This is a genomic window from Ruegeria sp. BHSA163, assembly GCF_059613365.1.
Genome location: NZ_JBXWSJ010000005.1, coordinates 1 through 55,759 on the forward strand (window position 1 = coordinate 1; position 55,759 = coordinate 55,759).

The following is a 55,759-nucleotide window of genomic DNA, read 5'->3' on the forward strand; positions in this document are numbered from 1 at the left end:
ACCTTGTCTATGAAATCTACAAACAGGATTTTGAATTATTCAAATATGATTTTGAGAACCCGAGCAATAAGATGCCGGTATCTGAGATTGATTTGGACGAGGTCCACGCCAAATTGGGCGATTGACTTTTTTGAAGTTCGAAAAACAGATTTTTGAGTTTGCTACGCGAAGGTCGTCTCCGCGCAGCGCACTAAAAGAAACTGAACTCTGATTTCGGTTTTCTACTCGTTGATAGAAAAAAATCAGGTTACTTCTTTCCCCCCGGCTTGTCATTGCCGCGGCCACCGCCAGACGACTTGCCGGTCTGCGATGGGTATCCTGCACCCTTTGGGTCGTTTTGAGGTGAACCTTTTCCCATTCCTATTCTCCTTATGAACAATTTTGATTTCCTCACTAATCTGTGAGTTTTTCTAACTTAGGAGCTGCACGAATATTTACAACCTAAACGGTAAAATGTGCAAAAAATACAACTTTGAACACCTCTTGCTTTCCATCTGACAAAGAGAACGCGATCAGTTAGACTTGACGCACAGCACCTTTCGCAGCGCTGGTCGTAAGCTTTGCATATGCTTTCAACGCAGTCGAAACCTTACGTTTGCGTGGCTCCGCAGGCCGCCATCCCAGTTCTTCCTGAGCTTCCCGGCGTTCTGCTAGCTCTTCGTCAGAAACGGCCAGATGAATAGTTCGATTGGGGATATCAATTTCGATCGTGTCGCCGTTGTTGACGAGTCCAATTTCGCCACCTTCTGCAGCCTCGGGCGATACATGCCCGATGGAAAGCCCCGAGGTGCCTCCCGAGAAACGCCCGTCGGTGAGCAACGCACAGACTTTACCCAAACCTTTGGATTTCAGGTATGAGGTCGGATAGAGCATCTCCTGCATTCCAGGCCCGCCACGCGGTCCTTCGTAACGGATGACGACCACGTCACCTTCCTTGACCTTGCCTGTTAAGATGTCATTGACCGCCTGATCCTGACTTTCGCAAACATAGGCCGTGCCTGTGAATTTCAAAATGTGTTTGTCGACGCCTGCTGTTTTAACGATACACCCTTCGCGGGCGATATTGCCGAAAAGGACTGCTAGACCGCCATCTTGGCTGAACGCGTGTTCTTTGGATCGGATTACTCCGTTCTCGCGGTCAACATCCAACTCCTTATAGCGGTTTGATTGGCTGAAAGCCTGTGTCGTGCGTACGCCTCCGGGTGCGGCTTTGAACAACTCCTGCGCCTTGGGGTTATTGGCAATCTTGATGTCCCAGTTGGCAATCGCTTCGCCCATCGTCGCAGAATGGACCGTGCTGCATTCTTCGTGAATCAATCCTGCTCGGCTGAGTTCTCCTAGGATTGAGAATATTCCGCCAGCACGGTGAACGTCTTCCATGTGAACGTTTTCAGTGTTCGGTGCGACCTTACACAGACAGGGTACTTTGCGGCTGAGATGGTCCATGTCGCTCATGGTGAAGTGGACTTCGCCCTCGTGCGCAATTGCCAATAGGTGCAGAACGGTATTCGTTGAACCACCCATGGCGATATCAAGGCTCATCGCATTTTCGAATGCTTTGAAAGTGGCGATCTCGCGGGGCAGAAACCCTTTCTCGTCAAGCTCATAATGCCGCTTGGTGATTTCAACGATCCGACGTCCGGCCTCAAGGAAGAGGTTCTTTCGGTCAGCATGTGTGGCAAGTGTCGAACCGTTGCCCGGTAGGGCCAGACCCAATGCTTCGGCCAGACAGTTCATCGAGTTGGCGGTAAACATTCCGGAGCATGAGCCGCAAGTAGGGCATGCGTTTTCCTCGATATGTTTCACCTCTTCATCGGTGTACTTATCATCCGCAGCGGCAACCATTGCATCGACGAGGTCAATCTTCTTGACGTCCAGATCGGCGATGTCGATCTTACCGGCTTCCATCGGACCACCCGAAACGAAGATCGCTGGAATGTTAAGTCGCATTGCTGCCATAAGCATGCCCGGAGTGATCTTGTCACAGTTCGAGATACAGACCATCGCGTCCGCGCAATGGGCATTGACCATGTATTCGACGCTGTCCGCGATAACTTCTCGAGAAGGCAGCGAATACAGCATTCCATCGTGACCCATCGCGATACCGTCATCGACAGCGATAGTGTTGAACTCTTTCGCGACCCCGCCAGCGGCTTCGACTTCGCGCGCAACCATCTGGCCCAGATCCTTCAGATGGACGTGACCCGGCACGAACTGGGTGAACGAATTCACGATGGCGATGATCGGTTTGCCGAAATCGTCGTCTCCCATACCAGTCGCACGCCATAGACCGCGCGCGCCGGCCATATTGCGGCCATGGGTAGAAGTTCTGGATCGGTACAATGGCATGATACTGTTTCCCTTTTGCCCTGCATGCGGTATCTGAGCTTGTATGTTATAGCGCACGTACCACATGTGCGTTATAACGCACAAGTGAAATCGCAAGGCGCTGAAATGGAATCGGATGAAATCACCCTTAAACTTAGGGATGTGCGAGCGGCGTCAGGTCTAAGCCTTTCGAAAGCAGCCGACCTGACCGGGGTCAGCAAGGCGATGCTTGGTCAGATCGAACGAGGTGAATCCAGCCCGACCATTGCCACCTTGTGGAAGATCGCAAAGGGATTTCAACTGCCACTGAGCGCGCTGATCGGAACAACAGCTTCTCGTGATCCGACAGATGACAGTGTGTTTCGCACAGTGACATTTCCAGGCAGCATCAAAGTTAAGATCGTTTTTCCTTTTGATCCTGAACTTGGCGCCGAAACCTTTCATGTCGCGCTTTCGCCCAACCAGTGTCACGAGTCACCGGCTCATGCCCTAGGAGTGACAGAAGAAGTGTTTGTGCTGGAAGGAATGCTTGAAGTTTTGCGCGACGGTGAATGGGTGCCACTGCATGCAGGTGAGGGCCTGCGGTTTCCTGCAGACCTGCCTCACGGATATCGAGCGGGCGAAGACGGCACCACATTTCTGAATATGCACCACTATGCCCAGCCAGCTGTGTTGGCTTCGGTTAGTTAACTCACGCAAAAAAACTGGCGGTAATTGTAATGGAAGCACTCCTTGAAGCGCTTACTCTGGCAGACGCGATCGGCTCAATCGGTGCGTTGGTCGTTGTTGCTGCGTATCTTGCAACCCAAGTTCGGCTATTGAATTCCGAGGACCTTATTTTCCCCGTAGTCAACCTTTTGGGGTCCGGGTTGATTGTTTATTCGCTGCTGTACAACTTCAACCTTGCGTCGATGCTTATCGAAGGGTTCTGGATCATCATCAGTTTGATTGGGATAATCCAGCATTTCAGGTTGCGTCAAAGGGCAGAATAGACGCTTCCAGCCTTGAACCCTTAACCTGCCGCGTATAGGGAAACTCTGCGCGTTAAGGGAGGCTTTGATGCAGGACGATCCGAAAACCCTCGTTTCTACGGAATGGCTTGCCACCCACATGAAAGACCCGGATCTTAGAATCCTGGACGGTTCGTGGTATCTGCCTCAACAGCAGAGGGACGCGAAAGCTGAATATGATGCAGGGCATATTCCCGGTGCGCGTTTTTTTGACATTGACGAAATTTCTGACCACCGTTCCGATCTGCCTCACATGGCGCCGCCGGTGGAAAAATTCATGTCTCGCTTGCGTGCAATGGGCGTGGGCGATGGACATCAAGTAGTGGTCTACGACGGGTTCGGGCTGATGTCTGCTGCGCGGGTTTGGTGGTTGTTCCGTCTGATGGGCCAAGAAAATATCGCAGTGTTGGATGGAGGTCTGCCCAAATGGCTGGCCGAGGGACATGAGGTTGAAGACTTGCCGCCGATCATTCGTGACCGACACATGACAGTGAGGGTTCAAAACCATCTTGTGCGCGACGTGACGCAGGTATCTGCTGCGGCGAAGTTGGACGATCACGAAATCATAGACGCGCGTTCCGCTGACAGGTTTGCCGGAACAGGGACAGAGCCGCGCGAAGGCTTGCGTTCTGGTCACATACCCGGTTCGCGCAACGTGCCCTTTGGAACCCTGCTGAACAAGGACGGCACAATGAAATCCCCGGACGAATGCCGGGCGGTATTCGAGGCTGCTGGCGTAGATCTTTCTAAACCGGCAATCACATCCTGCGGGTCGGGTGTAACCGCCGCGATCCTTAGCCTTGCGCTGGAACGCATGGGTAAGAAAGACCACTCTTTATATGACGGCTCGTGGGCCGAATGGGGCGCATTCCCGACCCTGCCCGTCGCAACCGGAGAGAAGTGATGTTCGAGAACCTCAAACCACAGCCTGCCGATAAGATTCTGGCGTTGATGCAAATGTACCGCGAGGACCCACGCGATCATAAGATCGACCTGGGTGTAGGTGTGTACAAGAACGCTGAGGGCATCACACCAGTCATGAGGGCTGTAAAGGCAGCCGAACGGCGAATTTTGGAAGAACAAGAGACAAAGGCCTATACCGGTCTCGCGGGTGATCCGGCCTATGCAGATGTGATGATCGATTTGATTTTGGGGTCCTCCGTTCCCCGTGGAAACATCGCTGCGGTCGCTACGCCTGGTGGGACCGGCGCTTGCCGCCAGGCGTTCGAAATGATCCGTATGGCCAACCCTTCTGCCCGCGTTTTCGTATCTGACCCGACTTGGCCAAACCACCTTTCGATTCTGAGCTATCTGGGAATTGAAGTTGTACCTTACCGCTATTTCGACGACGCAACACGTGGCGTGGACTTTGATGGTATGATCACAGACCTCAAGACTGCAAAAGCAGGCGACGTGGTTCTGCTACACGGTTGTTGTCACAATCCGACTGGAGCAAACCTGAACTTGGTGCAATGGCAGGAGGTTGTAAACGTCATCAATGACCTCGGCCTGGTTGCGATGATAGATATTGCGTATCAAGGGTTTGGCGATGGTCTGGAAGAGGACGCGCAAGCGACACGCCTGGTGGCCTCTTCGGTCAAGCGTTGCTTGATCGCTGCGTCCTGCTCGAAAAACTTCGGTATCTACCGCGAACGTACCGGTCTGTTAATGGCGGTCAGTGACGACCCAGCTCAGACAGCTTTGAATCAGGCGACATTGACGTTTTTGAATCGGCAGAATTATTCGTTCCCACCGGATCACGGTGCGCGTGTGGTAACAACGATACTGAATGATGAAGCCATGCGAGCAGACTGGTCCGCCGAGCTAGAAGACGTTCGCCTTTCCATGCTTGGTTTGCGTCAGCAACTTGCTGACGAACTGCAGCGCTTTAGCGGGTCTGATCGCTTTGGGTTCATCGCCCAGCATCGGGGCATGTTCTCACGTCTGGGGGCTGCGCCGGAACTGGTTGAGAAGCTCAGGAAAGATCACGGCATATATATGGTTGGTGACAGCCGTCTGAACATTGCTGGCCTTAACGCTGCGACAGTTCCGATTTTGGCCAAGGCAATAGTCGAAGTTGGAGTCTGAGCCTCAGTTCAGCGCCAATTCCAATGCCAATTCGCAATGGATTTGCGTTGTGTCGAACAAGGGACAAGGCACGTTGCTGGTGTTCAACAACATGCCCACTTCGGTGCAACCGAGGATTAGACAATCTGCTCCAGAATCGTGCAGACGTTGTGCAATACTTATGTAGATCTCTCGGCTATCGTTCGTAACGATGCCTTTGCACAGCTCATCGTAGATGATGCGGTGGGTTGTTTCCTGGTCCCGGGCATTAGGCAGAATGGGCGCTAACCCACCTGCGATCAGGCGATCAGTGTAGAAGTGTTGCTGCATGGTGAACGAAGTAGCCATCAAACCAGGAAATTTCAGACCCTCAGATTGTATGGCTCGAGCTGTCGCGTCGGCGATATGCAACAGGGGAATTGAGACACCTGTCATCATTTGCTCGGCCAACTTATGCATCGTATTGGTTGCAAGAATAAGAAAGTCAGCGCCACCTTGTTCCAGTGCTATAGCTTCGCGATTGAGGACTCGCCCCGCAACCTCCCAACCGCCACCTGCTTGCAAAGCTTCAATAACGGCGAAATCGAGGGATCGGATCAACAATTCAGGCGAGTGCAACCCGCCAAGGCGTTGTCGCGTTAGGTCGCAGAGGGTTTGGTAGTAGATTTGAGTCGAAGCGGCGGACATACCCCCGAGAATTCCAATTGTCTTCATGGTGCACTCGCTGAAACCTGCACAGTCTTCTTTGAAGACTGATAAAAGTGTTATCTCCGAGTCAACCGATCAGGCGCAAGGCAGGACCCAATAGAAAACCGGGCGCGAACGCCCGGCTTCGTTAGGCTATTGAATTACGGTTTAGCCTTTGGAGAATTCCGGATAGGCTTCCATACCAAGTTCAGCCATATCGAGACCGTTGATCTCATCTTCTTCACTGATTCGGATGCCCATTGTGGCTTTTAGGATGCTCCACAGGATCAGCGCTCCGACGAAGGTGAAGACACCGTAGGCAATGATGCCCATAAGCTGCGTTCCGAGGCTTGCGTCACCGTAAAAGATTACGGCGATGGTGCCCCAGATACCGGCAAACAGGTGAACCGGGATCGCACCCACAACGTCGTCCAACTGAAACTTGTCCAGCATCGGAATGGTGAGTACTACGATGATTCCGCCAACTGCGCCGATCCAAAGTGCTCCGAACAGGGTTGGGGCCAATGGTTCTGCGGTGATTGAAACCAGACCGGCCAGTGCGCCGTTCAGCACCATGGTAAGGTCAGGCTTTTTGTACATTACTTGCGACAGGATCAGGGCTGCAACTGCACCAGCTGCTGCGGCCATATTGGTGTTGGCAAAAATACGGGAGACGTCTGAGACATCGCCCACAGTACCCATGGCCAGCTGCGAACCGCCGTTAAAGCCGAACCAACCCAGCCACAAAATGAACGTGCCCAAAGTGGCTAGTGCGAGGTTGGAGCCAGGAATCGGGTGAACCTTGCCGTCCTTGTATTTGCCAATCCGTGGGCCGAGAACGATGACGCCTGCCAACGCGGCCCAGCCGCCTACCGAGTGCACGACTGTAGATCCTGCAAAGTCTGAGAAACCGGCTTCGGACAACCAGCCGCCACCCCACTGCCAGGATCCCGAAATCGGATACAGAACGCCAGTTAGAATGATGACAAAGACCAGGAAAGGCCAAAGCTTAATTCTTTCAGCGACGGCGCCAGAAACGATCGATGCAGTGGCAGCGACAAAGACCAACTGAAAGAAGAAATCTGATCCGATTGATGCATAATCCAGCGCTGCTGCATCCGGACCGACGCCAACGGGATCAAGTGTCGTCGTCGAAAAGAATGGGCCGAGCCAGCCGGAAATTGTCCAGCCGTCGCCGGGATACATCAGATTAAAGCCGATGAGCCAGTACATGATCGCTGCGAAAGAAAACAGCGCCACGTTTTTGATCATCTGCATGGCAACATTCTTAGAGCGTACCAGCCCGCCTTCGAGCATGGCAAAGCCTGCAGCCATAAAGAATACCAAAAAGCCGGCCATCAGGAACAGCAGAGTGGTAAAGATATAGCCAACATCCTCCATAGAAGATGGCGGATCATTGGCAAATGCGGCCGCGGGAAAAGCTATCAGCACGGCAGCTGTAGGTAGAATTCGGTTCAGTTTCATCTGTTCTCTGTCCTTTTACGGATTGGCGCGGCTTACAGCGCGTCCTCGTTGGTTTCCCCGGTCCGCACGCGCAGTGCCTGCTCGACATCGAGGACGAAAATCTTGCCGTCTCCGATCTTTCCGGTTTTTGCGGTGTTGGTGATTGTCTCGACAATCTGGTCAGCCATGGTTGCGGGCACCACGAGCTCCAGTTTGATCTTCGGGACGAAGTTCACGGCATATTCGGCACCGCGGTAAATTTCGGTGTGACCCGATTGCGAGCCGAAGCCCTTAATTTCGGTCACCATCATGCCGCGCACCCCCGCCTCGGTCAGTGCTTCTCGCACCTCCTCGAGCTTGAACGGCTTGATTGTCGCAATGATGAGTTTCACGTTTTTCCCCTCTGCTTCCGGAAGGACCGGTTTTTTTGCACCTGCAGAAAAAGAGCGTGACAACGCGCCCATAGGAACGATTTCGGGGAGTTAAGACCGAGGGATTCCATCAGAAGACGCACAATTTTTGCACAAATTGTAATATTTGATTAAAAATTAGGCGAATTAGGAAGAGAAAAATCCCGAAATTCTGACCTCTACATAGCTGCGTCACCAAGGTAAGGTGGCGCAAAAGCAATATCGGGCAGAGTTTGAGCATGACTGAGTCCAAACGCCGAAAGAAACCATTGGTTGCGGACAAAAGGTACCCATCGAAAGGGCGCAAACCCGCGTCGGCGAAGCGGTCTGCAAAGCCGGCGGGGAAAAAATCGACTGCGCGCAAAACCGCGACGCGCAAGACCGCTCGTAAGACAAAGCGGAAAGGTTCGGGTGGGAAAGGCGGTGGTATTTTTCGCCGACTGTTCCGCTGGATGCTACGTCTATTCTGGGGTTTGACTTGGCGAGTCGGCGCTATCGCTGCCTTGTTGCTGGCTCTCGCAGTAGGTGTGGTCTACTCGACACTTCCAGACGTCGATGAATTGTTCGACGGGCGTGCCAGAGGGTCGGTCACGCTGCTGGATCGCGACGGTAATGTCTTTGCATGGCGCGGGGACCAATTTGGTGGGGTGATTACAGCGGACACCGTCTCTCCGCATCTAAAAAATGCTGTGATCGCGACCGAGGATAAGCGCTTCTACCGCCATTTGGGCGTAAGCCCGCGCGGTATAGCCAGTGCGGTACGTATCAACCTGAGCGAAGGTCGAGGGCCACTGTCAGGACATGGCGGTTCAACCATCACGCAACAGACCGCCAAATTGTTGTGCCTTGGCGTACCATATACGCCCGAAGATTGGGAATCCGAAGCTGCGTATGAGGCTGATTGCCGGAGGGGATCTCTGTGGCGAAAGGCCAAAGAGGCAATTTACGCTATGGCCATGGAGGTAAAATATTCCAAAGACGAAATTCTGACCATTTATCTGAACCGCGCGTTTCTGGGCGCTGGCGCCCGCGGTTTCGAAGCTGCCAGCCAGCGATACTTTGGAAAATCGGCCGCCGAAGTGAGTCCTGCCGAAGCGGCGATGTTGGCGGGCCTTTTGGTTGCCCCCACGCGGTATGCACCAACAAACAGTTTGAAACGTTCGCAGGATCGGGCGCGACTTGTCGTCGGCCTGATGGAAGCTCAGGGCTATTTGACGTCCGCTCAGGCCAGCGAGGCCCGCAGCAGACCTGCGGAACTGTCCGAGGCAGCGGCGGCGCGCGCGGGCGGATATTTTGCTGATTGGGTCATGGCTAGTGGGCCCGAATTCTTTACGCGAAACACTACCGAAGATGTTGTGATCCGAACTACGTTGGATCAGCGCCTGCAACAGTCAGCCGAAGAAGCTTTGCAGTTCATTTTTCAGGAGAAGGTGCGCGACGGGTCAGAAGCCCAAGCCGCAATTGTCGTCATGTCCGCGGATGGCGCCGTACGTGCAATGGTTGGTGGCCGAAAGACAAGGGTTTCCGGAGCGTTCAACCGTGCTACTCAGGCGTTGCGTCAAACAGGGTCATCGTTCAAACCGTTTGTATATGCCACTGCCCTTGAGTTGGGATATTCCCCGTTGGATACAGTGGTGGACGAACCTTATTGCGTGAACATTCCCGGATCAGGTCAGTGGTGCCCAAAAAACTACACCAATAAGTTTTACGGCAGGGTGACTTTGGCGGATGCGCTGAAGAACTCGTTGAATATTCCAGCGGTGAAAGTCGCGGAGATATCGGGTCTCGAAAACGTCCGCACAGTCGCCAGTGAATTCGGCATTGCCAGCGATCTGGCGCAAGGGCCAGCGTTGGCGCTGGGCGCATCAGAAAGTACGCTGATCGAGATGACTGGAGCCTATGCGGGGATTCTGAACGGAGGTTCGGCGGTTGAACCCTATGGATTGACCGAATTGAAACTACTTGGCGACGAATCCCCCGTCATGGTTACAACAACGGGAATTGGCGAGCGGGTCATCAACGACAAGGCAGCAAAGCAACTGACGTGGATGATGGAGCGCGTTGTGTCTGAGGGTACCGGGCAACGCGCCAAACTACCGGGTTGGCAGGTCGCAGGAAAAACGGGAACGACACAGGCTGCACGGGATGCCTGGTTTATCGGGTTTACAGCAGATTACGTTGCGGGTGTTTGGATGGGCTACGACGACAACACGCCTCTGTCGGGCGTCACTGGTGGAGGTCTTCCTGCAGAGATTTGGAAAGAAACCATGTTGCGAGTCACCGAGGGGATGACACCCACTCCCTTGCCCATGATGGAACCTGACGCACCAGTGCGCACGGCGCAGCCTCAGCAACCGCGACGCAAAAAGCAGGGCGGCTTTGCGCAGGACATCAACAACCTGCTGAACAGTATTTTCGGTGGGAACTGACCTTCGCCAAAGGGTCAGGCGACATGCGAGGTGTCGCCTGAAGCCCGTCTCAGAGGCTTTCGTCCAGCGAGTTGACGATGGCATTGCCCATTTCGGTGGTCGAAACTGGCTGAACCCCCTCGTCGGCCAACAGATCGCCCGTGCGAACGCCGTCAGCAAGGACTTTTTCAACCGCAGCTTCCAGTCGGTCAGCCTCTGCGCCCTGATCAAAGCTGTATCGAAGCGCCATGGCAAAGCTCAGGATACATGCTATGGGGTTAGCTTTGCCTTCACCGGCGATATCCGGCGCTGACCCGTGAACCGGTTCATAAAGCGCTTTGGGCCGACCGTTCGCCATCGGAGCGCCAAGGCTGGCTGACGGTAGCATCCCTAATGACCCCGTCAGCATCGCGGCACAGTCAGAAAGGATGTCACCGAACAGGTTATCCGTCAGGATCACGTCGAACTGTTTTGGCGCGCGCACCAGCTGCATGGCGCCGTTATCGGCATACATATGAGTCAGCTCGACCTCGGGATAGTCGTTGGCCACGCGGTTCACGACCTCGCGCCACAAAATACCTGACTCCATGACGTTGGCTTTTTCCATCGAGCAAAGTTTTTTGTTCCGGCGCATTGCCAGTTCAAACGCAGATCGCGCGGCCCGCTCGATCTCGGACTCAGTGTAACGCTGAGTGTTGATGCCTACGCGCTCGTTACCTTCTTCGAATATACCGCGTGGCTCGCCAAAATAGACACCCGAAGTCAACTCGCGCACGATCATGATATCCAAGCCCGCGACCACGTCTTTTTTCAGCGACGAAAAGTCCGCCAACGCGTCAAAGCACTGTGCAGGGCGGAGGTTGGAATATAAGTCCATCTCTTTGCGCAGGCGAAGAAGGCCGCGCTCGGGTTTGACCGAAAAATCCAGGTCGTCATATTTAGGGCCGCCTACGGCACCAAGTAAGACCGCGTCTACTTCTTGTGCCTTGGCCATTGTTTCATCCGACAACGGCTTACCATGGACATCGTAGGCTGCGCCGCCGACTAAGTCCTCGCTGACGTCAAATTGCAGGCCGCGATTGGCGCCGAACCAATCAATGATCTTGCGCACTTCAGCCATAACTTCGGGGCCAATTCCGTCTCCGGGCAGGATGAGGAGCGAGGGGTTGGACATCGAGGGTCTCCTTGCGTTTCGTCGCAATGGCCCTAGCGCTTGAACGGCAATGGGTCAATGAGACCTTCAGGCCAATGCCAAGGAAAATCTAAGGTAACGTGGGTAAACTGGCCAAACCTACTGAACAGAAGCTTAGTCAATACTTAGATCAACCCAGACGAGCCGATGTCGGCTCGCGGTTCTCGCTGCCTTGCCTTGTCCCGCCCCGGGCCAGTAAACACCAGAGTCCGCTACAGTCCAATCCGCCGATGGCAGGACGTAATCGACGCGTCTTTCACCAATTCCTTCCCAGAAAACCGTAGTCGATGACCCTTGCTGATCGACCGGTTGAGGGTCCTGAATTCGCGGGTTAGACAGCAATTCTTGAATTGCTGTTTTGTGTCCGTCTCCGAGGTTTGGATCCAAATTGGCATCCCCCGCGATTACAAAGCGGTTTGTGGGTCCCGATCCAAATTCACCGTCCAACAAAAGGGACCAGAACCGAATTTCATCCCGGTTTCGCAAACCGTTGCGATCCTCTGGACCATCGAAAACCGGAGGCGTTGCATGGAAGGTCATTAGGGACAAAGGACCACCAGGCGTCAGGATCGGCACCACCCAATGCCCAGTTGAAGACAGCCTCTGAACCGTTTGCGCCTGGAGTGTGGGATATGGGGATCCATCGACATTGGGCAGGATCGCGTCCGGTAATTCCCGCCACAAAAGGTCTGAATAAGTTTTGGTTGCGGCTAAATCTATCGGATACCGTGACAACAAGGCTAACCCACCCTGACCGGTGAACCGACCCCACCCCTGTGCGTCGCGGGCCCCTTGGGTCAAGCCGTCGCCATCCAGATCAAAAGCTGTTTCAAGCCCGGAATTGGGTTGTTCAGAGAATTGATAAGGATAGTCCATTCCGACTTTGGCCAGCGCACCGGCCAGGTTCGAAAGGGCGAGTTCATCCAGATCCCAATCAATTCCTTGAAGGGCAATGATGTCGGGTCGTGTTTGCGACAATACCTCTACAACGGCCGTGACCTGCGGATTGTCCCGCTGAATGTCTCGCAACAATAATCCGGGTCCATCCCGACTTAGTTCAGTGTTATAGGTAGCAACCCGTAAAGTTTCTGCCTGCGCAGCAACTGGAAGCAGCAACAGAATAAGTGTACGGATCATGCAGTCTGAGTTGTCTCGGCGGTGGTGTAGGCGCGGCGCTTTTCAACGATCAACCCTGCAATACGCAGGGTTGCCATACCGCGCATGATCATGCTGGCAGGTAAAAATGCCCAGGCGCTGAGCGTCCAGATCAATGTCTGAGGGTTGTTAAGGGCAATTGGGTTGATGAATTCTGCCATCAATTTGATCAAGGCGGGGATCAGGAAAGGAAGCAAAATTCCTATTGAAATGTTCAGGCGTCCGTCCCGCTGCAATCGTGTAACAACGTCGCCTCCCTTGGTGGGGTCGAATAGTGGCAGATTTGTCCAGACATTGAATGCGCCATTGCCAGTTGGCCAACCGCGCAGTTTCACAGCATATGCGAAGCTGGCGATTGTTACCAATGCTGCGACATAGGCGACACCTGCCGAAATACGCACAAGCTCTACCAATGGTGCGGTCGCGTCAGATGGAAGCATCAGTACAACAAGACGTACCGGCGAGTAGGGGAAGTCAGCGACATCGGCGACCATTAGCCCGACCGAATAGAAAATACTGGTTACCGTGGTCGGAGTGTAGGCATTCTTGCAGATCAGCGTCAGGAACAACACCATCGTCATTAAGCCAACAAAACGTAGCCTGTTAATAGGCGGAGCATCGCGGAATTCGATTAGACTTGGAAACGCCGAATTATATTCCGAGAAAGTCAGGATAAACGCGAGAATCGCTAGAAAAACGATGATCTCGGTCCCGTTTTGTGTAGATGCAGGGAGGTACAACGCGGGAGTGAGCACCAGCAGTGCCACCAATAGCCCACGTATCGCCGCCCCCGTTGTGCGTGCAATCACTATCCGAACCCCTTCCAAACCGGATCAGTCGATTCTACGCCGACTTAATTCCAACTTGTGACCGCCGCTCTTTTTTCCGACGGATGCCTCATTTCCGTCAACAGTGGCGACAATGAACAATCTGCTCAAGCCAAGGGGCAGGAAACACTGTCATTCGGGCAAAAAGATGGCAAAACTGGTGCGGCTTTGCATCATTTCTGACGCAAATCCGACGTGTATTAATATTCGTTCTCTACATGTTGTGGTTGCTTGCCAGCCGACCCCAAAAATACGAACGGGGTCGCGAAAGCGACCCCGATAGGTTGAGTATCCACAGAATCGTCTTCAGCGTCAGACCCAGGGACGCGCCTGACTTGCATGATCTTCGAACTTATCGATGTGGTGGTCTTTTTCCATCGTCAGGCCGATATCGTCCAGTCCGTTCAGCAGGCAATGCTTGCGATGTGGGTCGACTTCAAACTCGATAACCACACCGTCCGATGTGGTGATCTGTTGATCTTCCAGGTGAACGGTCATGCGAGCGTTTTCACCCTTATGCGCGTCTTCCATCAGGATCGCATGATGCTCTTCCCCGACAACAATTGGAAGAATGCCGTTCTTGAAGCAGTTGTTAAAGAAGATGTCGGCAAAGCTGGTCGAAATCACAACCTTGATGCCAAAGTCTTTGATTGCCCAAGGCGCATGTTCGCGAGATGACCCGCAGCCGAAGTTATCGCCTGCAACCAGGATTTCGGATTCACGGTAAGCGGGTTTGTTTAGAACGAAATCTTCGTTCTCCTGCCCGTTGTCGTGATATCGCATTTCGTCAAACAGGACGACCCCCAGGCCGGACCGTTTGATAGTTTTTAGATGCACTTTCGGAATGATCATATCTGTGTCGATATTGATCAGTGGCATTGGGGCGGCCACGCCGTGGACTTTGTCAAACTTTTCCATTTTCACACTCCTGCGGGAAAGGGCCGACCCCGTGCCCCGCGTTTAAGCTTCTTTCGCTTCTGTTGTTTCGTTGGGTGCGCCCTTAACGAAGAGCGCCATGAAGACCAAACCGAAACCGTTAAATAGCATCTCGATGCCCAGCAGAATGCCCAGCAGGCGCAATAGAACAGTCGGTTCCGCTGCTGCATAAGACCAGATGATACCTGCAAGTATGATCGACAAGATGCCTGAGATCAGTGTTGGCCAGAAGAACTGGGTTCCTCGCATCTGAAATGAGAGAATGATCCGCGCTATGCCACCTGCCATGAAAAGTATCAGAACTACGGTGGCTAATGTCAGCGTACCTTCCAGTGGGTTGTCCAGAAACGACCACCCGAGAAACAGCATGACGGCACCCATGACAAAAGACAGGATTTTATTACCTGCCCCTTCTACCGTGAACCCTCCGACAACCTGAAGTGCGCCGGATACCAGCAAAAGAATACCGGTAACCAAAGTTACGGTTATGGATGCGACATACGGGGCACCCAGCACAAAGATGCCGAACACTATGGATAGCAGCCCTAGCAAGAGCCATTTGACCCAATCACTCATTTCAGTCTCTCCCTCAAAAATCTAGATATGAGGGTAGCTTACATCAATTCGCGAACGTCTGTCAGCCGTCCTGTGATTGCTGCGGCGGCAGCCATCGCAGGGCTCAGCAAGTGTGTGCGTCCGCCTCGGCCTTGGCGGCCTTCAAAGTTGCGGTTCGAGGTTGCCGCACAACGTTCGCCTGGTTGCAACTGGTCGGGGTTCATGGCCAGGCACATTGAACATCCGGCCAGACGCCATTCGAAACCGGCCTCTTTGAAAACCTCTGCCAGACCTTCTTCTTCGGCCTGAGCGCGAACAAGACCCGAACCCGGTACGACCATTGCACGCATCCCGTCTTTGATCTTCTTGCCCTTAAGGATCTCAGCAGCAGCGCGAAGGTCTTCGATCCTGCCATTCGTACAAGACCCGATGAAGACGGTGTCGATTTCCACGTCGCTCAGTTTCTGACCGGCTTCCAGACCCATGTATTCTATTGAACGACGGGCGGCATCAACCTTACCGCCTTCAAAGTCCTCCGGGTGGGGCACAGTGGCGGTGATCGGCAATACATCCTCTGGGCTGGTTCCCCATGTGACGACGGGCGCGATGTCTTCGCCGCGAAGCGTAACAACCTTGTCGAAATGCGCGCCTTCGTCTGTATAAAGCGTCTTCCACCAGTCCATCGCAGCTTCCCACTGCGCGCCCTTAGGAGCATGTGGGCGGCCTTTTACGTATTCAAAGGTTGTTTCATCCGGGGCAATCAGACCGGCCCGTGCACCGCCTTCGATCGCCATGTTGCAGACAGTCATTCGGCCTTCCATAGACAGATCGCGGATTGCTTCGCCGCAGTATTCGATGACATAGCCTGTGCCGCCAGCGGTGCCAGTCTCGCCAATCACGGCCAGAGTTATGTCTTTGGCGGTCACGCCCAGCTGCAATTTGCCGGTGATTTCTACCTTCATGTTCTTGGACTTCTTCTGGATCAGAGTCTGCGTGGCCAGAACATGTTCTACCTCAGACGTTCCGATACCGTGGGCCAGTGCGCCGAACGCACCGTGGGTTGCGGTATGGCTATCACCGCAAACAACGGTCATGCCCGGCAGAGTCCATCCTTGCTCGGGGCCCACTATGTGGACAATGCCCTGACGGACGTCATGTACCGGATAGTAATGAATGCCGAAATCCTTGGCGTTTTTATCGAGCGCTTCGACTTGTATGCGGGACTCTGGGTTTTCGATCCCGTTCGCTCGATCCGGCGTGGTTGGCACATTGTGGTCCGGCACGGCGATGGTCTTTTCCGGTGCGCGTACCTTGCGCCCGGCCATGCGCAGGCCCTCGAATGCTTGTGGGCTGGTGACTTCGTGCACCAGGTGGCGGTCGATATAAAGAAGGCTGGTGCCATCATCGGCCTCGTGCGCGACGTGAGCATCCCAGATCTTGTCATAGAGTGTTTTGGGGGACATTGGTCCTCTCCCGTATTGAATGAGAAATAGCTGGCGAGTGGCTGCGCGACTATAGGCGGGCCAGAACTGTGCGGGCAGCCCCAAAGAACCGTTCACGCAGACGCGCACGGTCTTGCAGGTCGATATTGGGGGCCTTATGAGGTCTCATAATCGGTCAGATATAGATACTGTCTGAGTCTATCAAGGTCTTAGCACACACTTGAAGATGCTATTGAGGCACAATTCTGCGAGTTTCCAGGGGCCTTCATTGAAATGTCACAAGGTGCTTGTTACCTTATACCTACCCCAGCGCCGGGGCTTGCAGGCGCGTAGCAAAGGAGGACAATGTCCTGTCTCTACATACTCAGGCGGGTTTGCCCGCCGATGAAGGGGCCAGCGTAATGGCCCACTCTCAGTCAATCAGCGACAAGCTGCTTGAACGTATTCTATCCTCACTTTCCGATGACAAAGCCGAAGACGTCGTGCAGATAAACTTGCAAGGCAAGTCATCTGTGGCCGATCACATGGTGGTCGCGTCAGGGCGGTCGACCCGACAGGTTTCGGCTATTGCGGAAAAGTTGACGGATCGCATCAAGCAGGAATTCGGTTTTACATCCAAAGTTGAAGGCAAAGATACCGGCGATTGGGTACTGATCGATACTGGCGATGTGATTGTCCATATCTTTCGCCCGGAGGTACGAGAATTCTATCAGCTGGAAAAGATGTGGCTGCCCCAGAGCGGCAGCGCCTCGGCTAACTGAGGCGCCATCCCGGCCTTTATTAAGAGGCCGACGGCGAGAGAAAGATGCGTATTAGCATTATTGCGGTCGGTCGTTTGCGACCCGGACCGGAAAAGTCACTGCTTGACGACTACCTGACCCGTTTTGAACGAACCGGTCGCGCATTGGGTTTGGGCCCGGTGCGAGTGGTCGAAGTTGAGGACAAAAAGAATGCCGGTGTGGGCGCAGAAGCCGCACTGTTGCGTAAGGCGCTTCCCAGGGACGCGGTTTTATGCACGCTGGATGAACGGGGCAAAACGATATCATCACCCGAATTTGCAAAGAAGCTAGGTGCTTGGCGCGATGCTGGTCGACAGGATTTGGCGCTGATCATAGGCGGAGCTGACGGAATAGACTCTAATCTGCGGGATGAAGCGGACTTTTCGATATCTTTCGGGTCGATGGTCTGGCCGTATATGTTGGTCCGTGTGATGTTATCCGAACAACTATACAGGGCCGCCAACATATTGTCGGGTGGTCCTTACCACCGGATCTGAAATGGCGAAGCTGCTGATCGTTTTCCATTCTCGCACGGGTGGCAGCCGCCAAATGGCTGAAGCTGCCGCAGAAGCCGCGCGTGCAGAGACTGAGACCATTTTGAAATCAGCGGATCAAGCAGGGCCAGACGATCTGTTGCAATCCGATGGTTATATCTTTTGTGCGCCTGAGAATCTGGCGGCGATTTCAGGTTTGATGAAAGAATTCTTTGACCGCTGTTATTACCCTGTTTTGGGTCGAATCGAGGGGCGGCCTTATGCCCAGATGATTTGTGCGGGTTCGGATGGTGAAAACGCGGCCCGCCAAATGGCTAGGATTGCGACAGGCTGGAGGCTGAAACAAGTCCAACCAACCTTGATCCTGTGCACCCATGCCCAAACGCCCGAGGACATACAGGCCGAAAAGGTAATTCCAGAGCATGAATTGGAGCAATGCCGCGAAATCGGGGCAGCGTTAGCAGCCGGCTTAAGCATGGGGGTTTTCTGAGTTTAATTCAGTGCCACCAATACGGTTTCATCGCCCCAACCATCAACATTGCATCGTGCCTGTACTTGCACCTGCGAAACGCCATCCGGAATGACGACACCGCCGAGCGAACGGGTGAACGGCTGTTCATTCTCATGCGGGTGATGCAATACGCGAATACCAAGCTCATTTCCTTGCATGTCTAGTATTCGCCAGCCATCGGCATAATGGTCCCAGCCTGTGTCAGGATGCCTGATCGTGACGTCGAAACTCCAGGTGTCGCCGTCGCGATCGGCCGAGACGTTCTCGATTGTTGGTGGATCGGCCAAAGCTGAACCGGTCATTAGAAGGCTGAGAATCAGATATCGCATGATCGAACCTTAGGGCCTGTCGGGGCCTGTTGAAATCACGTCTCTGTGTTTGGGGGCCGGGTCATTAACACAGTCCGGGAATGCGACACGAACTCACGCCGATACAACACGCCCAGTGTAATGAGCGAACTGACGATCAACGCAACCGGCCCAAGTATCCACGCTAGTGCACCTAGGGCAAAATAAGTCACACGAAGACCTCGATTGAAACTTCTTGCGGCGGTGACGCAGATCTCGGCCGCCTGCGCCGCGCGTGGGTAGGCCTCGGAATTGTCAGGATCGTTCGGCACGGCTGCCATCAGAACGGCGCAGTATCCAAACAAGCGATGTGCCCACACATATTTCAGAAATGCGTTCGCCAAAAAAAGAATTACGATCAATATCTTGACTTCCCATACCACCGCCGGCGCACTACCGATTGCCAAATCTTTGGCGACGCCCGCCAGGCGTTCGGTATTACCCATCAATGCAACTCCGCCGCCGATGGCGATCATGGTGGTCGAGGCGAAAAATGTGCTGCCCTGCCGCATCGTTCCGACGACCTGCGCGTCAAACATTCTGGGTTGCCGCGTTACCATTTCCCGCATCCACTTCCGACGGAAATCATCCATCATCATCGAAACGGATGGCTTATGCGCTGCAGGATGCTCGATCCTCCAGCCAATCCACAACCAAGCGCCCAGCAAAAACAGAATGGCGGCATAGTCCAAAGGGGAAAACAAAATTGCCCTGTCTATCCAAGTCATACCCGCGACAGTACGTCCGGAAATCGTAACTTGCCAGTCACTCAAATTGGTAATATTATTTTACCAAATGGAGGGATCGCCATGGAAATGCCTCAACCAAACCCTGAAATCCTGATGCGCAAGAACACGGTTCTTGCGCGATTGCGACAGGTTTTACCGTCCGACGCCATTATTCACGACGAGGCTGAAACCCGCGCTTATGAATGCGATGCCTTAACGGCCTACAAGTGCCCACCAATGCTGGCAGTACTGCCGTCGAACACTCAGGAAGTTTCGGATGTATTGCGCATTTGCCATCAAGAAGGAGTACCAGTTGTACCTCGCGGAGCAGGGACCTCTTTGGCTGGTGGGGCATTGCCGACGGCTGATTGCGTTATCCTTGGGGTCGCTCGGATGAACGAGGTTCTTGAAACCGACTATGACAACCGATTTATCCGTGTTCAGACTGGCCGAACAAATCTGAGCGTAACGGGTGCAGTTGAAGCAGAAGACTTTTTCTACGCGCCCGATCCCTCATCGCAATTGGCGTGCGCTATAGCAGGAAATATTGCGATGAACTCCGGCGGGGCGCATTGCCTGAAATACGGTGTCACGACCAATAATCTGTTGGGCGTAACCATGGTTATGATGGACGGTAGTGTTGTCGAATTCGGGGGCGCATATCTGGATGCAGGCGGATTGGACCTGTTGGGTTTGATTTGCGGTTCGGAAGGACAGTTGGGTGTGGTAACCGAAGCGACACTAAGGATACTGCGCAAACCCGAAGGCGCCCGACCTGTGTTGATGGGCTTTAGCGACAACGAGGTCGCTGGGCAGTGCGTTTCGGATATTATTAAGTCCGGAATCCTGCCCGTCGCGATCGAATTCATGGATCGTCTTTGCATTGAGGCTTGCGAAAACTTTGCGCAGGCGGGCTATCCCGAATGCGAAGCGCTGCTGATCGTCGAAGTTGAAGGGTCAGAGGCCGAGATAGACAGCCAGCTTTCCAAGATCATAGAAATCGCAAAGCGCCATAACCCGGTGGAGCTGCGCCAAAGCCAATCCGAGGACGAAAGTGCTCGGATCTGGCTCGGTCGCAAGTCTGCCTTTGGGGCTATGGGGCAGATCAATGATTACATGTGCCTGGATGGGACAATTCCGGTGTCTTCCCTTCCTTATGTGCTGCGCCGCATTGGGGAACTGAGCGAGGAATATGGATTGGACGTCGGCAACGTGTTTCATGCTGGCGACGGCAATATGCACCCGTTGATCCTTTTTGATGCCAACAAACCCGGTGATCTAGAGAAATGCGAGGAATTCGGTGCGGAAATACTGAAGCTATGTGTTGATGCAGGAGGGTGCCTGACCGGTGAGCACGGAGTCGGCATCGAGAAACGCGACTTGATGACCCATCAATATTCACCGCAAGATCTGGAAGCCCAAATGCAGGTCAAGGACGTGTTTGACCCAAGTTGGTTGCTCAACCCGGCAAAAGTGTTCCCTTTGAGCGTCTCCGAGGCCCGCCGCGAAGCACAGATTGCGGCAGAATAACAGGCTCTAACAAAGAAGATTTGCTATGAAACCTGAAACTGAAGCCGAACTGGCGGAAATCGTGTCCAGGCTCAAAGAACCGGTTCGTATTGTGGGTGGTGGTACAGGTGGCATCCTTGAACCCGATGCAGAATTGAGTACCACAGGGCTGTCCGGCATCACACTTTACGAACCCGGTGCACTGACTTTGGTAGCACAGGCCGGAACCCCGGTCGCGCAGATCGAAAAACAACTCGCAGCAGAGGGTCAGCACCTTGCGTTCGAACCGGCAGATTATCGCGAATTATTGAGCACAACCGGGGAGCCGACCATTGGCGGCGTTGTCGCAGCGAATGTGTCTGGACCACGTAGAATACAATCTGGAGCGTGCCGGGACTTTCTGCTTGGTGTCCGTTTCGTCAATGGACAAGGAATGGTCATAAAAAACGGCGGAAGAGTGATGAAAAATGTCACCGGGTATGATCTGGTGAAACTGATGGCAGGATCGTGGGGGACATTGGGTGTTTTGTCTGAAGTATCGCTAAAAGTTCTGCCAAAACCTGAAACAACAGCTACTCTTTCAATTCAAACTAACGACTTGGACTTGGCGATTCAGGCAATGTCAAAGGCCTTGCGCTCTCCGTTCGAAGTAAGTGGTGCCGCCTACGATCCGGAGCAGGGGCAAGTATACCTGAGAATTGAAGGTTTTAGTGAATCGGTAGATTATCGGAGCGAAAAACTACGCGTGGAGCTGGCCGAATTCGGCGATATCTCGGATAACAGCAATTCAGAAGCGCTTTGGACTGAAATTCGGGATGCAAACACGTTCGGGGGAATGGAAGGCGACGTGTGGCGCATATCAGTTAAACCCAGCGACGCGCCGCAGATAGTGGCAAATCTGGCGGCGAGAAAAACTCTGCTTGATTGGGGCGGCGGCTTGATCTGGGCGTTGGTCCCAAGCGGAGCAGATATACGTGCTCGCCTGGATCGATTTCAAGGTCACGCAACACTGGTGCGCGCTAATTTAGATACGTTCGATTCCCTTGGTCGTTTTCAGCCGGAAAACGCTGCAATTTCGGCTCTAACTAAAGGAATCAGGAAGAAATTCGATCCGCGGGGTATATTCAATCCGGGGATGATGGGGTAACGCGATGCAGACGCATTTCACCGAAAAACAGTTGCAGGATCCGGCCAATCAGCGGTCCAATGAAATACTGCGCAATTGTGTGCATTGCGGATTTTGCACTGCGACCTGCCCAACATATCAAGTTTTGGGGGACGAGCTGGACAGCCCTCGCGGGCGCATCTACCTGATTAAGGACATGCTGGAAAATGAGCGTGTGCCAGACGAAAAGACCGTCAAGCATATCGATCGGTGTCTATCTTGCCTTGCTTGCATGACGACCTGTCCATCCGGCGTGCATTATACGCATCTGGTCGATCATGCGCGTGAGTACATTGAAAAAAAGTACAAGCGTCCCATAACGGATCGTGCTTTGCGATGGGTTCTGTCGCGAATTTTGCCATACCCAATGCGGTTTCGTTGGGCGCTGATCGGCGCCAAACTGGGGCGACCATTTAGGTTTCTAATGCCTGATGCCCGGCTGCGCGCGATGCTGGATATGGCCCCCAAGCACATTCCACCAGTCAGCCGCAATGACGACCCGCAAAGTTTTCAACCAACGGGGGACCGTAAAAAACGTGTGGCCTTGATGACCGGATGCGCACAGAAAGCATTGAACACAGATATAAACGACGCCACGATCCGATTGTTGACCCGGTTGGGCTGCGAAGTCGTGATCGCCGAAGGTGCGGGATGCTGTGGTGCTCTGACCCATCACATGGGTAAGTCAAAAGAAAGCCATGCTTCGGCGGCAGCCAATATTCGTGCCTGGGTGCGCGAAATGGATGACAAGGGTTTGGACGCTATTGTCATCAATACGTCTGGCTGCGGGACTACGGTTAAGGATTACACCCACATGTTCCGCAACGACGCGCTAGCTCAAGACGCTGAGCGCGTATCAAGAATTGCGATGGACGTAAGTGAGTTGCTGACTCAACTTGACCTGCCGGAGTGTGACGCCAAACCTATTTCGGTGGCTTATCATGCCGCGTGCTCCCTACAGCACGGACAAAAGATCAAGTCGTTTCCAAAAGAGTTGCTACAAACAGCAGGATTCACTGTGTTAGAGCCTGCTGACAGCCATCTTTGTTGCGGGTCAGCAGGAACTTACAACCTGATGCAACCCGTGATTTCCGCAAAATTGAAGGACCGCAAAGTCCGCACGCTGGAGGCTACGAAGCCAGACGTCATCGCCGCTGGAAATATCGGATGCATGATGCAGATCGGATCAGGGACAGAAGTGCCTGTCGTTCATACGATTGAACTTTTGGATTGGGCGACTGGTGGTCCCATGCCGCGAAAATTGCACGCGGGTTCCGCAGCGGCAGCATCCGTACCAATGTTGCGCTAAATTCACATGCGTTATTCTCGCATCAGTATTCAGCCGAAACTCTGGGTGCAGTGATTGCCCTATTTTCGCCTTACGCGGCGCGTATGACCTTTGGTCGGACACAAGACCGGAGTAAAGCGTGCGAAATTGGATAGTTGCCTTAGTAATGGGCATTCTGCCTGCAGCGACAGCTGCACAGGATTCCGGGCTCAAAAGCCTGAAAACTACGGACGCCGGACGGCAATGGATGGCCGTCGGTCGACTGGACATCGATGGAACAGGGTTTTGCACCGGGGCGTTGATATCTCCTACTCTGGTACTAACTGCAGCCCATTGCCTGTACGACAAATCCACGCGTAAACGCATAGATCCAGCGCGGATCGAATTTCTGGCGGGATGGCGGCTTGGCTATGCTTCTGCCTATCGCGCCGCGCGACAGATTGTCATTCACCCCCGCTATCAGTACGACTCTGACGCCACGGCTGATCGAGTCCGTCATGACATCGCTTTGATCGAGCTTTGGCAGCCAATCCGGAACACCTCGGTGATACCATTCGAAACTGGCAGCAGACCATCCCGCGGCGAAGATGTAGGTGTCGTGTCTTACGCTCATGACCGTGCAGAAGCACCGTCCTTGCAAGAAGTGTGTTCCGTTGTGGCGCGACAGTCAGGCGTTTTGGTTATGTCCTGCAACGTCGATTTTGGAGCTTCGGGCGCGCCAATCTTTTCATTTGAGGGGGATCAACCCCGGATCGTTTCCGTGGTCTCGGCCAAGGCCGAGTTGGAAGGAAGCCGTGTGGCATTGGGCGCGGCGTTGGAAGAGTCACTGGAAATGTTGCAGGTCGAATTAACTGAAGGTCGCGGGCATACATCCGCATCCGGTGCCGGAAGTGCAGGGAAAAACGTAGGCGCGAGATTCTTGAAACCGTGAAACGGCTTCTATTAAAAACAGCAATTTGCCTGGTAGTTACGGCGTCAATTGTTCAAGCACAGACTGGCAACCAACGTCGTTTGACGGATCGCGATGACCTTTACGGTTGGGAGGCAGTCGGGAGATTAGACATTGGTGAACAGGGGTTCTGCACGGCAACATTGATAGCGCAAGATTTGGTGCTGACTGCAGCACATTGCGCCTTGGACAAAGCTACAGGCGAGCCGTATGCGCCCGGTGTGTTAACATTTCGCGCAGGGCTAAGCGATGGCAGATCGCTTGCTGATCGCAAGGTTGTTCAGATCGCTGCCCCCTCCGACTTTGTCGCTAATAACCCGGTTTCCGCTCGTCGCGTCCGCCGTGATGTGGCACTGATGCGGTTGGAAGAGCCGATACCTTATTCAATCGCTAATCCTTTTGCCCTGCACAGTGGGCGGCTGTCGGGAACTGAGATAAGTGTCGCGTCTTATGGACGCGGTCGGACAGAGGCTATTACTCGCCAACGTTCCTGCCGCATCCTGCAACGTGGGCAGGGAATAATCAGTTTTAACTGCGATGTTACTCTTGGATCGTCCGGGTCGGCCATCCTTGCTAAAAGCGGTCCGCGTTGGCAAATTCTTTCAGTCGTGTCCGCAGTCGGGTCTGACGGGCGTAGGAAAGTTGGCTACGGGATGGAATTGTCCGAAATTGTGCCCGAACTGAAGGCAATCTTGCACAGAGACGCCCCACGTCCGGCGGTCACGATCCGAAGAATACAACCAGGATCGAACAGGTCCACGTCTGGCGCGAAATTCATCAGCTCTGATGGGTCTTGAACTGCGCTAATTGCCTACCCATGTGAACTGTATCGGATCGCCTGAAAGGGGTCCGTAATTCACCTTTGCTCGTCCGATAGGAGGGCAAGAAATCGTAAATCGCTCAAAGATGAGGATAACGACACATGCGTAGTTTTGATTTTGCACCGCTTCACCGTGCGACTGTTGGGTTTGACCAGATCGCGGATATGATGGATCGGGTATTGACCAATGACGTGGCACAACCCAGCTACCCGCCTTACAACATTGAAAAAACAGACGCCGACACATATCGGATTTCGATTGCTGTCGCAGGCTTCGCCGAAAGCGACTTGTCCGTCGAGGTAAAGGAAAATGCCTTGATCGTGGCTGGCAAAAAAGCCGCTGACGACAAAGAGCGCAGCTATCTACACCGTGGTATTGCGACCCGCGGGTTCCAGAGACGCTTTGCATTGGCCGATCATGTGCGCGTCACCGGAGCAAGCCATGAGAACGGAATGCTGAACATCGACCTTAAGCGCGAAGTTCCAGAGGCGCTTAAGCCGCGTCGGATCGAGATTTCCTCGGCAAATGCAATCGAAAAGGACGTGGTCGACGCCAAAGCAGTTAACTAAGGCCATAGACCACCTTGCGATAGTCCAGCCTATAAGAACTATCGCACAATACGCCCCGCGTTCCTCCAGGCGCGGGGCTGTGTTGTTAAAGACATGTTCGTCGAAACTGCAGGCGCTGAGCCTAATTTAACTCAATGTATTATGTTGAACCGTGCGCGGATCGCATCCTCTTGCTGTGCGTCTAGATAGTTTGGGTGATACTCTTTTAGAATTTCACGCGCACGATTATTAGCAGCGGCCCATGTGTCTGGTGCTCCGCTATCAGCCCAGACCCGGGGTTCGCTTCGATCCGCAATTGAAGGATAAAAATAATCCCGCTCCATTGCGGCGAGGGTTTGAGGGCCTCCAAGAAAGTGACCATCGCCAAGTACCGCCTCGACAATTGCGTCGAATCCCAGATTGTTCTCTGTGACCTCGACACCTCGAAGAGCACGATAAATTCCGGAATGCATTTCATCGTCAAGGATGAAAGCTTCGAAGCTGGCTCCAAGCAACGAGGCCGTCATACCTGAACTTTCATATATCAGGTTCCCTCCGGCCAATGCCGTAGCCAGTGCAGTCACGCCTTTTTCGCTGCCATATTGCGCGTCAATCGCCTTGGCGTCGGTCATCGAGCTTGCGACTCCGGAAGGTAAACCAAGCCAGTTTGACAGTTGCGCCGATGCAGCATTGAGGAGTGCCGTTTCGCCACTCCCGCCAGAAAATGCACCGGTTCGCAGGTCGATTACAAAAGGCCAATTGGAAAATATCATTGGAAAGCCGGGTCGTATTACATTGACCATAACTAAACTTGCCAGCGTCTCTGCCAGCGACTGTGCAAGAAATCCAGCCAATGTCGCAGGCGCAGTTGCCCCAGCTTGCGCTGCGGTGATGCAGGATACGGGGATATTGTGGGCAATACACTCATATACCACATCTACCGCGTCCGCCCCGAACCGCATTGGAGAAATCACCGGGCTAATATGCGCCTTCATAAAAGGCTTTTCTTCAAATGTTGAAAGTCCACCAGCGGAAATGTCCAGCATCCCCATGATAGGAGCGACATGAGTGGCATGCGTAAAAGCGGTCCCGATAGGTTTGGTCGTGTTCTTCAAGAGGGCATAGACCGTGTTGACGTCTAAATCGTAAGTGTCTGGTAAATCGGTCGCGATGCAGCATCTGGTGAACCACGCCACATTGGCAAGCGTATCCTGCAGGCGTGTAAAGTCATGAAGATCTGTAAGGGTTGAAGGGCGGTACAGTCCCGTGTTCAAATCCAAAGTTTGAACTGCGGCGCCGCCAGTTCCAAAGTAAACGCGTTCTCCTCCCACCTCTATCGATCGCGTCCTATCTTTTCCATGCAGGGTAAATGTCTTTGCCGCGTTGCTGATGGACTCCTCGACAAGCGCAGAGGGTAGCAAGATGCGTCCGTCGCCCCGATCCTTCGCTCCGACGTTTTTCAGATCTGCAGCCAAGCGCTCGGGGACTTCGCCCATGCCAAGATGTTCAAGGAGTTTCAGCGCAGTTTCATAAATTGCCGTTATGTCTTTGTGCGACAGAGGTTGGTACATACCTCCGGTCTGACCGGGTGGGCATGGGTTAACCTCTGGCTTAGCCGCACGTTTCGCTAACCGCGTTTCGCGACCGCCTCTTTTCTTGGTTCGACGATGCGTTTCAGCCATCAGCCCTCCTGCTTTCTCATGAAGCAACTACACAGAAGGTGGCGTGTTTTTCCAAATGTTTTTTGCGTTAAGTAGCTGTGCAAAAAGCCCCGCGCAAATGAACGCGGGGCCTTGTCATGGGTTTGGGATATTCAGTTTCCAGCCGTCACGGCCCCGATAGTCCAGAACATCGTTTCGCCCGATGCATCGTCGACACCGTCATTATCGGTCATAACGAACGCCTCGCCCGAGGGTAGTATGGCCAGACCTTCGATCTTGTCCAAAACGTACCCTCCGGTCGAAGTCACATCCGGCAACAGGTCGCGGACTTCTTGTTTGCTGACTACGGGCAGCTCACCACCCAGCGGGGCAGGGGTCATGTCAGCAAGCGGGATACGATAGACTTTCTTGGTAACTGCCCGATGGTCATGCTGGTTGTCGCGTTCAATTACGTAAACATGGTCACCGTGTGCAACGATTTCGGAAAGGCCGACCCAGCCCTTTTCTGGTTCGGCCTTAGGATAGTGCACAGCGCCCCATTCCTTGCTGTCCAGATTATAGGCCACAAGTTTCACATGGTTTTCAGGATCGTCTTTCCACTCTCGCTGAACGGCCATCCATAGGGTGTCACCTACCTTGGTGATGCCTTCGAAACCAAAGCGCTTTTCAACAGCCATCAGTTCGGGCGGCAAGCCTATTTCACCCTTTCGGTCTTTGATTTCGCCTTTTGATGACACGTGATAGATCGCGTGCGGGATAACTCGGTCGGTGCGGCCTTCGGATGCCACGTAAAAGCCACCCTCTCCGTCCAGAGTGATGCCTTCAAGGTCTAGTTTCTGAGCCGGGTTGCCGTCCTGACGATGGATGCGGATCACATCGACGATACGGGCCGGTGTCTGGCTCGGGTCAATCTTGAAGATCGACGGTTGGAAGCCATAAAAGCTGTCATTGACCGCATAGATCATGCCGTCCTCATCGGCGACCAGACCGGATAGAGCACCCCATCCGATCAACTCGTCCGTACCTTCTGACGTCAGATGCGGATAAGATGCGGGGGCGTCTTGATATTCAAAGATCGAGACATGCGCGCGTGGGCCACCATCTTCGATAAGATCTTTTTCGTTGGCCGAAATCAGCAGGTTGCGTTCGGGGATTGCGACATAGCCTTCCGGACCCACTCCCGAAGGCAACAATTGCTTCAGAACCGGATTGGCCGGGTCGGTCGCATCATATACTCCGACGACCGAAGCGCGCTCGGCCCCAACGAAGATCATTGGCATGCCGCCAAAGGTCGCAGCGGTCACGCTTTCAGGTTCAACACCCTTACTGTCCGAGCGCTTGTCCGGATAATGACCGATCTGGATGATGGCCTTTTCGAATTCGGTGCCGTTTTCGTAAACAACGGTGCCGTCCTTGTTGAAAATGGTCCAACCGCGAGAACCACCTTCGTAGTCACCTTCATTGGCGGTTGCGAAGTGATCGTCGTCGATCCATTTGACCGCGTCAGGCTCACGCAGGCGACCCGGCTGGCTTTCAGTGAAGATCAGCGCGCCGCGCTCATCGGTCGCGTCAATGCCTTCAAGGTCCACGCTGCCTGCCGAGAAATGGCTGACCACGTTGCCGTTCTTGCCGACAACCGCGATGTGGTTGTTTTCCTGCAAGGTGACGACGGTTTCACCAAGATTATTGATGTCGACGAACTCGGGCTCGGGGTCGCTCGGTGCGACCTCGGCAAGACCTGTCAAATCTGCAATTTTCATTCCGGCACAATCCAGCGCACCGTCAATTACCGGGACCAGAGCCAGGTTGCCGGCAGGCAACTGTGGAATCACGCCATCGTTCAGGTCCTCGTCGCGCTCATTTTCGATCGCAACGGCCACAAAACTCCCATCGGGAGCAATTGCGATGCTGTCGGGTTGACCGCCCAGGTCACATGCACCGGTTTCAGTTTTTTCGGCGATATCGACCGAAATCAGCTTACCAGACGGCGCCATGTAGCTTTCCGACGTGTTCACACCCACAAAGCCTGTACCGCCAATGATGCCAACTGATGTGGGCTCGCCGCCAACTTCCATGCTGCCTAAAGGGGCTGGGTTGGCCGGGTCGGTGATGTCTACCATACCGATAACACCAAGCGGGCTGTCAGTATAAACCAGCGTCATACCATCAGCGGTTGCCGCTATGATCTCAGGTGACGTTTCGCGGTCAGTGTCGGCACCTTCGGCCATGTTCTTGACCACAGGGAAGGATGCAATTCGATTGAAGTTCATCTCGGCCCAGGCCTGACCTGTGGTCAGGGCCAGGGCAGATGTCAGGCAGACAAAGCGCAATAGCATAGGTGGGATCCTCTCTCACTTGGACGCAAGTGGGATGAACGGGGTTTATTGCGGGCTTGTGACGGTTTTGAATCAGTTTGATGACAAGATTGGCAAGCGGGTCTAATCATCGAACCGAACGCGGGCAAAAAGCTCGCGCTAGAGTTGTCCCATCTATCTTTTCTTTCCAGAATTTGCCAATCTTTGCGGGAATTTAGCATCCAAGGGGATGTAAAAGCGTGTAACATTGCCTATCTTATTGGATGAATAAGAAAAAATAGGGACAGAACAGATGTCGAACGATCAATTCGAAGCGTTGATTCAGGAAACACAGCAGAAGGTACGCGAAAGCCAATCGCAGATTGAAGGATTGACCTCACGTATCGAAGCTGCGCGCGCCAAGATTGGTACTGCCGAGGCAGACATCGACATCGAAAATGCTACGCTTGAAGATGTTCATGCGCACACAGAGGTGATGAATGCCAATATCGCCGAGCTGATTATGGGTTTGGATGACGTCACCAATGCTTTCTCGAAGGATTTCGACGAAATGCGCTCGAAGACAGGATGGGAGTCTTTTGTCGGAGTTTTCTCAAAGGGAAAATCTGACTCGATGCGACAAGAGCGTATGCGCACTGCCAACATCGACGACAAGTTGCAAGACCTGATCGCCAAATCAGACGTGATTGTAAAGCTGCTGGAAGGGCAGTTGGCCGTTTTGGAAGAGCAACGTGTGAAGGTCGAGGGAAATCTGACCGGTACTCTGGACGACCGGGAAGCAACGGTGGCAGAGCTAGAAGCGCTGCGCGCTGAGATTCAAGGCATGGACCCAACCATCATCACACTTGAAAATAAGATCAGCGTCGAACAGGACGCCGCCGCGCGCACCCAATTGGAAACCGAATTGGCCGAGTTGAACACACAATACAACGCCAAGGTTCAGGAAGAACAGGTCAAACTGGCCAAATCTCAGACGCTCGAACGCTATATCGAAAAGGGTAAAACCTGGGTCGACTCGCTACAGAACCAGGCGGCAACGCAGATGGTTCTGATCAACAAACTGCAGACAGATACCCAGCAGCGTGTGGTGCTCTACGACGCGCTTAGCAAATCATTGAAAACGGCACAGCAGCAGGACGTGGCCCACCGCATCAACGAGATCGGCGTGCAGACCGACCAGGAGGCGCAAACCGCCATGGCCGCCATCGGCACCGCGACCAACCAGAAAATGGCGGACATGCTTGAGGCGCATGAGGATCACATGGTCTTTGCCCGCGACGTGCTGGAAAAAAAGGCCAAAGCGGATGAGAGGTTCGCGCGCCGGTTCGCGTCGATTGTCGAGAAGCATGATAAGAATTTGTATGGCGGATGAGTTTTCGTGTCCGATCTTACCTATTTGTCATGATTGGTCTTGGACTTGGGATTTACGCCTATAACCTTGATCCGTGTGCATTTGACAGTGGTCCATGCCCATCCAACGCAAGGTCCTTTGGCTTTTTCTCGTTTGTTTTCATCTTCTTTCTAGGGATAGGACCACTGTTGAATAGGTTCGTTTGGAAGGCAACCAAGATGTCTGCCAACGAATATCAGATGGTGAAATGGAGAAGTAAATGTGAGGGACCGATGGGTGGACTTCTGATGTGGTGGTCAGGCGTTCGAGAGGACGGAAGCACTAAGAAATGACTGATCCTACTCAAGACCATGTTGGCCTGACCGACACCTTCGCTTCGCGCCGCTATTTCCGCAAATTCGAGGTGATCACCGTCCACCTCCTGCGCGTGGCCGCAACGATGGAGGCTGAGGGCGCGATCAGCAAGCAAGAGGTGCGGATCGTGTCACGCTACCTTTCAGGGTTGCTCTACACCTTCCGCGCTCTCAGCATGAAGTACCTGCTGGTCGGGCGCGATACGGGCCGTTTCTTTGGCAGCCTCGCCATGGACAAACGCGACAGTGGGTTTCCCGTGGCAGCCGAGTTGTTGACCATGGCCAACGACGCGCAACAGGCAAAAGTCCATCTGGAAAACATGCCCTCGGAAGATGACCTGAAAACCGACATGGTGCGTGCAATCATCGGCGATCAGGAAATCCCTACCAAACTGCAATTCGCACTGTCCCAAAGGCTCTATTACGAGGAATTACTGAAAGGGCAGCTATTCTGGGCGCGAAACGATCCCGAGTGCCATTGGATCGAGCAGATGGGCGACCGCAGGCGTTTCTTGATCCATTGGGCTGTATATGACGGCCAGATCAATCTGCCAGTAATCTATCTTATGTTTCTTGAAGACAGTGGCAAAATTGCCTTACCCAAGGATCAACGCCGCTGGCCCGAGGTGCAGGCGCATTTGATGGCGCAATCGCTTGGCGGGTTAAAGTTAGTGACTATCGCAAAGGGTTTCGATCAGGACTTCGATAACCTGCACCCCAAACATCTGCGTCGAATTCACGTGGGGCCCATGTATTCGTCGGCCTATACCGAGCAATCCGGCCCTTTGCGGCAAGTCCTGGAAGACGCGCAAGCACCCGAGGGGCAAGACTGGGCATTGGCCTGGACCACTGAAGAACTGGAAAGCGAAGAGGTTATCGAGGAACGAGCAGGATGGTTTTCGTCAGTCGAACGCGAGGTTTTCGCGTTGGACCCCTTTGGCGGACAGGGCGCCGAAACGGGGACCACCCGAACCCAGAGATCGATCATACTGCCCCAACGCCCATTCCAGGTATTGGCAGAGCTAAACCCGCCGGGTTTTGGCGATGTACGCAAATTCGTTGTCAGCTTAACCGGGCAGGTATTGAGATATTGAATGCAGCAAAGGCGACTTTGAAATGAGCTTGACGTCAGATCAGATGGAATTGCGCGAAGCCGATATTCGCAAGCACTATCCGGCGGCAACCGCCTTGCTAAACGGGTTCGAACACGCGCCGCGTATTGCAAAAGCGGTTGATGTCACGACTGAGCGGTCTCCGGGAGTTTCCAGCGGGCGGAGGTTCCGGTCAACAACACCGGGGTTGGTGACGCGCCGCATGGTGCGTGCGGACGGGGTGCATTTGGCCGACCGGATCGAGGAGTCGGATGACGGTGATGGGCTCGTTTCACCACCTCAGGCGACGACACAGCAGGCGATACGACGCGGCATCGCAACAGCTCTGGCAGTGGCAGAGGCATATGCAGAGCAAACTCCGCTGGCAGACCTGAAACGCGCAAATCTGGCCGGGGATCTTCCTGCCGCCCGCAAGACCGAGTTTTCCGAGCTTCTAACAGCGGAGGCTCTGATTACGTCCCATGTATTTGGTAACGCTCTGGCATACCTGATGTCCTCGCATCTGGGTGAAACCACGGTCGACATTGGCGAGATCGAAGAAATCCTGACCGACAATGGTCAAATTGCCTTGCACGGCGCATTGTGGGAACTGGACCAGACACTTGCGAAATACGCCGCAGACGACGCGCACCTGATCGCCGCAACCAGCGCCTACGCCGAGCAGCTTATGGACAAGGCCGCGTTGCGCGCGCAATCGGCAGGTCATCTAGCCCCGTTCCAGAATGCCGCTTGGCACATCGAAGCCGATGATCTGACGATCCGAGGGTTTGAACCGTCTTCTAAAGCCAAGTCCACTACCCTGACCATGACGTTCAAAAAACCGAACGAGGTGGTAGGCAATCATATCGCCAAATATCAGGCGATGAAGCTGTCCAAAATGCTGTTGGCCTATGACTTTGACCGACGTCTGAACCCGTTTGCCGAGCTTGGCGGTTTCATCTTTACCTTCATGGGCGACGGCAAACCGGGCACTGGGAAGACCACTCTGATCCAGATGATGGCAGGGCTGATCAACGAGTACTGTCAGAACGCTGGCTATCCGTTTCGCTATCAGAACCTGAGCACAGACAATATCGACAGCTATCAGGGCAAATCCGGTCAGAACGCCAAGGCCTTCATCAACACGATCGTCGACCCCTCGGTCATCGGTTTTGGCACCATCGACGACATCGACCAGCTGGCAGGCAAACGCGGCGATAGGCAGTCCAGCGCCGGGCAATTGGAAATCACAGCCGTGCTAATGGAGAGCTTTGCAGGCGCCAACACCGTTGTGCGCGGCAACTGCACCTTTGGCATGTTTTCGAACTACCCCGAGAATGTGGATGACGCCCTGCGCCAGCGGGCAGGCGCGCGGTTTCTGGTGGACGGCCCGCAAACGCGAGAGGATTACATCGACATTCTGCACCTGCTGATGGGTCGCAACCACGACATCCCGCTGGGCGAGCACGACGCCTTTGCCGCGCAGGAAATCAAGAAGGCCGTCGCTGCCAGTTTCGAAAGCCACTCCCGCCCTCATGAGGAGGCTCTGCTGCAGGTCTATGACCGGGTCTCTGGCCAGATTGGCCAGATGGACACGATTGCCAAGCTGGGCACCTACCTCAAGGCGATCCAACAGGCGGATGAACGCTTTACCGGCCGAGCGATCAAGAACATCACCGACGCGGTCAAGGTCCGCGCGATGGATTTCGAACTGCCCGACGAATGGATGGAAAACCCCGACCTGTTCCTGTTCCGCGACTACGACACCAAGAAAGCCATGATCGAAGACCTGCGCCAGCCGATCACGGTCGAGATGGTGATGCAAGAGATCAACCGCTACGCCGACAGCGAGTTCCGCTATGCCGACAAAAGCGACGAGGTCGCCATCGAGAACGCAGTGCGTGAGATGGGCCGGATGGAAGAGGCCAAGCGGCGGTATCTGGAGGGTAAGGGGTGAGTATTTTATTGTTGGTAATTGTTGTTGCGATATTTGCTTTCATCCCAGCGGTTTCACTGACCGTAGCGATTTGTGGTTGGGATGGGTTATCGCCTGAGAACTTTTTTATTATCCGTACATGTTCCGTGACTGACCCGCCAGCCGAAGTGTTCTTTGGATTCCTGACAATTGGGGGCATTTTGGGTGCGACCGTGGTATTACTATACTGCTTTTGGCGTAGATTTTCGAGATGACGAACTCCATATTCCATAAGTCAATACTCATAGCGCAGCCACGACGCCACATACCTGCCCACCGGTGCGCGCACGATCCACATCCGTCCTCGGGTCGGGTGACTCGCTACTGTTTCGCGAGATGGAAAGTGTTATGATCCGCCTCATCGAAAAAGGCCTGATGTTCGGCAACCTCGTCCATATCTCCAGCCCGGCTCTGGTCGAGCGGTATAACCGCGCGTTGCAGCATCTGGCGGGCAAGACCACGGCGCTGACGGATTTCCATGTCGATATCTCGGGCTATTCGCCCGAGGTAGGGATTGAGTTGGAGGACGAGCTGTACCTCAACCCCAATGGAGTCAACCGGCAGTTCATCCTGATGACGACCGAGCAGAAACGTGCGCCGCTGTTGAACGTCAAATTCTCAACCTCTCGCGATATCCTGCGCGAATTCATTGAAATGAATGAGGCGCAGCTGTTCGCTCTGACCGCCACCGATGCGGTGGCCGGAGAGTTGGTGAACTCGGTCATAAAACTGACAAACCCGCGCGATTTGATGAACATTCGCAAGATCGAGATTGAGGCTGACACCGTCGGTGGCACACTGCGCAAAGCCGAGCAACTGGCGGGCATGGTCGAACGGTTCAAAACCGAAGAGGATGCTTGGTTCGACGACGTGTTGATCGCCAAGATGATCGAAACGGCCAAGGAAACAGGCGATGTGTCTCGCAACCCGGTCCGCCTGCGCCACACGGCGTTTGAACAGCGTAACTTCTGGACGGCGCATTTCGGCGGGCTTTATCTGTTCCCGGATCTGGATCACCCTGCTGCGATCTGCATAGGCGAAAAACCCGACGATCTGCCGATCAAGTATATTTTTGACCCCACGCAACGGAACCAAATTGCCAAATTCCTAGGCTACAATGAACTGGTTGAAACAATCGTCGAAGCGCGCGGTGTGGATTCATCTGCGATCCTACAACAAAAGATGGACTTTCTGACCGTCGACGCCGCAGCGAATGCTGGCGTTGATTTAACAGGTTTGGACCGTGGCGACATGCGGCGGCTGGCTCGCAATCACGCCGATCGTTTGCCCGCGGCGTATCATGGCCTCGCCCAACTGCTGCGCTGGGCGAAAGATGGCGGGCCGTGGCCTCGTATCACGTCGGATCATCCAGCATATTTCTACACCCTGCGTGCCGCAAACACGCCAAACCGTGATCTGGTTAACATGTTGCTGGCCGAGCTTGCACCGTTGGATCCGCGCCAGATGTTCATCTGCCACAAAGAGTTGTTCTATGGCACCTATTCTAAATGGCCCGAGAGCAAAAAGGCCTTTGTTGCCGACTTCCTTGCACGTGAGTATCAGGTAGATAAAGCGGGAGCCCGAGCGGCACTGTTCGGGCACGAGCCGGACATGAGCGGTGAAGATCGCGTTGATGACACTGTTATCGCCCGTGTCGGTCCCTGGGGCGCGTTGAGAAAGGATTGAGATGTTCGGAGCGATGCGTTTGTTTCTGATCCTGCTGGTTATTCAGACGATTGCATATTTTGCGCTGTCGCTGTACTCGCGCGGTGTCCGCAGACGCAAGCTTGAAACTTGGTGGGATGAAAAGGGCAAAACCGGCAACAAGGATGCCTTTATCGAGCGCGGATTGCATGTCTATGACAATTCGTTCCGCCGAAAATTGATTCTTGGCGTCTATATTGTGCCGTGGTTAGCAATTGGCGCCTTAATCTACATTGTGAATTATATGTGAGGGTTACTGCATGGCCTATGTGAAGTGGGCAATCATTATTGTTTTTTGGGGTACGGTCGCCGTTATCCTGCAATACTCCCTGCCACAACACGATGTCGTTCGGATCGTTAATACTTATGAAGAGCGTCAAGACCTGAATGATTGGACCCGAATTTTTTGGTCAGAACCCGAGGATCAATCGACCAGCCTTTCCAATCGAGACGTTCAGTTTATCCAGGCGGTGCGTGCGAATGGAAAGCCAATCGTGTATCGCAACGAAGACACGGGTTGGGGCTGGCCACCATATTTCAAGTTCGACACTGCCAACCTATACACAGAGGCTAATGACGCTAAATCCACAAAGGATAATCCGGATTGGGTTGTCGTAACCTACTATGGCTGGCGTAATGAGTTTATGTCGATCTTTCCCAACGCGATTTTCATAAAACACGTCGAAGGCCCCGATGCACGCGTTATTCCCTGGTTTAACATTGTCTTTCTAATCATTTTTGCCGCATTTATATGGGCGATTTGGGTTCGCTGGCGCCGATTTCGGCAGGCACGGATTGACCCAATGCTGGAAAGCGTTGAGGATGGTTTTTACGCCGCTGGAGACGCGATTGAGGAAAAACGAGGCCGTTTCCGCAGGTGGCTGGATTCATGGAAATCTAAGTGATCACTTGTGGGTGAGAATAAGGGTAATTGCATTTCTGCGTTGCGCCTTACCTCACGACAAATTCGGCATGTAAGGCACCTGCAGCCTTTATTGTTTTCAGTATGTCTATCATGTCCCGTGGTGAGACACCCAGCGCGTTTAGTCCTGAAACAACCTCAGAAAGTGTGGCAGCTTCGGGAATCTCGGCAAGGCCAGTACCCTCTTCTTCCTCGATTTCGGCAACGGTTCTTGGTACAACAACGGTTTCGCCACGCGCAAACGGGTTGGGCTGAACTGCGACGGGCGTCTCTTCGACTGTTAAAGTCAGGTTGCCCTGAGAAACGGCAACACGTGAAATTCTGACATCGCGCCCCATGACAATGGTGCCTGAACGTTGATCCACAACAACGCGTGCCTTGGCTTCTGGCTGAACCAATATGTTCTCGATGCGCCCAATGGCGTGCGCGGTTGAGATCGATTGCGTCGCTGCAATGTCTATCTCGACAGTCCCGGAGTCGCGCATGATCGCGACTGTGCGATTGAATTCCGCATTGATGGCTGTTTCGATGCGCCCGGCCGTGGTGAAATCGGGTTCCCGCAAAGCTAGTCGCATTTGAGTAAGGGCAGAAAGTTCAAAGTCAATTTCGCGTTCTACCCGTGCGCCAGACGGAACCACGCCCGAGGTCGGTACGCCACGTACGACGGATGCCGCCTCGCCTTCGGCTACCGCTCCGCCCGCGAGTACAGTGCCTTGAGCCACCGCGTAAATCTGACCATCCGCTGCGTTCAAGGGAGTCATGATCAATGTACCGCCCAACAAGCTTTTGCTGTCGCCAATCGCTGAAACGGTGATATCAATTTGGCTTCCAACTCGGGAAAACGGTGGCAGGCTTGCTGTCACCATTACGGCAGCAACGTTCTTTGGCCGAAATTCTTCTCCGGTCACGTTTACGCCCAGACGTTCAAGGATGTTGGACATTATTTCTTCGGTAAATGGCGAGTTCCGCAGGCCGTCACCTGTACCGTTCAGCCCGACGACCAGACCATATCCCACAAGATCGTTTCCACGCACGCCGTCGAAATCCACCAAATCCTTAAGGCGGATCGCACCGGCCGTTGCCAGTCCTGGAAGCAGGAATAAAATAAGCGCAAGAACCCTCATCTCAGGAAATTCACCAACGATAGAGTCGAGTTGCGAACTGTGACAGTGTAAAGACTTTCCAATTGGAATTGCACGGCCTTAAGTTGTGTAGCTGTGCTTTCAGGGTCCGCTGCAATAAGGTTGTTTTTGCTGATCTCCAGGCTTGTTCTCGCCGCAGCATTCCGCGTGGCGGCTTGCTCGATACGTTCTTCTGCTGTGCCCACTCTGGCCTGCAACTTGATATTATCTGCCTCATTATCGGCCAGGTCCACGCCTAGTTGCCGAAAGAGGGCCGTTTTTGCATCAGGTGCTATATTTAAGGCTGGATCGGAAACCAATGCAGCAATAGCAACATCGCGCATTGCAGTGCGAAATTGTGTGTCGTTTGCGGTGATTGGAAGGTTGATACGCTCGTTCTCTGATATCTGCATCGGTGTGAGTTTTGTGTTCGAACCCCTGTAGATCACAGTTTCAAATCCGGCCGGGTCGTTGAACCAGTCTTCTGCCGCCTGTCGCATCGCGCTGATCGTCGGTTGACCAACCATCTCGGCTCGAAGAGCAGCCAACAGAGACTCTGGCGAAGCCAAAGGTGAAACATCTGCCGCAATGCCTGAAAACAAGCTGCGTCCGCCGACGCGCTTGTTCAAGGCCGACATCATTGTGTCTAACTCTTCACGAGCCTGAACAGAGGCTTGATCATGCGTGACCGTCTGATTTGCCGTTCCAAAAGACAACAGCGTCGCTGATACTTTGCCAATTGAATCGCCCACAACATTCAAACTTAATTGCATCGCATCGGTAAACAGGCGTGCCTCGGAAGTGGCAACTCTGTACGCGTCGAGCCGGGATAGACTTCTGTCCAGATCCAATAGTTGCGAGTAATCGCCGCCCAAATGTTCAGAGACATTTCTCACCCGGCCCCATTGCATTTCATAGGTCAGAGTATCGAGCTGGTTCCTGATCTGAACACTGCGTGCTCTGACAGTCATGCTCCGGGCCATATCGCCAATCGAGTTAAGCTTCATCATCAAATCCTCAGCAGTGTTTCCATTAGTTCATCGACGACAGAGATCATCCGCGCGTTCGCTGCATAGACCTGTTGAATTTGAGTTAGGTTTTGCAGCTCAGTGTCAGTATCCACTCCCTGACTGGCTTCAACCGTTGCCATTTCGATCTGCGCGGCGTTGGCAAATACGCCTCGGACAACTCTGGTGTTCGTGAGTGATATGCACCTGCGGCCTCGGGCCAAGACCCAAGTTCGGCGAACAGTTCTTTTAGAAACCGCGCAGCATAGCGTGCATTTTCATCGGGATTGAACATGGCATCGATGGATCGGAAGGCCTTGCCGTGCCATCGATAATTGATCTGAAAGCACCCAACATCAAAGCTGCTGATGCCTGACTGGAAAATATCGAAAACGTGGGTTTTGGCTTCGCTCTCCGTTGCGAACCAATAACCTCGTCCCTCCACATTGACGGTCCATGGCCAAGGTTCTAACCGCCCGTTTTTTGCGCGGCCGGTTTCGACTCGAGAAATCGCCTTCAGGACATCCAATGGCACGCCCTCAAGGCGCGAAGCGCGTCGTGCCGCTCGATCGCACTGTCCCACGGGGTCAGGTATGGCGTCCGCGACTTGAATAGACGCGAGAAAAATAAACAGCGCGAGTAAAAACTTGGGCATTCTGCCTGTCCGCGATTCCGAAATCACGTCCAAGCTAGCAACTGATCTATTTACATTGTGTTATCGTAGCTTCAGTTTCGATCGATACGGCGACCAAATACCACGCTGGTATTGGTTCTCAGAACCCCGGGGATTTTTGCCAGTTCGTCCACGAGGATATCGAGATCTTCTATCCTTGGAGCCTCGGCAGACAGCAGCAGATCAAACTCACCGTTTATAGACAAGCAAAGTTTTACCTCTGGATAAGCCTCGAGCCTTTTTATGATGCGCGAGGTCTCTTTCTGCTGAACTTCAAGCATGACGATGACCTGAACCCTTGGAGTGTCGTCCGAATCGCGAAGAATAACCGAGTAACCTGCGATCACACCGCGTTCCTGCATGCGGTTAATACGTTCGTGCACCGTTGTCCGGGCGACGCCGAGTGTAGCGGCAATGCGCGTGGTTGAATCCCGGGCATTGTGTTGCAGGGCGGCGATGATACGGCGGTCAAGTTGATCCATGTTAGCTTAGGTGTAGTGCAGAAGGACCCGCAGGCTCAAGGGTCGTCAGCGCGTAAATGCGCTGCCGCTTCGCCCGACTCCGATGGCCATAACAAAAAGGCGAAGATCAGCCCCATAACGGAAGCCACGGTCATCCACGCCAGGGCAGACGTTGCACCGTTTGCCGTCATCAGCCATCCAGCCAACGGGTATAAAACTAACCAACACGCATGCGACAAGGTGAATTGTGCGGCGAATAGGGCCGGTCGATCCTCGGGTATAGCGGAGCGTGTCAGAAGGCGGCCCGACGGTGTCAGGGTTGCTGAATATCCAAACCCCACACAGGCCCATAAAAACGTTAGCAACGTAAGCGACAGCGGAATTGTTGCCGACAGAACAGCCGAGACAGCCATCGCCATGGTGCCTATCAGAGCACCGGTTAGCATAACGCTTCGATCCATAAATCGAGTCAGCAAGGAAGGAAGCGCGAACGCGGCCAGCATCGAACCTCCTCCAAATCCAGCGAGTGCGATGGCTACGTCCCTGTCACCAAGGCCAAGATCAGCTCGGATTATGACGACGGTATTGACAATTACCATCGAGCTGAGTGCTGCCGCGTTCCAGTTCAACGCAAGAAGACCTCGCAAACGCTGGGTTCGCAGATAAAGCAAAATGCCTCGGGTGGTTCTGTCATAGATTCCCCTCCGTTTCGCAGGCTTGGGCGAAGGCAGGACAACGGAAATAACCAAAAGCGCAGATGCGAAAAATCCCAGGCTGGTCCCCCAGAACAAACTTTCAAAACTGACAACCATTAACAGGATAGCAGCCAGCATCGGGCTAAGCAGGCTTTCCATGTCCATTGCCAGCCGGGACAAGGACAGGGCTTTGGTATAATCACTCTCGTCCGTTAAAACGTCGGGAATCGTAGCTTGAAATGCGGGTGTGAAACCTGCCGAAGCTGATTGCAGTAAAAAGATAAGGACGTAGACCTGCCATACTTCTGTGACAAAAGGCAAACCGATTGCGACCGCAGCACGCAAAAGATCAAGCGCAATGAGCATCTTGCGTCGGTCTGCCTGCTGAGCGAATGCAGCCGCCAATGGTGCGATTACTACATAGGCAACCATCTTGATTGTTAGGGCAGTGCCTAACACTAATCCGGCTTGATCACCGGCCAGATCGTAAGCCAGTAGACCCAGCGCCACAGTTGCCAGTCCAGTTCCTGTAAGCGCCACGATCTGGGCGCCGAACAGATGCCGGTAGACACGGTTTCGAAACACACTCAGCATGGATCAAAGGTACTTTGTGATCGTCTTGAAATCTTCTGTATTTGAGTTTCCATTATTGAGTTCAGTCGACAGGCAGTGGTCGATATGGTCGTGAATCAAAATGCGTTTGGCGTTGGTAATAGCTTTTTCTACCGCAAACAGCTGTTGAGCGATGTCCACGCAGGGCTCTTGCCCTTCTAGCATCGCGATGACCTTTGACAGGTGACCGTGCGCCCGCTTCAGACGCGCTGTAATCTCAGGGTGGGATTGGTGTACATGATCAGGCATTTTATATCCCTATCCCCCCCTATAGGATAGGGTCAACGGTTTACATTTGCATTCGGAACAGTGTCGCCGATGGCGTTGAGTTTAGCCGCCAAACGCCCTATCTCGGGATCAACAAGGCACAAAGGAAAACTCCGTGGCGAACCACTTGTACAAAAACGACCTACCTGACGGTTTGGATTTGGGTCCGGTTGTGGCCATTGATTGTGAGACAATGGGTTTGAATCCCCATCGCGATCGGCTTTGCGTTATTCAGATGTCGGGCGGAGATGGCGACAGCCATATCATTCAGGTGGAAAAGGGTCAGACGTCGGCGCCCAACTTGTCTGCAATGCTCGAAGATCCAGATGTTTTAAAGCTATTCCATTTCGGTCGCTTCGACATTGCGGCCATGTACCACACTTTTGGTTCTCTGGCAGCGCCAGTTTATTGCACCAAGATCGCCAGCCGGCTTGTGCGCACATACACTGATCGGCATGGTTTGAAGAACTTGTGTCAGGAGCTTCTTGGTGTCGATATCTCGAAACAACAGCAAATGAGCGACTGGGGTGCAGAAACCCTGACTGATGCTCAGCTGGACTATGCCGCCTCGGACGTTTTGTACCTTCACCGTTTGCGTGATGAGTTGGACGTGCGGCTTGCTCGCGAAGAGCGATCGGAAATGGCCCAGGCCTGTTTTGAATTTCTGCCGATGCGTGCGAAGCTAGACCTCGCAGGTTGGCCCGAAACTGATATTTTTGCGCACTCATGACGGAAACGGAATCCTTTCTGATAACTGCACGGCAGGTCGTCACAGACGAGGCGCGCGCCCTGGATGTTCTTGCGGATGGTTTGGACGAGAATTTCGCTGAGGCAGTGCAGATGATCTTGAGCGCGACTGGCCGCATCATCGTAAGCGGTATCGGCAAGTCCGGACATATAGGGCATAAGATTGCGGCCACATTGGCAAGTACGGGCACGCCTGCGTATTTCGTGCATCCCGCCGAAGCCAGCCATGGTGATCTTGGGATGGTGTCGAAAGGCGACGTCGTGTTGGCCATTTCGAATTCCGGCGAAGCGCCCGAGTTGGTGAACCTGCTGACTTTTACGCGACGCTTCGGAATTCCACTGATAGGCTTGTCCAGCAAGCCGGAAAGCACGCTAATGAAACAGGCGGATGTGCAGCTATTAATCCCTTCTTTGGGTGAGGCTTGCGGATATGGCATGGTGCCTTCGATTTCGACTACATTGACTTTGGCCATGGGCGATGCGCTGGCCATCGCTTTGATGAAGTACCGCGATTTCCAGCCCGCGAATTTTCGCGACTTTCACCCTGGTGGAAAGTTAGGAGCGCAGCTGAGCAAAGTGCGAGATTTGATGCACGCGGACACGCCAATCGTTTCTGCTGGAACGCCTATGAGCGATGCTTTGATTGTCATGAGCCAAAAGAGTTTTGGTGTCGTAGGCGTAGTGGATGGCGAAGATCGTTTGTTGGGCATTGTCACCGACGGCGATTTGCGCCGTAACATGGATGGTCTATTGGAAAAAGATGTCGAAAAGGTCATGACGAGCAATCCATTGACTATCTCGCCGAATGCAATGGCAGAAGAGGCGGTCGCGATTATGAATGATCGCAAGATCACCTCGCTTTTCGTTGTGGACCCCGAGGAACAGGGCCAGGCGCAGGGGCTATTGCACATCCACGATTGTTTGAGAGCCGGTCTGGGATGAGGAGGGCCGAGGTGGATCGCTACTCGCGTATGGTGCAGTTCTTCAAGGTTCTGCTTCCGCTGGTGGCGATATTTCTTTTGGCTACGGTATTCTTGTTGTCTCGCAGCGTTGAAACCAACGTAACCGGACCATTCTCGAACGATGCGATTGACCAACGTTTGTCGGATCAGGTGGTCACATTGCCGGACTATAAGGGTGTTACCCGCAAGGGCGAACAAGTGCGGGTCGAGGCCCGCCGAGCTAGTCAGGGTCGGGAGGGTGATGACCCAAAAGCGACCGAGATCGAAGGAAAATATGACCTGAGAAACGGGCGCCAGATCACCATGGTATCCAACTCAGGGACAATCCGGCCCGACAAGGGTACGGCCACTTTTGTGGGTGATGTGGTGATTACAACTGCAGACGGGATTCAAGTTACTACTGACTTGTTGAACACATCTTTGGAAGAAATTCGGGGCGATACGCCTGGGCATGTTGATGGTACGGGGCCAATCGGCGATTTTACTGCCGGACGTATGAAATTTGGAACGGAAAAAAGGAATGGGCCGGTTCATATTTTTTTTACAGACGGCGTGAAGCTGATATATGAACCCCAAAAAGCTGAAAGATAACCTGTGTTTGAATTACGTGTAGCCTTTGTTTCCTTTGTTTTAACGATGTGCGCCTTATCCGCACCGGCGCAGGAGGCTCAGGTAGCGTTTGGATCAGCGAATGCGGATCCGACCTTGCCCGTCGAGGTCACGTCTGAGCTTCTGAACGTAAATCAAGAAGACGGATCAGCTGAATTCCTAGGCAATGTCATCGTGATCCAAGGCGAAATGCGACTAACCGCTGAACGCGTTCTGGTAATATACAACGAAGAAAAATCAGCTATTGAAAGGATGGAAGCCACCGAGAATGTCGTGTTGGTCAGCCCTCCGGATGCGGCAGAGGGGGATTGGGCGGAATACACCATAGACTCGGGTGTGATCGAAATGAAGGGCAATGTTCTGCTCACGCAGGGGCCAAGCGTCATTAGCGGTGACGAAATGATTGCCAACCTTACCACTGGTTTGGCCACGATGACCGGGCGGGTCAAAACAATTCTTCAGCCGAGCGGAAACTAATGAACAATCCAGTACTTTCTATTGCTGAAGGATCTTCAGGTCTAAGAATTGAAAAGCTGCGAAAGTCTTATCGAAAGAAGACGGTGATCCGCGACGTTTCCATGACCCTTGACCGATCAGAGGTAGTGGCGTTGTTGGGGCCGAACGGCTCTGGTAAAACAACGACTTTTTATTCAGTGGCCGGGCTGGTTTTCCCCGAAGCAGGTACAGTCACGATTGATGGGCAGATTGTAACCACCTTGCCAATGTACCGGCGTGCCCGTTTGGGAATCGGATACTTGCCTCAAGAAATGTCGATCTTTCGCGGGATGAGCGTCGAAGACAACATTTCTGCCGTGTTGGACATTACTGTTGATCACGCGCATCGCCGAAAGGAACGATTGGAAGAACTGCTCGCTGATTTTTCAATCGAGCACTTGCGTCGCGCGCCTGCATTGGCACTGTCGGGCGGAGAACGCCGCCGGGTGGAAATCGCGCGGTGCCTGGCGGCGAACCCGAAATATCTGTTGCTGGACGAGCCTTTTGCCGGGGTCGATCCCATAAGCGTCGGGGATATCCGTCATCTTGTTGCTGATCTGAAAAAACGCGGCATCGGTGTGTTGATCACTGACCATAACGTACGGGAAACATTGGAAATCGTGGATCGCGCCTACATCTTGCATGACGGGCAGGTTTTGATGTCGGGCACGCCGGACGAAGTGGTGGAAAACGAAAACGTGCGGCGTGTGTATTTGGGTGAAAACTTCCGTATTTCATGAGCTTGCGTGTTTTGGTGTCGGGAACCCAAAGGAAATCGCGTATATACACGCCTGTTTTGATTGACTCTTCCGCCGTCTCTTGCCTCAATTGGCGTATGGCATTTCATCGGTTCCAATTTGGATCTCGACCTCCCTTCGCGGAAGGGCCGGGGCGAAATAAACTGCAGAAATCGTCGTTACCCCCCACCCGATAACAACAAGCTCGTTGCGTAACGCAACGTCATAATGGGTGTGAATTGTGAAGGAGACCACATGCGTTACCAAATCAGCGGAAAACAGATCGACATTGGTGCGGCTCTGCAGACCCACGTGCAGACTGAACTGGGCGAGGTCGTTGGAAAATACGCCCAGCGGCCAACGGATGCCAACGTCGTCTTTTCCCGTTCAGCGCATGAATATGTGTGCGAAACTACTGTACATCTGTCCACTGGCCTGACGGCGCAAGCCAAAGCACATGCGACCGAGATTTATGCGGCGTTCGAGGCGTGCTGTGACAAGATGGAAACACAATTGCGTCGTTATAAACGTCGCCTAAAGGATCATCACAAGGATCGGTCCGAGCCGGTTGAACTCTTTGGCGCGTCCTCTTATATCCTCGCCTCTGACGAATCGGAGACGGCCGACGAACCGGAATCGCTGCAGCCAATGATCGTGGCTGAGATGGAAACTAAAATTCCATCGCTTAGTGTAGGTGAGGCCGTTATGCAGATGGAGCTTGCTGGCGCACCGGTGCTAGTGTTCCGCAATGAGAGCAAGGATGGATTAAATGTCGTGTATCGTCGGGACGACGGTAACATAGGCTGGATTGATCCATAACAGGCAAGGGTAACTGGGCGCCTTCTGCAAGGTCAGGAGGCCGTCATGGAGCATGATTATGGAGCTTTCGAGCATACTAAAGCCCGAAGCAGTACGTGTTTTATCGGCAGCTTCCAGCAAGAAGCGGCTTTTTCAAGAGATCGGAGATGTCGCGGCATCAACGATGGGTTTGGATTCGCAGTCGATTGTCGACAACCTGCTGGAGCGTGAAAGTCTGGGTCCAACCGGTGTCGGACATGGCGTTGCCCTGCCGCACGCGCGCCTATCCGATCTGGAAGCGGTAGCCGGAGTGTTTATTCTGCTGGAAAAACCACTCGATTTCGGATCCGTCGACAGACAGCCAGTAGATCTTGCGTTTTCGCTATTTGCACCGGAGGAAGCCGGCGTCGATCATTTAAAGGCACTTGCACTTGTTTCACGTACGCTCCGCGAATCGACAGTCTGCGCCAAGCTGAGGTCTAACCCAGACCCGGTGAAGTTATACGCCATTCTGACCGAGGCGCAGTCTATGCAGGCTGCGTGAACTTCGGAAAGTTTAGCAAACGATGGTGCTTATTATTTGAAACACTTGCGTCTGTTTCAATGGACTAAGAACCCAATTTTCAACTGACTTACCTGGGTCAGCCACCAGCGCCCATTTCCAATGTCCACCAGATTTTCCCGCCGCCTTCCTGGTGCCAGGCAAATCCCATCTGCGTTGCATTGGGGTCCATGATGACAGCCCTTGGACCGGGCTCTTGCATCCACGCGGCCAGCGTTTCAGTTTCAGTTTCATAAGTCTCGGAGATAGCCTCGCCAAGGAATCTGCCGGAATACCCCGACCGAGCGGCGCGATCGATGGGTGATGATCCGTCAGAACCAAAGTGCCATGGGCGATTCTGTCGTGCCATATCCTTGGAATGGGTTGCCGCAGCAGCATTCAGACGAGAATTGAGCTGCACCGGCTGGAGGCCCTGCGCCTGACGCAAAGCATTGACCGAGTCCAGCATCCGGAATTGTAGCTTTTCCGGGTTGCCTCGAATCTTGTAAACCGTCGGTAAGGGTCGCCCATCCGCCCCTATGGCGGTCGTGCGCGAAGTATCGCAAGCTGTCAGCGCGACAAGGCAAATCGAAAGAAAAATTAGAATACGCGTCATGTTGGGCCCAAATTTTGTGTCGATAAGGGAAATAGCCTGCATGAAGCCCTGGGGCAAATGCGCATTGGTGTTAACCCGCATGATTCTGCCGGTTTGATTTGCGACTGAAGCATTCTAGCAATAGAGTACCTTAGTTTTTTGAGATTCTCTTAGAGAAGGACCGCCCATCATGGTCAAGAAGAACATTTTACAGCCGACGCGCCGCGGTTTCATGGCCGGTGCAATGGTCAGCCTCGCATCGCCTGCAGTCGCTCAATATATCCCGGGTGACCCGCTGCGACCTGCGCCGGAACCGGAACCGGAGGTTCGGCGCAACGTGTCGGGCTTTCGTGCGCTGGACTGGCGACCTTATTTCTCGAATACCAGAAATGGTGCGATTTTGGTCGATACAGTGTCTAGAGCGTTGCATTACTGGTCTGATGATCAAACCGTATACAAACTTTACCCTTCTTCGGTGCCGCTGACCGAAGAATTGACCCGAAGGGGTCGAACAAGTGTGATCCGCAAGGTCGAAGGCCCTAGCTGGTCTCCGACGCCTTCGATGAAGAAGCGAAATCCGGAATGGCCCGATTATATCCCACCTGGACCGGATAACCCTTTGGGAACGCACGCTTTGTACCTGAGCTGGAAGTATTATCGCATTCATGGAACCCATGACACGCGAAAAATCGGGCGTAGGTCTTCGAATGGCTGCATTGGATTGTTCAACGAGGACATCGCTGAGCTGTTCGGAATGGCCAGGGTTGGCACGCAAGTGTTGCTAATTTGACGACATTTTGGCGCACGAACTCTCTTGGATCGCAAGTTGCAATTGCATTCCCCATGCATTGCTGATTAATAAAATTCACGAGGTAAGTCTTGGATGCGCGATCCAGATCAATGGATTCGCGCAAATTCTGGAGGTTAATTATGAAGAAACTCGTTCTCGCTGCTGCACTGACTGCTGCCGCTTCGACCGCATATGCTGGCAACCTGGAAGAGCCGGTTGTTGAAGCACCTGTAGTTGTCGAAGAAACTCAGGGTTCGTCGCAGGGCATCATCCTGCCGTTGATCCTGCTGGTTGTTGTAGCCGCGGCTGTCGCAGCAAGCTAAGTCGACGAGACACTACCAATTAAAGAGGCGGTGGACTGGTCCACCGCCTTTTTTTGTTACTCCAGCCATCCAAGCAGGTTGTCCTGAATAATTTTTCCCAAAGCTGTAATGTGCGATTCGTCGTCGTTGAGGCAGGGAATATAGGTGAAACTTTCACCGCCAGCCTCTTCAAAGCTTTCTTTTATCTCTTCGTTAATCTCTTCCAGCGTTTCGATGCAATCCGCGGAAAATGCAGGTGCTATTACGGCGATGTTCTTTTTCCCTTGCCGCGCAAGATCGGCAACGTGGTCAACTGTGTAGGGTTTCAACCACTCCTCGGGTCCGAATCGCGATTGGAAAGTCGAAATAATCTGATCATCGTTCCAACCAAGGCGCTCTTTCAAAAGTCTTGAGGTTTTTACGCATTGACAGTGATAGGGGTCACCCTGTTTTAGATACCGTTCCGGCATTCCGTGGTAAGAGCAGACCAATATGTCTGGCTTATCTTCCATCAATGCGTAAGCGCGTTCAACCGAACCAGCCAGAGCGTCAATATAAGCGGGTTCACTGAAGTAAGCGGGAACGGTTCGGCTGGCAGGTTGCCAGGTCTCCTCCATCAGGGCGCGGAAAAACTGATCGTTGGCCGTCGCCGTCGTTGCACCGGCGTATTGCGGATAAAGAGGAAAAAACAGGATCCGGTCGCAACCTTCTGCCACCATATGCCGGACTTTAGATTTGGTGGCCGGATTTCCGTATCGCATGCAGAAATCAACCAGCACCTTATCACCGTATCGCTCATGCATGGCTTTTTGCAATTTGGCGGTCTGGTCTTTGGTGATCGTCATCAACGGACTTTCACCTTTGTCGTGGTTCCAGATCGATTTATACGCCTCACCAGAACTAAACGGGCGTTTTGTCAGGATGATGCCTTGCAGAATTGGCTGCCATTTCCATGGTGGATAGTCGATCACACGTCGATCTGACAGAAACTCGTTCAGATAGCGCCGCATCGGCCAATAAGTGTAATCGTCCGGGGTACCAAGATTTGCCAATAATATTCCCACACGGCCCATTTTGACTTTTGGGTGATCCGCTGGTGCGTGCGCGGGGCGAATGGCATCAAACATTTTGGACTTCCTGATTTTCCTGTTCTGACCTCAGATAACGGGAAATGCTCGCTCGTCAATCAGGCAGTTTACGTTCATCTGTGCGTAGGGCATGAGCCAGCCGCGTCTGGGCCGACCCCGGACGGAGCGGTTTGGGCTGGCTGTCATCTGGTGACCAGCCGGTGAGGCAAATCAATTCGAAAGTAGCTGTCAGGCGCCCAGAAGGAGATGTGAAATTCTCCGAATAAATGGCCTGTGCCGCGTTGAACAGCCCTCGACGGGTAAGTGTTCTTCGACGCGCTGAAAGTGCATTCGTTTCTCCCATGGATCGAAGATCATGCATCAGATGCCACAGATCGCGGTATTCCACACTCAGCGGCACGGAGTCTGCTACCGGCAGCGCAAATCCGGCTCTCTGCAGCAAACCTCCTAAATCACGCAGTTCGCCCATAGGAGCGACGCGTGGGCTTAGCCCGCCGGTTATTTCGATCTCAGCTTGACCCAATGCGGCGCGTAATTCGGTCAAGGTATCGCCGCCCAAACAGATTGCCAGCAGCAATCCGTCTGGGCGCAACGCCCGGTGGCATTGGATTAATTGACCGACTGGATCGTTGGCCCAGTGTAAAGCCATGGCGTGGATCACTAGGTCATTCGAAGCCGGAGACAGTTCCAGTACGTCATCGTCCAAAACAACGTCGGCCTCCGGAAACCTTTCGGTCCAGACTTTTGGGAACGGGCTGACAATTATGGGAGACGTAAATGTCTTGTTAACCAAATTCAGGCGATCATGTACTTCATCAGCCGCTGCGCGATGCAGAAACAGATCCTCGATGCGCGCCCGGGCGCGGTGAAGGGCAAGGATCTTACGATCAAAAAGTGAGGGTGCGTTGGAGGCAGGTAACTTCATGAGCTGCACGTATCGCATTCGTCAAGGGATTCAAACTGCTGTTGAGCTAATCTATCCACCGCGTTGCACGGGTTGCGGCGACCTGACGGAATCAGATTTCGGCCTCTGTGGCAAATGCTGGAGGGAAACACCGTTTATCAGTGGGACAGTCTGCGAGAGTTGCGGGATGCCGTTACCCGGTGCAAAAGACGGGTATCGTGTCGAATGTGACGATTGCCTGAAATCACCGCGCCCTTGGAGGGATGGCCGGGCCGCCCTGATTTATCAGGGAAAGGCACGATCATTAGTTCTCGCCCTAAAACACGGAGATCGCCCAGAGTTGGCGCGACCCGCTGCGCGCTGGATGTTTCAGGCCGGGCGCGAGCTTTTTTGTCAAAACATGCTCGTTGCCCCTGTCCCGTTGCATTGGACTCGCCTGTTGAAGCGTCGATATAATCAATCCGCCTTACTGGCTCAGCAATTGGCACGGGAAAGTGGAATGGACTGGTGCCCGGACCTGTTGGTGCGGACTGAAAGAACACCGGTTTTGGATGGAAAGACTGCCGCAGAGCGCGCCCAAGTCATGTCAGGATCGGTCTCTGTTAATCAGCGGTGGGCGGAACGACTCCAAAAGCGTAAAGTGCTATTAGTTGATGACGTGATGACTTCGGGCTCGACCCTATCAGCCTGCGCGAGTGCATGTGTTTCATCCGGGGCCAATCATATTTTCGTGTTGGTGCTGGCGCGCGTTGCCAAGGATGCCTAATTCGCGCAGGATTGTGCGAAACCCAAAGGTACGGAATATGAAGCCGGTTGAAATTTATACCTCGCCTTTATGTGGTTATTGCCACGCGGCCAAACGACTGCTGAAACAGAAGGGCGTCGAGTTCAAAGAAGTCGACGTGCTGCTGCATCCAAAGCGTAAGCCCGAAATGATCGAACGTGCCGGTGGGAAGCGCACAGTGCCGCAGATTTTCATTGGCTCGACGCACGTCGGTGGTTGCGATGATTTGTACGAGCTTGAGCGTCAGGGCAAGCTGGACCATTTGCTTGCTGCATGATGAAGACTGCATTGCTGCAAATCACTTCGTCTGACGATCCGGCCGAAAACTTGGAAATGGTTCGGTCCATGACGAGCGATGCCGCCGACATGGGCGCACAGTTCATTCTGACGCCAGAGGTCACAAATTGTGTTTCGACCAGTGCGACGCGTCAAGTTGAGGTTTTGCAGCATGAGGCAGATGACATTACTTTGGCGGGTCTGCGTAGTGAGGCTGCGAAGTTGGGGGTTTGGCTACTGATTGGGTCTCTTGCCATTAAGACGCAGGACAAGGACGGACGTTTTGCAAATCGGTCGTTCTTGATCGATCCGCAAGGGCAGATAGTGGCCCGATATGACAAGATCCACATGTTCGACGTGCAAGTTTCAGAGGCCGAAACTTTTCGGGAGTCCAAGAATTACAGGCCCGGCCGCAAGGCAGTGGTCGCAGCGACAGAGTTTGGAAAAGTCGGCCTGACAATCTGCTACGATATTCGTTTTGCGCATCTCTACGCTGCGCTCACACAAGAAGGCGCGCGCATCCTGACGGTTCCGTCCGCATTCTCTCCGGTGACCGGCGCGGCACATTGGGAATCGTTGTTACGCGCCCGAGCTATTGAAAACGGCTGCTGGGTACTTGCACCTGCGCAAACGGGTGAACACCCGAAAACCCGGGGAAAGACGCGCCACACTCATGGTCACAGCATGGTTGTTTCCCCTTGGGGAGAGGTGCTGATCGACGCAGGGACTGATCCGGGCATTCACATTTTCAATTTGGATGATAGTTCTGTGACAGAGGCGCGCCGTCGTGTGCCCTCGCTTTCACATTGCCGTCCTTTCGACGGACCTTGATCCAGAACCGGACCATGACTGAAGATACAAACGCCCTGGCGGTCACTTTGTTCAGCGAGATTCTGACCGCAGATCAATTATTGCGGAACCGGCTGAGCCGTGTACTGCCAAAAGGTATGGAGATTTCTCACTTTTCGGTCCTGAACCATTTGGTCTTCGCTGGGGACGAGCGCAGTCCGGCACAATTGGCCAATACGTTTCACGTAACACGCGGCGCAATGACCAATACTTTGGCCAAGCTGGAATGGGCAGGTTACATTCACATCCGGCCTGACTGGGACGATGCGCGTAGAAAAATGGTAGCGATCAGCCCAGCAGGTCGTCGTGCGAGGGATCAAGCGATTTCGTCGATAGCTCCGCTGATCAACCAAGTGGTCGAAGAGTTGGGTCATGAACGCGTGCGCGCAACACTTCCTGTCCTTCGCGACTTGAGAATGCAGTTGGAAGGTGAATAGCCTCAGCCGGGCTTTACGCTTGCCGTTACGTAATTCACGCTCAGGTCGCGGTGGGATATGGACCAGCTCCATCGAACTGGGTTGAACACAAATCCCTTGCGATCCACCGGGTTCAATCCGGCGTTTCTCAGCAGCTCGAACAGTTCGTCCGGTGTGATGAACTTATTCCACTCATGCGTACCGCGAGGTAGCCAACGCATTACCACTTCGGCTCCAAAGATGGCCATCGCGTAAGATTTCGGGTTGCGGTTGATGGTCGAGCAAATTTCCAATCCACCGGGTTTCAAAAGTTGTTGCGTTGCCGTCAGAAAACTCAGCGGGTCCGCTACGTGTTCGACAACTTCCATATTCAGAACAATGTCAAATTGTTCGCCTGCTGCTGCCATCGATTCGGCAGTGGCGTGGCGATAATCGATCGAAAGTCCGGATTTTTCGGCGTGAATGCGTGCGACAGGCAGGTTGCCTTCGGCCGCATCCGCACCTACGACTTCCGCGCCAAGACGTGCCATGGGTTCACTTAGCAAACCGCCACCACACCCAATGTCAAGCAGGCGCAAACCTTTAAAAGGGGACAAAGTCGTCAAATCACGATCAAATTCTCCCGCGATCTGCTGTGTGATATAGTCCAACCGACAAGGGTTGAGCATGTGCAGCGGTTTGAATTTTCCGTGCGGGTCCCACCATTCGGCGGCCATAGCCTCGAATTTTGCGATCTCTGACGGGTCCACTGTGTTCGGATGCGCTTGCATTCCTGTCTCCGTATGCTCTTTTACGCTTAGGGACTATATAGGCCAATAATGGACAAGTACTCGGACCAAAAGCGCGCAGTTCAATATTTGTACCCGCCGATCGATCCGTTCGATCAGCGAATGGTGGATATGGGCGATGGGCACCGGATATATGTCGAGCAATCAGGCAATCCGGACGGTATACCTGTTGTTGTTCTGCACGGTGGGCCAGGCGGCGGTTGCAGCCCCGCGATGCGGCGATATTTCGATCCGCAGGCATATCGTGTGATTTTGTTCGATCAGCGAGGGTGCGGACGATCCCGCCCCACCGCGTCGGTACAAAACAACACGACCTGGCATCTTGTCGCCGACATAGAGCGATTGCGGAAGTTGTTCGAGATCGAGAAGTGGATAGCCTTCGGCGGCAGTTGGGGCGCCACTCTTGCACTCGCATATGCGCAAACCCATCCGGGCCGTGTCAGCTGCTTGGTGCTAAGGGGAGTCTTTATGATGACTCAAGCCGAGTTGGATTGGTTCTATGGCGGTGGAGCGGGTAAGTTCTGGCCCGAACAATGGGCCAAATTCACATCTCTGCTGCCGGAGTCGGAACAGTCCGATGCTATAAGGGCTTACAACAAGCGCCTGTTCTCAGGCGATCGCGCGACAGAGATTCTGTATGCCCGGGCCTGGTCTCATTGGGAAAACGCACTTGCATCAATTCACACCAACGGGTCGGTCGGGGAAAGCCCCGGAGAATACGCACGGACCTTTGCCAGACTCGAGAACCATTATTTCATCAACGGCGGTTTCATGGAGTTTGATGGTCAAATCCTAAAGAACATGGACCGGATTGCTCATATCCCGGGCCATATAGTTCAGGGCCGTTATGATATGATCTGTCCACCCAAAGCCGCCTGGAAGCTTTCCGAACGGTGGCCGAACGCCGAGTTGAGAATGGTGCGAAATGCAGGTCACGCCCTTTCAGAGCCGGGCATCAGTGCTGAACTGATCCGAATCATGGATCGCTTGGCGGAGGAGGATGCATGACCCGGATCGATCGCCGAGCGTTGTTTGCATCCGGTGCAGCGGCCGCCTTGCTGGCTGCCACAGGTGCGTCACTTGCGGATATTCCGAAAAAGGGCGGAACCTTGCGTGTGGCAGTGCCCCGCGATGACAGTCTGGAGCAGGTTGCGCGCGGTGCTGTGTTTGACACGCTGACTGAAGTCGCCCCCGATGGTACCCTGCGAGGAGAACTGACGACTGGTTGGGAAACTGACTTCGAGGCGCGGCTTTGGAGTTTTCAGCTTCGCGACGACGTCTTGTTTCACGACGGCGCACCTCTGGATATCCAAGATGTTTTAGTGGTGTTAAGTGAGGTTGGGAAAGTCGAGGCTTTGTCGTCCAATAGCTTGCGGCTTGAGCTTGTTGAGCCCAATCCAGGCTTACCGTTTCTTCTAGCCGATAGCCGCTTTGTCATCACCCGTGGCGGTCAAAGTGTGTCGCCACTGCATGAGGCTAACGGTACCGGTTGTTACAGCGTGGAACGAGCCGAAGACATGCGCCATTTCCTTGGACGTAGGGTTGCGGGGCACTACAAAGACAATTTAGCAGGATGGGCTGAAACGATTGAGGTTATAGTAATCCCTGACGCTCAAGTTCGCGCCGAGGCATTGCGCGACGGTTATGTGGACGTCGCGGCCTTTCCAGACCCCAATGATTTGCGCGGTGTAAGCGGCTTACGGTATTTTCCGTCAAAGGCGGACTCGGCGCTTGCTGTTGCGCCCAACGTAGGTGTGCCACGTCGAGTAGGGGAAGGTCGAGCGCTGGACGACGGCCGCTTGGCTGAAAGATGGTGGTTGGCCTAAAACCTAAGCCCTGAAAAATTGACAAGAAGGTACGTATCACTAACCTGATCAGGTAAGCGGAGGATATTTACATGTCCGATAAAACCATTGTCGAAGAACGCGAAAACGGGCCACTGATTGTAAAAAACCTTCATTCGATGCGTGGTTCCGATGGATCCGAGATTGAAGTTAAACAAGTCATGGCTTTGTGCCGTTGCGGGCATTCGGCAAACAAGCCTTTTTGCGATGGAACACATTCTAAGGTCGGCTTTGAAAGCCGTGGAGGAACCCCAGCTGGCAGCGACCGGATTATCGGATATCGCGGCGAATCTGTGACCGTGAGCTTCAATCCGCTTTTGTGCTCGCATGCAGCTGAATGCGGGCGTCTGGCCTCCAACATTTTTAACCCTTCACAAAAACCATGGGTTCAACCAGACCGCGGAAC

Annotated in this window: 59 protein-coding genes and 2 pseudogenes (1 of these 61 cut by a window edge); 36 read left to right on the forward strand and 25 right to left on the reverse strand. The window is 53.6% G+C overall.

The window, feature by feature from the left end:
* Positions 1-516: 516 nt before the first annotated feature.
* Entirely contained in the window at positions 517-2,349 is a 1,833-nt protein-coding gene (gene ilvD / locus AC2FNV_RS03770) for a dihydroxy-acid dehydratase (RefSeq protein WP_170607421.1), read from the reverse strand.
* Positions 2,350-2,454: 105 nt separating this feature from the next.
* Here ilvD and AC2FNV_RS03775 point away from each other — a divergent pair, with 105 nt between their 5' ends.
* The 4 genes from AC2FNV_RS03775 to AC2FNV_RS03790 all read left to right on the forward strand — a co-directional run bounded on the left by AC2FNV_RS03775 (position 2,455) and on the right by AC2FNV_RS03790 (position 5,426).
* The gene (locus tag AC2FNV_RS03775) at positions 2,455-3,018 is read left to right on the forward strand and encodes a helix-turn-helix domain-containing protein (RefSeq protein ID WP_170475368.1); all 564 of its coding nucleotides are present in this window, start codon (positions 2,455-2,457) and stop codon (positions 3,016-3,018) included.
* A 29-nt stretch (positions 3,019-3,047) separates the two neighbouring features.
* A complete protein-coding gene (locus tag AC2FNV_RS03780; protein ID WP_170607423.1) occupies positions 3,048-3,320 on the forward strand; it encodes a CBU_0592 family membrane protein in 273 nt (90 codons plus the stop codon).
* 67 nt (positions 3,321-3,387) lie between these two features.
* Positions 3,388-4,242: a 3-mercaptopyruvate sulfurtransferase gene (gene sseA / locus AC2FNV_RS03785; protein WP_170607425.1), complete on the forward strand. Its 855-nt coding sequence runs from the start codon at positions 3,388-3,390 to the stop codon at positions 4,240-4,242.
* Positions 4,242-5,426: an amino acid aminotransferase gene (locus tag AC2FNV_RS03790; protein ID WP_170610989.1), complete on the forward strand. Its 1,185-nt coding sequence runs from the start codon at positions 4,242-4,244 to the stop codon at positions 5,424-5,426. Before sseA ends, AC2FNV_RS03790 begins: the two co-directional genes overlap by 1 nt.
* A 3-nt stretch (positions 5,427-5,429) precedes the next feature.
* On the opposite strand, the gene AC2FNV_RS03795 is transcribed toward AC2FNV_RS03790, so the two are convergent.
* The 3 genes from AC2FNV_RS03795 to AC2FNV_RS03805 all read right to left on the reverse strand — a co-directional run bounded on the left by AC2FNV_RS03795 (position 5,430) and on the right by AC2FNV_RS03805 (position 7,948).
* Positions 5,430-6,119: an aspartate/glutamate racemase family protein gene (locus tag AC2FNV_RS03795; protein ID WP_170607429.1), complete on the reverse strand. Its 690-nt coding sequence runs from the start codon at positions 6,117-6,119 to the stop codon at positions 5,430-5,432.
* 141 nt (positions 6,120-6,260) lie between these two features.
* Positions 6,261-7,577, reverse strand: coding sequence for an ammonium transporter (locus AC2FNV_RS03800; RefSeq protein ID WP_170474263.1), 1,317 nt, complete (start codon positions 7,575-7,577; stop codon positions 6,261-6,263).
* Between the two features lie 32 nt (positions 7,578-7,609).
* A complete protein-coding gene (locus tag AC2FNV_RS03805) occupies positions 7,610-7,948 on the reverse strand; it encodes a P-II family nitrogen regulator (RefSeq protein WP_170474266.1) in 339 nt (112 codons plus the stop codon).
* Positions 7,949-8,205: 257 nt separating this feature from the next.
* On the opposite strand from AC2FNV_RS03805, the gene AC2FNV_RS03810 reads away from it, so the two are divergent.
* Entirely contained in the window at positions 8,206-10,395 is a 2,190-nt protein-coding gene (locus AC2FNV_RS03810) for a transglycosylase domain-containing protein (RefSeq protein ID WP_170607431.1), read from the forward strand.
* A 49-nt stretch (positions 10,396-10,444) separates the two neighbouring features.
* Here the strand turns inward: AC2FNV_RS03810 and leuB are convergent, their stop codons facing one another.
* From leuB to leuC, 6 genes are all read right to left on the reverse strand, one after another.
* A complete protein-coding gene (leuB, locus tag AC2FNV_RS03815) occupies positions 10,445-11,548 on the reverse strand; it encodes a 3-isopropylmalate dehydrogenase (RefSeq protein WP_170607433.1) in 1,104 nt (367 codons plus the stop codon).
* A 132-nt stretch (positions 11,549-11,680) separates the two neighbouring features.
* A complete protein-coding gene (locus tag AC2FNV_RS03820) occupies positions 11,681-12,703 on the reverse strand; it encodes an endonuclease/exonuclease/phosphatase family protein (RefSeq protein WP_496772454.1) in 1,023 nt (340 codons plus the stop codon).
* On the reverse strand, positions 12,700-13,530 hold the full coding sequence (locus AC2FNV_RS03825; RefSeq protein WP_170474277.1) for a hypothetical protein: 831 nt from the start codon (positions 13,528-13,530) through the stop codon (positions 12,700-12,702). The genes AC2FNV_RS03820 and AC2FNV_RS03825 overlap by 4 nt, the downstream gene beginning before the upstream one ends.
* Positions 13,531-13,860: 330 nt before the next feature.
* Positions 13,861-14,466: a 3-isopropylmalate dehydratase small subunit gene (leuD, locus tag AC2FNV_RS03830; RefSeq protein ID WP_170474279.1), complete on the reverse strand. Its 606-nt coding sequence runs from the start codon at positions 14,464-14,466 to the stop codon at positions 13,861-13,863.
* A gap of 42 nt (positions 14,467-14,508) precedes the next feature.
* On the reverse strand, positions 14,509-15,060 hold the full coding sequence (locus AC2FNV_RS03835) for an HdeD family acid-resistance protein (RefSeq protein ID WP_170474282.1): 552 nt from the start codon (positions 15,058-15,060) through the stop codon (positions 14,509-14,511).
* 38 nt (positions 15,061-15,098) lie between these two features.
* Positions 15,099-16,502 carry a 3-isopropylmalate dehydratase large subunit gene (gene leuC / locus AC2FNV_RS03840; protein ID WP_170607435.1) on the reverse strand — a complete coding sequence of 468 codons (1,404 nt, stop codon included), beginning with the start codon at positions 16,500-16,502 and terminating at the stop codon, positions 15,099-15,101.
* A gap of 380 nt (positions 16,503-16,882) precedes the next feature.
* Between leuC and rsfS the strand changes: the two genes are divergently transcribed.
* From rsfS to AC2FNV_RS03855, 3 genes are read left to right on the forward strand one after another with little or no spacing between them, the layout of a single operon-like run.
* A complete protein-coding gene (gene rsfS, locus AC2FNV_RS03845; RefSeq protein WP_170607437.1) occupies positions 16,883-17,242 on the forward strand; it encodes a ribosome silencing factor in 360 nt (119 codons plus the stop codon).
* A gap of 44 nt (positions 17,243-17,286) precedes the next feature.
* A complete protein-coding gene (gene rlmH / locus AC2FNV_RS03850; RefSeq protein ID WP_170607439.1) occupies positions 17,287-17,757 on the forward strand; it encodes a 23S rRNA (pseudouridine(1915)-N(3))-methyltransferase RlmH in 471 nt (156 codons plus the stop codon).
* 1 nt (position 17,758) lies between these two features.
* Positions 17,759-18,244: a flavodoxin family protein gene (locus AC2FNV_RS03855; protein WP_170474296.1), complete on the forward strand. Its 486-nt coding sequence runs from the start codon at positions 17,759-17,761 to the stop codon at positions 18,242-18,244.
* A 2-nt stretch (positions 18,245-18,246) separates the two neighbouring features.
* Here AC2FNV_RS03855 and AC2FNV_RS03860 read toward each other — a convergent pair whose 3' ends face one another.
* Positions 18,247-18,594, reverse strand: a complete 348-nt coding sequence (locus AC2FNV_RS03860) for a hypothetical protein (protein ID WP_170607441.1) — start codon at positions 18,592-18,594, stop codon at positions 18,247-18,249.
* Between the two features lie 35 nt (positions 18,595-18,629).
* On the reverse strand, positions 18,630-19,340 hold the full coding sequence (locus AC2FNV_RS03865) for a DUF599 domain-containing protein (RefSeq protein WP_170607443.1): 711 nt from the start codon (positions 19,338-19,340) through the stop codon (positions 18,630-18,632).
* An 81-nt stretch (positions 19,341-19,421) separates the two neighbouring features.
* Between AC2FNV_RS03865 and AC2FNV_RS03870 the strand changes: the two genes are divergently transcribed.
* From AC2FNV_RS03870 to AC2FNV_RS03895, 6 genes are all read left to right on the forward strand, one after another.
* Positions 19,422-20,870 carry an FAD-linked oxidase C-terminal domain-containing protein gene (locus AC2FNV_RS03870; RefSeq protein WP_170607445.1) on the forward strand — a complete coding sequence of 483 codons (1,449 nt, stop codon included), beginning with the start codon at positions 19,422-19,424 and terminating at the stop codon, positions 20,868-20,870.
* A gap of 25 nt (positions 20,871-20,895) precedes the next feature.
* Complete coding sequence (glcE, locus tag AC2FNV_RS03875) at positions 20,896-21,996, forward strand: glycolate oxidase subunit GlcE (RefSeq protein WP_170607447.1); 1,101 nt, start codon at positions 20,896-20,898, stop codon at positions 21,994-21,996.
* Between the two features lie 4 nt (positions 21,997-22,000).
* Complete coding sequence (gene glcF, locus AC2FNV_RS03880; protein WP_170607449.1) at positions 22,001-23,323, forward strand: glycolate oxidase subunit GlcF; 1,323 nt, start codon at positions 22,001-22,003, stop codon at positions 23,321-23,323.
* 118 nt (positions 23,324-23,441) lie between these two features.
* Complete coding sequence (locus AC2FNV_RS03885) at positions 23,442-24,233, forward strand: trypsin-like serine peptidase (protein WP_367648200.1); 792 nt, start codon at positions 23,442-23,444, stop codon at positions 24,231-24,233.
* A complete protein-coding gene (locus tag AC2FNV_RS03890; RefSeq protein WP_170607451.1) occupies positions 24,230-25,048 on the forward strand; it encodes a trypsin-like serine peptidase in 819 nt (272 codons plus the stop codon). The genes AC2FNV_RS03885 and AC2FNV_RS03890 overlap by 4 nt, the downstream gene beginning before the upstream one ends.
* A gap of 125 nt (positions 25,049-25,173) precedes the next feature.
* Positions 25,174-25,641 carry an Hsp20 family protein gene (locus tag AC2FNV_RS03895; RefSeq protein ID WP_170474319.1) on the forward strand — a complete coding sequence of 156 codons (468 nt, stop codon included), beginning with the start codon at positions 25,174-25,176 and terminating at the stop codon, positions 25,639-25,641.
* A 131-nt stretch (positions 25,642-25,772) separates the two neighbouring features.
* Here the strand turns inward: AC2FNV_RS03895 and AC2FNV_RS03900 are convergent, their stop codons facing one another.
* Positions 25,773-27,302 (reverse strand): trimethylamine methyltransferase family protein, encoded by a 1,530-nt coding sequence (locus AC2FNV_RS03900; RefSeq protein WP_496772461.1) that lies wholly within the window; start codon positions 27,300-27,302, stop codon positions 25,773-25,775.
* 131 nt (positions 27,303-27,433) lie between these two features.
* Positions 27,434-29,617: an esterase-like activity of phytase family protein gene (locus AC2FNV_RS03905; RefSeq protein WP_496772463.1), complete on the reverse strand. Its 2,184-nt coding sequence runs from the start codon at positions 29,615-29,617 to the stop codon at positions 27,434-27,436.
* Between the two features lie 271 nt (positions 29,618-29,888).
* On the opposite strand from AC2FNV_RS03905, the gene AC2FNV_RS03910 reads away from it, so the two are divergent.
* From AC2FNV_RS03910 to AC2FNV_RS03935, 6 genes are all read left to right on the forward strand, one after another.
* Positions 29,889-30,968 carry a coiled-coil domain-containing protein gene (locus tag AC2FNV_RS03910; RefSeq protein WP_170474327.1) on the forward strand — a complete coding sequence of 360 codons (1,080 nt, stop codon included), beginning with the start codon at positions 29,889-29,891 and terminating at the stop codon, positions 30,966-30,968.
* A 307-nt stretch (positions 30,969-31,275) separates the two neighbouring features.
* Complete coding sequence (locus tag AC2FNV_RS03915) at positions 31,276-32,394, forward strand: hypothetical protein (RefSeq protein ID WP_170607457.1); 1,119 nt, start codon at positions 31,276-31,278, stop codon at positions 32,392-32,394.
* 22 nt (positions 32,395-32,416) lie between these two features.
* Positions 32,417-34,348 carry an AAA family ATPase gene (locus AC2FNV_RS03920; protein ID WP_170607459.1) on the forward strand — a complete coding sequence of 644 codons (1,932 nt, stop codon included), beginning with the start codon at positions 32,417-32,419 and terminating at the stop codon, positions 34,346-34,348.
* Positions 34,349-34,714: 366 nt separating this feature from the next.
* Positions 34,715-36,052: a DUF6638 family protein gene (locus tag AC2FNV_RS03925; RefSeq protein ID WP_496772466.1), complete on the forward strand. Its 1,338-nt coding sequence runs from the start codon at positions 34,715-34,717 to the stop codon at positions 36,050-36,052.
* A gap of 1 nt (position 36,053) precedes the next feature.
* Positions 36,054-36,320 carry a hypothetical protein gene (locus tag AC2FNV_RS03930; protein WP_170474338.1) on the forward strand — a complete coding sequence of 89 codons (267 nt, stop codon included), beginning with the start codon at positions 36,054-36,056 and terminating at the stop codon, positions 36,318-36,320.
* 10 nt (positions 36,321-36,330) lie between these two features.
* On the forward strand, positions 36,331-36,975 hold the full coding sequence (locus tag AC2FNV_RS03935) for a DUF1523 family protein (RefSeq protein WP_170607463.1): 645 nt from the start codon (positions 36,331-36,333) through the stop codon (positions 36,973-36,975).
* Positions 36,976-37,021: 46 nt separating this feature from the next.
* Here the strand turns inward: AC2FNV_RS03935 and AC2FNV_RS03940 are convergent, their stop codons facing one another.
* The 7 genes and pseudogenes from AC2FNV_RS03940 to AC2FNV_RS03970 all read right to left on the reverse strand — a co-directional run bounded on the left by AC2FNV_RS03940 (position 37,022) and on the right by AC2FNV_RS03970 (position 41,810).
* Entirely contained in the window at positions 37,022-38,116 is a 1,095-nt protein-coding gene (locus AC2FNV_RS03940; protein ID WP_496772469.1) for a flagellar basal body P-ring protein FlgI, read from the reverse strand.
* On the reverse strand, positions 38,113-39,123 hold the full coding sequence (locus AC2FNV_RS03945; RefSeq protein WP_254442622.1) for a flagellin family protein: 1,011 nt from the start codon (positions 39,121-39,123) through the stop codon (positions 38,113-38,115). The genes AC2FNV_RS03940 and AC2FNV_RS03945 overlap by 4 nt, the downstream gene beginning before the upstream one ends.
* Positions 39,123-39,287, reverse strand: a pseudogene (locus AC2FNV_RS03950) (flagellar basal body rod C-terminal domain-containing protein); the annotation flags it as partial. The pseudogene AC2FNV_RS03950 and the gene AC2FNV_RS03945, both read right to left, overlap by 1 nt.
* Before the next feature lie 38 nt (positions 39,288-39,325).
* A pseudogene (locus AC2FNV_RS03955) lies at positions 39,326-39,775 on the reverse strand (lysozyme family protein); the annotation flags it as partial.
* A gap of 71 nt (positions 39,776-39,846) precedes the next feature.
* Positions 39,847-40,275, reverse strand: coding sequence for an Lrp/AsnC family transcriptional regulator (locus AC2FNV_RS03960; protein ID WP_170474344.1), 429 nt, complete (start codon positions 40,273-40,275; stop codon positions 39,847-39,849).
* A gap of 35 nt (positions 40,276-40,310) precedes the next feature.
* Positions 40,311-41,543, reverse strand: coding sequence for an MFS transporter (locus tag AC2FNV_RS03965; RefSeq protein WP_170607471.1), 1,233 nt, complete (start codon positions 41,541-41,543; stop codon positions 40,311-40,313).
* A 3-nt stretch (positions 41,544-41,546) separates the two neighbouring features.
* Positions 41,547-41,810, reverse strand: coding sequence for a metal-sensing transcriptional repressor (locus AC2FNV_RS03970; RefSeq protein WP_170607473.1), 264 nt, complete (start codon positions 41,808-41,810; stop codon positions 41,547-41,549).
* A 133-nt stretch (positions 41,811-41,943) separates the two neighbouring features.
* Between AC2FNV_RS03970 and AC2FNV_RS03975 the strand changes: the two genes are divergently transcribed.
* The 7 genes from AC2FNV_RS03975 (at position 41,944) to AC2FNV_RS04005 (ending at position 46,720) form a co-directional block, all read left to right on the forward strand.
* Positions 41,944-42,558: a ribonuclease D gene (locus tag AC2FNV_RS03975; RefSeq protein ID WP_170474352.1), complete on the forward strand. Its 615-nt coding sequence runs from the start codon at positions 41,944-41,946 to the stop codon at positions 42,556-42,558.
* Positions 42,555-43,517 (forward strand): KpsF/GutQ family sugar-phosphate isomerase, encoded by a 963-nt coding sequence (locus AC2FNV_RS03980; RefSeq protein ID WP_170607475.1) that lies wholly within the window; start codon positions 42,555-42,557, stop codon positions 43,515-43,517. The genes AC2FNV_RS03975 and AC2FNV_RS03980 overlap by 4 nt, the downstream gene beginning before the upstream one ends.
* 11 nt (positions 43,518-43,528) lie before the next feature.
* The gene (lptC, locus tag AC2FNV_RS03985; protein ID WP_170607477.1) at positions 43,529-44,128 is read left to right on the forward strand and encodes an LPS export ABC transporter periplasmic protein LptC; all 600 of its coding nucleotides are present in this window, start codon (positions 43,529-43,531) and stop codon (positions 44,126-44,128) included.
* A gap of 3 nt (positions 44,129-44,131) precedes the next feature.
* A complete protein-coding gene (locus tag AC2FNV_RS03990; protein WP_437436826.1) occupies positions 44,132-44,623 on the forward strand; it encodes an LptA/OstA family protein in 492 nt (163 codons plus the stop codon).
* Positions 44,623-45,381: an LPS export ABC transporter ATP-binding protein gene (gene lptB, locus AC2FNV_RS03995; RefSeq protein WP_170607479.1), complete on the forward strand. Its 759-nt coding sequence runs from the start codon at positions 44,623-44,625 to the stop codon at positions 45,379-45,381. Before AC2FNV_RS03990 ends, lptB begins: the two co-directional genes overlap by 1 nt.
* A 252-nt stretch (positions 45,382-45,633) precedes the next feature.
* Entirely contained in the window at positions 45,634-46,197 is a 564-nt protein-coding gene (gene hpf / locus AC2FNV_RS04000; RefSeq protein WP_170607481.1) for a ribosome hibernation-promoting factor, HPF/YfiA family, read from the forward strand.
* A 58-nt stretch (positions 46,198-46,255) separates the two neighbouring features.
* Positions 46,256-46,720: a PTS sugar transporter subunit IIA gene (locus AC2FNV_RS04005; RefSeq protein WP_170474369.1), complete on the forward strand. Its 465-nt coding sequence runs from the start codon at positions 46,256-46,258 to the stop codon at positions 46,718-46,720.
* A 97-nt stretch (positions 46,721-46,817) separates the two neighbouring features.
* Here the strand turns inward: AC2FNV_RS04005 and dalA are convergent, their stop codons facing one another.
* Positions 46,818-47,333, reverse strand: coding sequence for a divisome-associated lipoprotein DalA (dalA, locus tag AC2FNV_RS04010; RefSeq protein WP_254442627.1), 516 nt, complete (start codon positions 47,331-47,333; stop codon positions 46,818-46,820).
* 169 nt (positions 47,334-47,502) lie between these two features.
* Here dalA and AC2FNV_RS04015 point away from each other — a divergent pair, with 169 nt between their 5' ends.
* Positions 47,503-48,102, forward strand: coding sequence for a L,D-transpeptidase (locus AC2FNV_RS04015; protein ID WP_170474375.1), 600 nt, complete (start codon positions 47,503-47,505; stop codon positions 48,100-48,102).
* A gap of 140 nt (positions 48,103-48,242) precedes the next feature.
* Positions 48,243-48,425 (forward strand): hypothetical protein, encoded by a 183-nt coding sequence (locus AC2FNV_RS04020; protein ID WP_010442520.1) that lies wholly within the window; start codon positions 48,243-48,245, stop codon positions 48,423-48,425.
* 56 nt (positions 48,426-48,481) lie between these two features.
* Here the strand turns inward: AC2FNV_RS04020 and hemH are convergent, their stop codons facing one another.
* Positions 48,482-49,531 (reverse strand): ferrochelatase, encoded by a 1,050-nt coding sequence (hemH, locus tag AC2FNV_RS04025; RefSeq protein ID WP_170474378.1) that lies wholly within the window; start codon positions 49,529-49,531, stop codon positions 48,482-48,484.
* 55 nt (positions 49,532-49,586) lie between these two features.
* Positions 49,587-50,417: a methyltransferase domain-containing protein gene (locus tag AC2FNV_RS04030; RefSeq protein WP_170607483.1), complete on the reverse strand. Its 831-nt coding sequence runs from the start codon at positions 50,415-50,417 to the stop codon at positions 49,587-49,589.
* On the opposite strand from AC2FNV_RS04030, the gene AC2FNV_RS04035 reads away from it, so the two are divergent.
* The 4 genes from AC2FNV_RS04035 to AC2FNV_RS04050 are packed head-to-tail and all read left to right on the forward strand — an operon-like array spanning position 50,416 to position 52,742.
* Positions 50,416-51,162, forward strand: a complete 747-nt coding sequence (locus AC2FNV_RS04035; protein WP_170607485.1) for a ComF family protein — start codon at positions 50,416-50,418, stop codon at positions 51,160-51,162. The two genes, AC2FNV_RS04030 and AC2FNV_RS04035, sit on opposite strands and share 2 nt — an antisense overlap.
* A gap of 37 nt (positions 51,163-51,199) precedes the next feature.
* Entirely contained in the window at positions 51,200-51,457 is a 258-nt protein-coding gene (gene grxC, locus AC2FNV_RS04040; RefSeq protein ID WP_170607486.1) for a glutaredoxin 3, read from the forward strand.
* Positions 51,457-52,287 carry a carbon-nitrogen hydrolase family protein gene (locus tag AC2FNV_RS04045; protein WP_170607637.1) on the forward strand — a complete coding sequence of 277 codons (831 nt, stop codon included), beginning with the start codon at positions 51,457-51,459 and terminating at the stop codon, positions 52,285-52,287. The genes grxC and AC2FNV_RS04045 overlap by 1 nt, the downstream gene beginning before the upstream one ends.
* A 14-nt stretch (positions 52,288-52,301) precedes the next feature.
* Positions 52,302-52,742 (forward strand): MarR family winged helix-turn-helix transcriptional regulator, encoded by a 441-nt coding sequence (locus AC2FNV_RS04050; RefSeq protein WP_170474390.1) that lies wholly within the window; start codon positions 52,302-52,304, stop codon positions 52,740-52,742.
* A gap of 2 nt (positions 52,743-52,744) precedes the next feature.
* On the opposite strand, the gene ubiG is transcribed toward AC2FNV_RS04050, so the two are convergent.
* Positions 52,745-53,491, reverse strand: a complete 747-nt coding sequence (gene ubiG, locus AC2FNV_RS04055; RefSeq protein WP_170607488.1) for a bifunctional 2-polyprenyl-6-hydroxyphenol methylase/3-demethylubiquinol 3-O-methyltransferase UbiG — start codon at positions 53,489-53,491, stop codon at positions 52,745-52,747.
* Positions 53,492-53,539: 48 nt separating this feature from the next.
* Between ubiG and pip the strand changes: the two genes are divergently transcribed.
* The 3 genes from pip to AC2FNV_RS04070 form a co-directional block, all read left to right on the forward strand.
* On the forward strand, positions 53,540-54,517 hold the full coding sequence (pip, locus tag AC2FNV_RS04060) for a prolyl aminopeptidase (protein WP_170474396.1): 978 nt from the start codon (positions 53,540-53,542) through the stop codon (positions 54,515-54,517).
* Positions 54,514-55,335, forward strand: a complete 822-nt coding sequence (locus AC2FNV_RS04065; protein WP_170607490.1) for an ABC transporter substrate-binding protein — start codon at positions 54,514-54,516, stop codon at positions 55,333-55,335. The genes pip and AC2FNV_RS04065 overlap by 4 nt, the downstream gene beginning before the upstream one ends.
* 71 nt (positions 55,336-55,406) lie before the next feature.
* Positions 55,407-55,759: the 5' portion of a CDGSH iron-sulfur domain-containing protein gene (locus AC2FNV_RS04070; protein ID WP_170607493.1), read on the forward strand. Its footprint extends 274 nt past the window's final position; the window shows 353 of its 627 coding nt (coding positions 1-353); it begins with the start codon at positions 55,407-55,409; its stop codon lies off the right edge, out of view.

Bases quoted from the DNA above. Each gene is read 5' to 3' on its own strand.
- AC2FNV_RS04005 (WP_170474369.1), top strand. From the start codon at position 46,256: ATGGAGCTTTCGAGCATACTAAAGCCCGAAGCAGTACGTGTTTTATCG.
- AC2FNV_RS04050 (WP_170474390.1), top strand. From the start codon at position 52,302: ATGACTGAAGATACAAACGCCCTGGCGGTCACTTTGTTCAGCGAGATT.
- AC2FNV_RS04065 (WP_170607490.1), top strand. From the start codon at position 54,514: ATGACCCGGATCGATCGCCGAGCGTTGTTTGCATCCGGTGCAGCGGCC.
- AC2FNV_RS04020 (WP_010442520.1), top strand. From the start codon at position 48,243: ATGAAGAAACTCGTTCTCGCTGCTGCACTGACTGCTGCCGCTTCGACC.
- leuB (WP_170607433.1), bottom strand. From the start codon at position 11,548: ATGTCCAACCCCTCGCTCCTCATCCTGCCCGGAGACGGAATTGGCCCC.
- AC2FNV_RS03935 (WP_170607463.1), top strand. From the start codon at position 36,331: ATGGCCTATGTGAAGTGGGCAATCATTATTGTTTTTTGGGGTACGGTC.
- AC2FNV_RS03860 (WP_170607441.1), bottom strand. From the start codon at position 18,594: ATGCGATATCTGATTCTCAGCCTTCTAATGACCGGTTCAGCTTTGGCC.
- AC2FNV_RS03780 (WP_170607423.1), top strand. From the start codon at position 3,048: ATGGAAGCACTCCTTGAAGCGCTTACTCTGGCAGACGCGATCGGCTCA.
- hemH (WP_170474378.1), bottom strand. From the start codon at position 49,531: ATGTTTGATGCCATTCGCCCCGCGCACGCACCAGCGGATCACCCAAAA.
- lptB (WP_170607479.1), top strand. From the start codon at position 44,623: ATGAACAATCCAGTACTTTCTATTGCTGAAGGATCTTCAGGTCTAAGA.
- AC2FNV_RS03820 (WP_496772454.1), bottom strand. From the start codon at position 12,703: ATGATCCGTACACTTATTCTGTTGCTGCTTCCAGTTGCTGCGCAGGCA.
- AC2FNV_RS03870 (WP_170607445.1), top strand. From the start codon at position 19,422: ATGGAAATGCCTCAACCAAACCCTGAAATCCTGATGCGCAAGAACACG.
- AC2FNV_RS03835 (WP_170474282.1), bottom strand. From the start codon at position 15,060: ATGAGTGATTGGGTCAAATGGCTCTTGCTAGGGCTGCTATCCATAGTG.
- AC2FNV_RS03960 (WP_170474344.1), bottom strand. From the start codon at position 40,275: ATGGATCAACTTGACCGCCGTATCATCGCCGCCCTGCAACACAATGCC.
- AC2FNV_RS04035 (WP_170607485.1), top strand. From the start codon at position 50,416: ATGAGCTGCACGTATCGCATTCGTCAAGGGATTCAAACTGCTGTTGAG.
- ilvD (WP_170607421.1), bottom strand. From the start codon at position 2,349: ATGCCATTGTACCGATCCAGAACTTCTACCCATGGCCGCAATATGGCC.
- AC2FNV_RS04045 (WP_170607637.1), top strand. From the start codon at position 51,457: ATGAAGACTGCATTGCTGCAAATCACTTCGTCTGACGATCCGGCCGAA.
- AC2FNV_RS04030 (WP_170607483.1), bottom strand. From the start codon at position 50,417: ATGAAGTTACCTGCCTCCAACGCACCCTCACTTTTTGATCGTAAGATC.
- dalA (WP_254442627.1), bottom strand. From the start codon at position 47,333: ATGACGCGTATTCTAATTTTTCTTTCGATTTGCCTTGTCGCGCTGACA.
- rlmH (WP_170607439.1), top strand. From the start codon at position 17,287: ATGCGTATTAGCATTATTGCGGTCGGTCGTTTGCGACCCGGACCGGAA.
- sseA (WP_170607425.1), top strand. From the start codon at position 3,388: ATGCAGGACGATCCGAAAACCCTCGTTTCTACGGAATGGCTTGCCACC.
- AC2FNV_RS03810 (WP_170607431.1), top strand. From the start codon at position 8,206: ATGACTGAGTCCAAACGCCGAAAGAAACCATTGGTTGCGGACAAAAGG.
- AC2FNV_RS03930 (WP_170474338.1), top strand. From the start codon at position 36,054: ATGTTCGGAGCGATGCGTTTGTTTCTGATCCTGCTGGTTATTCAGACG.
- AC2FNV_RS03940 (WP_496772469.1), bottom strand. From the start codon at position 38,116: ATGAGGGTTCTTGCGCTTATTTTATTCCTGCTTCCAGGACTGGCAACG.
- AC2FNV_RS03865 (WP_170607443.1), bottom strand. From the start codon at position 19,340: ATGACTTGGATAGACAGGGCAATTTTGTTTTCCCCTTTGGACTATGCC.
- AC2FNV_RS03905 (WP_496772463.1), bottom strand. From the start codon at position 29,617: ATGCTATTGCGCTTTGTCTGCCTGACATCTGCCCTGGCCCTGACCACA.
- AC2FNV_RS03855 (WP_170474296.1), top strand. From the start codon at position 17,759: ATGGCGAAGCTGCTGATCGTTTTCCATTCTCGCACGGGTGGCAGCCGC.
- grxC (WP_170607486.1), top strand. From the start codon at position 51,200: ATGAAGCCGGTTGAAATTTATACCTCGCCTTTATGTGGTTATTGCCAC.
- AC2FNV_RS03800 (WP_170474263.1), bottom strand. From the start codon at position 7,577: ATGAAACTGAACCGAATTCTACCTACAGCTGCCGTGCTGATAGCTTTT.
- hpf (WP_170607481.1), top strand. From the start codon at position 45,634: ATGCGTTACCAAATCAGCGGAAAACAGATCGACATTGGTGCGGCTCTG.
- AC2FNV_RS03915 (WP_170607457.1), top strand. From the start codon at position 31,276: ATGACTGATCCTACTCAAGACCATGTTGGCCTGACCGACACCTTCGCT.
- AC2FNV_RS03900 (WP_496772461.1), bottom strand. From the start codon at position 27,302: ATGGCTGAAACGCATCGTCGAACCAAGAAAAGAGGCGGTCGCGAAACG.
- AC2FNV_RS03790 (WP_170610989.1), top strand. From the start codon at position 4,242: ATGTTCGAGAACCTCAAACCACAGCCTGCCGATAAGATTCTGGCGTTG.
- AC2FNV_RS03920 (WP_170607459.1), top strand. From the start codon at position 32,417: ATGAGCTTGACGTCAGATCAGATGGAATTGCGCGAAGCCGATATTCGC.
- ubiG (WP_170607488.1), bottom strand. From the start codon at position 53,491: ATGCAAGCGCATCCGAACACAGTGGACCCGTCAGAGATCGCAAAATTC.
- AC2FNV_RS03980 (WP_170607475.1), top strand. From the start codon at position 42,555: ATGACGGAAACGGAATCCTTTCTGATAACTGCACGGCAGGTCGTCACA.
- leuD (WP_170474279.1), bottom strand. From the start codon at position 14,466: ATGGAAAAGTTTGACAAAGTCCACGGCGTGGCCGCCCCAATGCCACTG.
- leuC (WP_170607435.1), bottom strand. From the start codon at position 16,502: ATGTCCCCCAAAACACTCTATGACAAGATCTGGGATGCTCACGTCGCG.
- AC2FNV_RS03795 (WP_170607429.1), bottom strand. From the start codon at position 6,119: ATGAAGACAATTGGAATTCTCGGGGGTATGTCCGCCGCTTCGACTCAA.
- AC2FNV_RS03910 (WP_170474327.1), top strand. From the start codon at position 29,889: ATGTCGAACGATCAATTCGAAGCGTTGATTCAGGAAACACAGCAGAAG.
- AC2FNV_RS03970 (WP_170607473.1), bottom strand. From the start codon at position 41,810: ATGCCTGATCATGTACACCAATCCCACCCTGAGATTACAGCGCGTCTG.
- AC2FNV_RS03945 (WP_254442622.1), bottom strand. From the start codon at position 39,123: ATGATGAAGCTTAACTCGATTGGCGATATGGCCCGGAGCATGACTGTC.
- glcE (WP_170607447.1), top strand. From the start codon at position 20,896: ATGAAACCTGAAACTGAAGCCGAACTGGCGGAAATCGTGTCCAGGCTC.
- AC2FNV_RS04015 (WP_170474375.1), top strand. From the start codon at position 47,503: ATGGTCAAGAAGAACATTTTACAGCCGACGCGCCGCGGTTTCATGGCC.
- glcF (WP_170607449.1), top strand. From the start codon at position 22,001: ATGCAGACGCATTTCACCGAAAAACAGTTGCAGGATCCGGCCAATCAG.
- AC2FNV_RS03775 (WP_170475368.1), top strand. From the start codon at position 2,455: ATGGAATCGGATGAAATCACCCTTAAACTTAGGGATGTGCGAGCGGCG.
- AC2FNV_RS03965 (WP_170607471.1), bottom strand. From the start codon at position 41,543: ATGCTGAGTGTGTTTCGAAACCGTGTCTACCGGCATCTGTTCGGCGCC.
- AC2FNV_RS03925 (WP_496772466.1), top strand. From the start codon at position 34,715: ATGATCCGCCTCATCGAAAAAGGCCTGATGTTCGGCAACCTCGTCCAT.
- rsfS (WP_170607437.1), top strand. From the start codon at position 16,883: ATGGCCCACTCTCAGTCAATCAGCGACAAGCTGCTTGAACGTATTCTA.
- AC2FNV_RS03895 (WP_170474319.1), top strand. From the start codon at position 25,174: ATGCGTAGTTTTGATTTTGCACCGCTTCACCGTGCGACTGTTGGGTTT.
- pip (WP_170474396.1), top strand. From the start codon at position 53,540: ATGGACAAGTACTCGGACCAAAAGCGCGCAGTTCAATATTTGTACCCG.